Genomic DNA, 53306 nt, shown 5'->3' on the forward strand with positions numbered 1-53306 from the left:
CCCCACCACCCCCTGGCACCAGGCCACCGACGCCCTCGACACCCTCCACACCGGCATGGCCGACGACACCCACGCCCAGGCCCACATCACCGCGCTCGGCGAACTCATCGAAGCCACCGCCCAGAAAGCCCCCGCCCACCTCCAGAGCGAACTACGAGCGGCCTCAAAGGCGTTCGCCCGCGCTCAGCGCTCCCAGATCCGCGCCGAGAACCAGGCCGCCCATACCCTGCGCAAAGCGGTCCGCGACATCGCCCACACCGCCACCGGCCCCGACGGCAGCGTGCTGGCCACCCTGCTCACCGCCCTCGTCTGGGCCACGATCGTCGCCGCCCGCTGGCACGACGCGAAGAACCACGCCCACCAGACCGAAGCCGCCCGCCAGACCCTCCACCATCTCCAGGCCGCCGCCGACCGAGCCCTCGCCCCCGTCCTCGACCACCTCGCCGCCCGTCAGCCGAACGACCAGGCCCGCCGCACCCTCGCCCACGACGTCCGCGCCGCCATCCCCGACCACGCCGACCGCATCCTCACCGACCCCGCCTGGCCGGCTCTCGCCACCGTCCTCGCCGACGCCGAAGCCGGCGGCCACACACCCCACCAGCTCCTCAAGGAAGCCGCCGCCAGGCGCGAACTCACCACAGCCCGCCAACCCGCCCGCGTCCTGATCACCCGCATCCAGCACACCAGCCGCAACCCCGCACCCAACCCACGCGCCGAAGCCGCCCGGCGACACACCACCACACGGGCACATGGGACTGGCCTCGGGGCGGCGCACACGACACAGCCCGCCGCGACCCCGGCAACCGCGAATCCGATCAACCGTCCACGGCTGTAAGGAGACCGGCCCCGCCACACCTCCGAGACCGGCACGCAGACTTTCTCCGGCGGTCACGCATGGACTTGCGCCGCCACGGCCGCGGGGAGGACGACGCCACCGCCACCACGGCCCACCGGTTTGAGGCTCTGCTAGGCCAAGCGTTGGCCGTGTTCGAGATACGCGGTGCGCCCGGCCGCTCTCGCGTCGAGTGCGGCATGCACCCTGCGGGCGAGCCGTGGGATGAGGAGTGCGTCGATCTCATCGGGGTGATGGAAGGCGTACTCGCTGATCTCTCTTCCATCTACGGTGATCTGTTCACGGATGGCCTCGGGCAGTTGGCCTCCGTCGAAAATGAAGAGGAGCTTGTCGCCCTCCGCGGGGTGTGGCGCCCAGTCGGCGACGAGGAGGCTGCCGATGGGAGGGCTGATGCCGAGCTCTTCCTTCACCTCGCGGGCCGTGCCCTCATGCGGGGTTTCGCCGGGGTGGAGGTAGCCACCGGGGATCTCCCAGCCCGGCTTGTAGGTCGGCTTGGCCAGCAGCACTCCTCCGGCCTCGTCGAAGAAGAGCGCTCCGGCTGCGACTCGGGGCTGGGCGATGGGCTCGGAAGCTTCGGTGGTGGTCACGCGCGACACGGTAGCGGGCCGGTTCACCCGTGTGGGGCGTTCGCTGACGGCTCCAGCAGCCGAGGCAGGCCCTGTTCGGTCAGACGGCGGTACGTGGGTTCGTCGCCGAACAGGTCCGGCTCCGGGGTGAGCCGGACGCTGGTGGTCTTGTAGACGGCGTCCATGACGGCTTCGGCCGCTGCCGCGAAAGCGGCGGCTGTCGCTCCCTGATCCGCAACCAGCGTGTACTGCTTGGTGGACAGCCGTACGCCCTCGGCGAGCCACTGTCCGAGAGCGAACCCGGTTTCCTTGATCAGCCAGCTGGCACTGACCCGGGTGGAGCCGTCGGAGAAGTCATGCACGGGCGCATCCTGCGCTCGCAGCCGCTTGGCAGCCCGCGGGGTGATGACCGGGCTGAGGAAGACGCTGCCGGCGTTGCGGTTGTCGAGGTCGCCCGGCATGAGCACCATGCCCTTGCCCTGGCGGACGGCGAGGACTCCAGCCGCTGCCTCGGCGAGTGGGACACGCGTCCCCAGCGGGACGTCGAGGGCGTCGGCGACTTGGCGGTAGGTGATCGGTGTGCTCAGGGTGGAGGGACGCATTCGGAAGACCACTCGCAGCAGCAGCCAGCGGTGGGAGTGCTTGAAGATGCTCGTCCGGTGTCCGAGACGGCACTGCTCGGCGCTCAGTGAGACCGCCCTGCCCTGCTCCCAGTCCCATGCGTCGACGGAGACTAGGGTGTCGGCGACTTCCTGGCCGTAGGCGCCGACGTTCTGCACCGGTGTGGCGCCCACCGTGCCGGGGATGCCGGTCAGGGTCTCCATGCCGGTGAGTCCTTCGGCGATGGCAGTGTCCACCAGGTCTTGGAGGGAGTGGCCGGCATCCACGGTCATGAGCACGGTGCCGTTGTCGGGATCCGGCTGGAACCGGATTCCCTCGGTGGCCATTTTGATGACCGGGGCGGAACAGCCGCTGTCGGCGGCCAGGACATTGCTGCCGCCGCCCAGGACCAGGGGGTGGGTGCCATGCGCTGCAGCGAAGGCGGCGATCTCAGGCAGATCGGCCGGGTCGGTCAGTTCGAGAAGTACCGCGGCAGGTCCGCCGATGCCGAGGGTCGTCAGGGAGGCGAGGGGGACCTGTTCGCGGACGTGCATGAGCGCTCCTTGGTACGGGCTTGGTGCGGAGGTATCAGGCGGACAGGACCGTTTCGATTCTGTCGCAGATCTCTCGGGCCGCAGCCGCGGCGATGGGTGTGAACTTCGCCCGCAGGTCCCTGAGGCGGCTCCGGGCGCGGGCGGAGCCGAAGGACGCCGTCAGGTCCAGGGCGTCGTGCGTGGCTTCGGCGGCGCCGTCGACGTCGCGTCGCGCGAGCCGGGCCTCGGCCAGCGAGGTGTTGTGTAGCAGACGATTGCGCGGCTGCGCGGCGCCGAACAGCCGCAGCCCTCGGAGCAGGTCCTCCTCTGCTCGCTCGGCCTGCCCCAGTTCCAGCCAGGCGCGTCCCGCGTCGGCCGCGAGCACGGCGGGGGTCACCCAGTAGGCCCATGGAGGCTCGCTGTCGGTAGTGATCGCCTCGCCCAGGCCGGCCGCTTCGTCGAGCACCTGTTCACATTGGTCGTGTTGTCCGAGCTGGGCGTGCGCCCTGGCCTGCCGGGTGGCAAGCAGTGCCCGTACGGAAGCGGACGGCGGGTGCCCGGCGCCCTTGCGGGCCAGTTTGATCAGTCGTAGGGCGTCCTCCCGGTTTCCGCTCCAGGACGCCTGGTAGCTGAGGCACGAGACGATGTTCGCGCCGAGTTGCCGGTCGCCCGCGGCGTGCGAGGCCCGGAGCCCCACCAGGAAGTAGCGCTGGCCGAGAGCTTCATGGCCCAAGTCGCACGCCACCCAGCCGGCCAGTTGAGCCAGCTCGGCGAGCGCCCGGAACAGGAGGGTCCCCGTGGAGGCGTCGTAGGAGGCGCTGCGCACCAGGTTCGCGGCCCACCGCAAGTCCTGGACTACCCACTCCAGCACCAACGGACCGCCCTGCGTGTCGTCCAGCCGTCGCAGCTGTCCGACCCGCTCGGCGAGGACTCTCACCGCATCCGGATTGAGTTGCGCCCCGCGCATGCTCCCTGCCGTCGGCACATCAAGTGCCGTGAGCCAGTCGATGGCCGGTCGGATCAAGTCCGAACCGTTGAGTCCCAGCAGCGTCACGGGCTGAGAGCGTGACTCCGTCGGCGGGATGAGCATGGCGGCGGAACGGAGAGTCCCTTCCTGAGTCCAGGGAAGGTCCAGCCCGTCGTCGGCGGCGAGGATCACGGTGCGAGAGGAGAACTTCTTCGGCCACAGCTCCTCCGCCGTGATCGGCTCGTTGAGACGTCGGGTGAGGATGGTCGCGACCACCTGCGGCAGCCGGCCACGAGGGCAGGAGCCGCGTAACCAGCCGTAGGGGGCCTTGGCGCTGATGGTGCCAGGCCCGCACACTCGGTTGATCTCACGGGCCAGACGCTCCGGTGACCAGTCCAGTCGGCTCAGGTACTCGCCGAGCAATGGCATCTCGCCCATAGCGCAGCCCCGTTCGTCTTCCTCGCTTTCGTCCGGATACCCAGCCTGGCATGAACCCCACAGCTGGGTACGGGGATTCACCGGAAGCTGACCATTCTGACCACCCTGCGAACGTTGCTGACCACGGTATTCCCTTCCGACGGCCCGTCATTGCCGGTGAGGTGGACTCACCCATGCATCAGCGTGCGGCCATGACACCCACCGACCGAGCAGAAGGGCAGGTGACCATGAGCCTGATCCTGAGAGCCGGCACCCCAAGGGGCCGCGGGCCAAGGACGTACCCGTCACTGCCGTCGTCCGTTCTGCCGGTCGTCGCACCACGCCCGTGCACCGATGCCCAGGCATGTGGCAGGCGGGCGGAGGAGGCCGGAATGCCGACCACGACTCCCAGTCCCCGCAGTCGCCCGAGCCTCACTCCCATAGCCCGACTGGCCATAGCGGTGTCCCCCGAGCCCCAGGAGCTGCGGCGAGTGCGGCAGGAGATGGAGAAGACCCTCGTGGAATGGGGTCTCACTGACGTCGTCGACAACGCGCTGTTGCTGGTCAGCGAGCTTGTCACCAACGCCGTTCAGCACGCGCCGCACGCCGGTATCGGCTTCACGGCCACCCGGGACGAAGGGCTTCTTCTGATCGAGGTTCAGGACGGTTCGGCCGACGCCCCTGTTCTGCGGCACGAACCGGCCGATATGGCCGAGTCCGGACGCGGCCTTGGCCTGGTCGACTCGCTGGCTGACGACTGGGGCTGGATGTCACAGGCGGACGGCACGAAGAGCACCTGGGCGCTGATCACCGTACCGGTAGCCGACGGCTCCCACACCAGCCCTGATGCCGAGAGGCACTGAGGAAGGACCACCAATGGCCACGACTGAGCACAGTCCCGAGGAGGGTGCCATGTCCGGCACCGAAGAAGCCATGACTGCGGCACGACGGAGGCCCACGCCGCCTCGCGTCATCGACCGGTTCTCCGGGCCCTGGGAGTTCCTGTCGAACTACTCGGCCGCGACGGTCCAGCTCGACGGACTGCCGTATCCCACCGTCGAGCACGCCTACCAGGCCGCCAAGACCTTCGACGGGGCCGCCCGGGCGCGCATCGCCGGGGAGCCGGACCCCGACGAGGCCAAGCGCTTGGGCCGCCATTACGCCGACCGCGGGGACTGGGAGGAGGCCAAGGTGGTCGTGATGCGTTCCCTTGTCGAGCAGAAGTTCCAGGATCCCGCCCTGCGCGGCAAGCTTCTCGCCACCGGCTCTGCCGAACTGGTCGAAGGCAACGACTGGGGAGACGAGTTCTGGGGCGTGTGCGCGGGCCGCGGCCAGAACACCATGGGGCTGATCCTGATGGCCGTACGCGAACAAGCCCGACGCGAGCAGGAGCCGACCGCGCGTTCGGACCTCAAGGTTCCGCCACCTGCCGGGGACGGTGCTGCCGGCCTCGGCTGTGCCGCCCAGGCGCGCATCCCGACCGGCCACGGAGTCTTCACCGCCTGGGGGTACCGCAATGTGCTGCAGGGCGGGGAGCAGCTGGCACTGACCCTCGGGCGGGTCCGGGATGCCCAGCGGGTGCTGGTGCGGGTGCATTCGGAGTGCCTGACCGGTGAAGCCCTGGGCTCGCTGCGCTGCGACTGCGGGCCGCAGCTGGACGCGGCCATGGCCGCGGTGGCCGCCGAGGGCGCTGGCGTGATCCTCTACTTGCGCGGCCACGAGGGCCGCGGCATCGGGCTGCTGGCGAAGCTGCGTGCGTACGCGCTCCAGGACGCCGGGTTCGACACGGTGGACGCCAACGCCTCCATGGGGCTGCCTGCGGACGCCCGCGACTACCGGGTCGCCGCCCAGATGCTGGCGGATCTCGGCGTGCGATCGGTGCGACTGCTGTCCAACAACCCGGACAAGGTCGAGGCCCTCACCGCGCTCGGCGTCGACGTGGCTGAACGGCTGCCGCTGCTCGTGGAGGCCAATCGCCACAGCCTGGACTACCTGCGGACCAAGCGGGACCGCATGGGCCATGACCTGCCGGGACTGCCCGAGCCGGTGGACTCGTCGGACGTGGAGCACGCGTCGTGACCGAGTGCCAGAGGTTCCCGTTCCACCTGGTGGCCGACCGCGGCGAGGTGGCCGCGCTGTGGGCCGGCTGCGGCCATGTTCCCCTCGAAGTTCTGGTCGAGGTCCCGTTACGCACCGGTCTGGTGCGCCTCGCCTCGCCCGGGCGGCCGAGCTGGATCGGCCACGGTGACACCTGGCGCCACGTACCTGGGCGGCAGGTTCTCGGCATGCTCGCCGAGGCTCCGACGGCCGGCAGCTCCGTCCGGCTGCTCCTGGCGGAGCGGGGCAGGAGGCGCATCCTCGCTGTACTGGCCGAGGCCGAGGTTCCGCACGCCTGGACGGTGACCGGATGGCTCGGCTGGCCGGACGTCAAGCCCGTCGGCACCCTGGGGGCCCGCACGAGCGAGGCCCTGGCAGCCCGCAGCAACGACTACTGGGCACTCGATCTCGCGGCCCGCGCCGTCGGCCTCGGCCCGATGGACAGCTCCCATGCCGCGCCCCTGCCCTGGAAGGCAGGCGTCAGCGTGGTGATCCCGGCCCGCGGAGTGCACGACGTACTCCCGGGAGTCCTGCACGCGCTCGCCGAGTCCGCGTCCCTCCTTCCGCCTCGCACTCCTTGGGAGGCGGTCGTCGTCGACGATGCCAGCGATCCGCCACTGAGCCTTCCACGGAAGCTGCCTCAGCAGATCCGTCTGGTCCGCTCCGAGACCCAACTCCACTGCGGAGGCGCCCGCAACCATGGCATGACCTGCAGCCGTTACGGCCTGATCGTCTTCTGTGACGCGGACACCCACCTCGCGCCGGACTACCTGACCGAGCACATCGCCCGGCACCTGCTCGCCTCCAACCTGATCACCGTCTCGCTGCGCGAGCACGTCCCCACGCACCTGCCGGTCCCCGACCGGGCCCCGGACGGCAGCCGGGACTCCCGTGTCATCGCCCATTACACGCCCGGACGGCTGGGCCTGGTGTCCGTAACCGAGCCCGTCACCGTGCACCCGCTGGTGCAAACGCACGCCTTCCGGGACTTCGGTCACGGCCGACTGCTGGGGCCGATCGACCTGCCTTTCATGGTGAAGGGCAACAACCTGGCCCTGCCTGCCGACACCGCCCGGTCCATCGGCTTCCCGCCCGACTTCACCGGCTGGGGCCCCGAGGACGTCTGCTTCGCCGCCAAAGCCATCGCCCGCGGCTCGTACGTCGTACCGGTCCTGTCCACCGGAGTGTTCCACCGCGAGCACCCACCCCGCTCGGGCAGCGCCGCCCGGCGGGACGCAGAGCTGGCCGCCAACCTCGACCGCTACGCCCGCCGGCTGAACGAGCACGCCGCACTGCCCTGGCAAGGGCCCAAGCCCCCGGTGGCGATCTGCTGATGTCCTTCGACTTCACCGACGCCTGGCACCCCACGGTCAACCCCTCCGCCCGTATGCCCGTGCACCACCACCGCCACCTCGCTGTGCTCGGTCACACGGACGGCATTCTGAACGAGTTCCCCCGTCACCGAGGCGGCACCACCATCCGCCTGCCACGCATCCGCGACGGCCGCCTCCACGTCATGGAACTGCCCGGGAACAGCACGTTCGCCCCTTGGTGGCTTCCCGCCGCCGACCCCGGCGCCGTAAGCGACATCACCGGCATCTACGAGGCGGCGCTAAGGCATCCCCATACGACCGTGCGGGAACGCGGTGCCCTGGCACGGCTGCGTGACGACTTCGCCCACCGGTGCGCCGACGCGGGTGGCCGTCTCACCATCGGCGAGGCGCTGTGGCAGACCGCCGACGCTCTCCACCGCGAGCTCGTCCCCTCTCTGCCCCGGCTCGCCCTCACCAGCCTGACCCGGTCACCCGTCAGGCGCACGATCGCCGACGCGCTCACTCGGCTCCCTGGCGGCCTGCTCCCCACGCTCGCGCGCTGGGCCGAGTGCGAGCGGAGACCCATGTGGCCCCTGCTCGCCGTCACCACCAGCCCCCAGGGCGTCCCCCTGCGCATCCGGCTGCACGCAGCCAGCCGGAGCCTCGATCTGTCGCCGCTGCCCACAACCACAGACACGCGCGCCCCCGGCCGACCTGTCCCACTCGCCGAGGGGGAACTGATCACCCTGCTCGGCAGCGGTCGGCTGATCCCCAGCTCCCGCCTGTCAGCCATCGCCGAGGTGTCCCTTCATCTGGCCGGCACCCCAGTGCGTCACTTCGGCAATACCTACGGTGCATTCGGCACACTCAGCGCCCTGCTCTCTGCCCCGGACACGGCCCGCATCCCATGTTGCCCGGACGACGAGGACTCCTGGCACTACGCCGACCTGCCCCACGACGACGTCGGCCGCTACCCGCTCCACCTGATCGAACTGGCCGCCTGCTCCACGAACGCCCACGCGGCAGCCGAAGCCCTGATCAGCGCTTCCGTGACCGAGGGCACCACCATCCCCCTGGATCTGAAGGGAGACCTGGATGCGACCGTACGCGCTGGAGGGGCTGGACTGCTCCGGTAAGAAGACAATCGCCACGCTGGTCCAACAGCGCCTGCGGGTCGAAGGGCTGGAGGCGGGCATGGTGATCGGACCTCTCCTCGGAGGCCGCCTCGGCCGCCTCGACGCCCGACTCGCCAACGTCACCACCGCCGTCCATAGAGGCACCCCGACCGACGTATTCCGTCGGGGTCTCTACGTGGCGGAACCCGTGCTCGACGGCCTGCTCCATCGCCCCCGCCCTTTCCCGGCCCTCAAGGTCAGCACCCACTTCCGGGCCTGGGCACGCGCCGAGATCGAGAACGACCGGCGGATGGCCCACGGTTACCGCCGCACGCGCGCGATGCACGTTCGGTACGCCGGCGCCACCCTGCTGGCCACCGACTTCGCCACTCGCCTGAACCGGCACCGGGCCGATATCGCTACGGGCCGCACCACCAAGGTCGAAGAACGTCGGTTCCTCGGCCCCTCGCCCGACGCCTTCACGGCCTGGCACGACACCCTCGACCGCCTCATCTCCACCCACGTCCCGCGCATACTCCGTCTGGACAGCACCACAGCGGACCCCACCGAGCTCGCCGAGCGCATTGCCCAGCACGCCATGACCTGCTGGGGAGCCGACAGGTGACCTCAGCCGCGCACCCTGCCCCGCAGATAGTCCGCATCCGCCCCGTCGCACACGTGCACCAGGTTCCGCAGCAGGTACTCGCCGGGCCTCCGGTCGAGCAGCATGTGCCGGACGTACGTCTTCCACCACTGCAGGGCGCACTCCTCCTGGCGGTCGGACAGCAGCCACACCTCCACGGAATCCGCGGCGAGGTAGTCCACGAGGTCCTTACGGACATCCTCGAACTCCACCGTGGTGGTCGTGCCGGCGTACACCGCTTCCACGCCCCGCTCACCGAGCACCACTCGCCGCTCGGCTTCCAGCTCGAACCCCAGTCCCTCCACGGCCGCGCGCAGCACATCCCGCGTGGGTACCGGTCCGGACCCCAGCACGTGCGACGCCTGCTGGAGCCGAACTGCGGCAGCGTCCGGTGCGATCAATGTCCCCCTGAACGCCGGTTCGGTGCCTGCCCGTTCAGCGATCTGGGTGGCGGCCCTCTGCGCGCCCGTGCGCCAGGCTTCCGCCACGCCCTCCAGACCGTCACCGGCGCAACGAGCCGCCAGAGCCGTCAGCAGAGCGGCAGCGCGCTGCCCGTCGACCGTGCTGTGCGGTCCGTAGAGTGCATCGGGCTTGCAGAACACCACAGGCATGCCCAGGACTTCACACCCGCGCCCCGTGCCCGGGCAAGTCCTTCCGACAATTCGAGCCACCACCAGGAGAAAGCAGTGGTCTCCTTCCGCTGGATCACCGAGCCCCTTCCCGACGGCATTCCCGTTCGCCAGGTGTACGGGTTCTGCTTCGACGACACCGGCCGCGTGCTGCTACGCGAGGACGCGGGCCGGTACGGACTGCCCGGCGGCAAACCGGAACACGGCGAGGACGCCCCGGCCGTCCTCGCCCGCGAATGCCATGAGGAAAGCCAGATCACCATCGGTGAGCCGGTCTACCTCGGCTACCAGGAAGTCACCGAGGACGGCCTGCCACCGTACGCGCAGCTCCGCCTGGCCGCCCGCATCAAGGACTTCCTCCCACGCGAGCCCGACCCCGACACCGGCCGCACGTACGGGCGGCTGATCGCCCCGCTCAACAAGGCCCCGGCCCTGCTCGACTGGGGCATCGACGGACTCCTCCAGTCCGCCGCCGCCGTCCAGGCCGCCTACCGACTGGGCCTCGACCCGGCAGCGGTCCGCGAGGAGACCTGGCGCAACTGACACCACCCACACCGAGGATCCAGGGAGCCCCGATGCGATGGCAGTTCCACTACCCCAAGCGCACCAGCTTCTACCCGGCCGACTACGAGAACCCCGGCCTCGGCGGCTGCGAAGCCTCCCTGGTCCTCCTCACACGAGCCCTTGCTGCCCGCGGCCACCACGTCGAGGTCTTCAACTGCTGCTACCGACCCGGCACATACGACGGCGTGACCTGGCGCATGGCCTGGGAACTCGACTCCGCACCGGCCCCTGACGTCGCGGTCGCCGTCCGATTCGACGAGGCCCTCTGGCCCGCCGGCTCCAAGGCCGGACACCACCTGTTCTGGATGCTCGACGACCGCACCCGAGGCCCCGCCGCATTCGCCGACACCTTCCGCGACCGCGGCGGCCGGGTCGTCCTCGCCTCTCAGGCCATGCGGCAGCGGCTCGACATCGCCGCCGTGGACATTCCCGTCCACCTCATCCCGCTCCCCGTCGAGACCAGCCGCTACAACCAGCCCATCGCGGACCGCGCCCCCATCTGCCTCTTCTCCAGCATGCCCAACCGCGGCCTCGACGCCGCCCTCGCTCTCTGGCCCCGGATCCGCGCCGCCGTCCCCGACGCCGAGCTCTGGGTCACCAGCGGCTGGCAGCTGTGGGGCTTCACCAACGCCGAATCCGACGACCGCTGGCACCAACTCCTCGGCGGTCGCCCCCTGCCCGAAGGTGTCCGCCTCCTCGGCGCCCGCCCACGCGCCGAGCTCATCGAGACCCAGCAACAGGCCGCACTCACCCTGTATCCCTGCCGCTTCCCCGAGATGTTCTGTCTCTCCGCTGCCGAATCCGCAGCCGCCGGCACCCCTGTCATCACCAGCCCCATGGACGCTCTCACCGAACGCGTCCACCACAACCACACAGGGATCCTCATCGACGGCGACATCAACCGCCCGGAAACCCAGAACGCCTTCGCCGACGCCGCGATCGAGCTGCTGACCAACCCCGCGCGCCGCACCGCACTGGGCCATGCCGGCCGTTCCAGCAGCAATCATCTCGCTCCCGATCACATCGCGGCAGCGTGGGAAGATCTACTCGGCGCCTAGACCCGCCCCCCAGCGCCCGAATTGAGGCCGGCCACGGACCGCCGGCACCGGTTGGGGAATTCGTTGTCGTCGCGCCGACCTGGCCGGATAGGGCCGACGAGGTGATGTCAGCTCGTAGTCGGCCGGCGTGCCCGCACACCGAAGCATGCCGTCACCGGCATGCGGACTAACGCGTCAGATCTCCTTGAACGTTCCGCTTATGCCGAGTTCTTCCAGGCGCTGCCGGATCTGCTCGGCCTCATCGGCCTGTATGACCAACTGGAGAGTGCCCTGCAGATAGCTGATCTGCCTTTCGTCTAAGGCCATGTAGAACGCCCGGAAGAGTGCGGCGAAACCGTCGGCGCTGTCGCCGTTGGCCAGGAGGTTCTTGGTGAACGAGAAGGCGACCTGCCGGTCCTTGACCCTCTCCCTTTCTGAGGATTGGTTTGGACTCGGCCCATCGGTCTCCCTCTGCCGGGGTACGTTCGGTGTGTCGACAGCTGGACTGCCTGGCTTGCGCGTCGAGCTGTTATCGATGGTGTCGTCGGCACTCAGGGAGCATTGACCTTCGTGAACCGGCTGGTCGCAGTCGGCGCACGTCTTGGGTTGAGGCTTGGCGAGGCGCAGGCCCGTACTCGCGAGGTTGACCTGTCCGGGTGCTGTGAACCTCGCAGACCGCGCAACGGAGGCGAGGGCGGGCTGTCGAGAGCCGAATCTGGCCAACGACCTTGCGCTACCCCCACACCTCGTGGAGCTACCAGGTGATGCCCTTGCTGTGTCGTTCCTTGCGGACGACGAACTCGTGCAGGGGGTGCTTCCGTCGTAGCGCGGAGACCGTGACCAGAGGGACAGTTGATCAGCTGCTCGATGCAGCCCGGCACGGCGCCTTGGTGATGGCGTCTCACCGCTGGGCGTAGGGGCGAGCGAAGGTTAGCGCCCAACTGCGCATGCTCCGTGGATGTGAGTCTCAGCCGTGTGCTGAGACTGGTGTGTCGGGCTGCCAGCACTGAATAATTAAGGCACTTGGGGGGTTTCGAGGTGCGATGCCTCCTGCGCGTTTTCCGTTCCGGAGGTACGTTCTATGCCCAGTTCGCGAACGACCGGAGCCGCGCGTGGTGGCAGCGGTGGCTTTGCAGGCGGCAGTGACCCCGCCCTCGACCGGTTGAAAGCTGTTCTGGACAGCTGGCGCAGTTCCCTGCTCGACCTTGGTGGGCGCAACCGTCTGTTGAACTTCCGTCATACGAGGACCGCTACCCTGGAGATCACGGCCCCTGACGCCTCTGCGGTGTTGGCCGGGCTCGGTCGCGGTTGGTCCTTCACTCCCGTCACGGGCGACGAGTCCGTCGACAACGGCGTGGACGGAGAGGGGCTGGCTCGGGGCAGCGGCGTGTTCTACGAGTACGACTCCACCTCCACGGTCGGCGACTCCCATCGCGCCTCCGGCCTGGTGACTCAGAAGAACACCCAGGCTGGTCTTGACGCGTCGCTCTACCAACTGCGCCAGAAGTCGGGACAGATGTACAACGACTACGGCCTGTGGGTGCTCTGGCTAGGCGTCGGCATGCTGGACTGGCGGGAGGAGGGCGCCGAGGAGACGAGTTCCGCTCCGCTGCTGCTCGTACCTGTGGAGCTTCGCCGAGACGGGCGACGGCAGACGCGTCTGCACCTGGCGGAGGACCAGGACCGGATCCACAACCCCGCGCTCGCGGTCAAGCTGGAACGGCTCGGCGTCGACTGGAGCTCGGTCGCCGACTGCGACGTGGCCGATCCGAGCGCGGTTCTCGCTGCCGCCCGGGAGGTCGCGCGTGCGCAGGACGGCTGGTCGGTTGACGAGCGCGTGGTGCTCGGCCTCTTCGCCTCGCACAAGGAGGCCATGTACCAGGACCTCCAGCAGAACGAGGAGCGCATCCTCGCTCATCCGCTGGTCCGAGCCGTCGGCCTCGGACCCGACGCGGGGCTGCCCGACGATCTGATCGGCTTCGAGCCGCCTGAGCTCGACCGTATCGACGAGATCCAGCTGCCTGAGCGGACCCCACTCGCGCTGGACGCGGATTCCTCACAGCGGCAGTGCATCGCGGCCGCGCTGGACGGCCGTTCCTTCGTGATGAGCGGCCCGCCCGGTACGGGCAAGAGTCAGACGATCACCAACATGATCGCCGCACTCATGCACGCCGGCCGGTCCGTCCTCTTCGTCAGTGAGAAGGCCGCAGCGCTCGACGTGGTCCGCAACAGACTGCGAGGCGTCGGCCTCGGGGACTTCGTGATGGCCCTGCACAGCGGCGACACCAGCAAGAAAGCTGTGGCGACGGAGCTCGAACGGGTGCTGACCACTGAGGTGCGGATCACCGGAGCGGCCGAGCACGAACTGGACCGGGCGCGCCGGCTGCGCGAGGAACTGTCGGCCTACGCGGCGGCCATGAACCAGACCCGTGAACCGCTCGGCCGTACCCTCCACGACGTCCTGGGCAGCCTGGTCCTCCTGGAGCAGGCCGACACCCCGCAGCTCACCCTCGGCGCAAGGAGGACCGCCACGGTCCGGCGGCTTGGCGCCGGGGAGATGCAGGCGCTCATGGAAGCGGCCGGCACCGTCAGCCGGGCCTGGCGCCCGGCAGCGGAGGGTGAAGCGTTCGTCTGGCGCGGGCTGAAGCTGAAGGGGGCCTCCGTCCCCACCACAGTCCTCGCGGAGGCCACCGACGCCCTCGCGGACCTGCGCGCGGCTGCCGAGCGTCGCCCGTTTGCGGTCACGACTCCCGAACCGCGTACTGTGCACGACGTACGGCAGACCGTACGGACTCTGGAAGCGGGCCTGCCCGACCGGGACCCAGCCACGGCTGGCACGGTCGGCGGCGGACTGTCGGACGACTTCTCCGGAAGCCTCGCCCAGCTGGCCGAGCTGTTCGGACTGCCCAAGCCCGAAACCTCCCAGGAAGCGTTCGGCCTACTGGAACTCGCCGATCTGGCCTCCGCGGCGAAACGGCCGCCTGCGCGATGGTTCGACGAGGAAGGGCTGCGCGAGGCACATCGGGCGGCTCAGGAGCTGCGGGACGCGCTTGCAGTCCGCGCAGCCGCCCGCGCTGCAGCCGGAGACGTCTTCGGTGAGCAGGTGCTGGAAGCTGAAGAGTTGCCCGCCCTGGTCGAGAGGTTCACTGGACAGCATCGAGGTGTGTTCGCGCGTCTGTCCGGCCAGTATCGGGAGGATCGCGCGGCGGTGGCCGCGCTCACGCGCGATGGCGCCTGGGACAAGACACTGCCCCACCGCCTCAACGACGCCCTGGCCTGGCAGAACACTGCGGCTGAGTTCGCTCGGTTGGCGGCACGCCACAAGGAGGCACTGGGCGGCTACGTCCCCCGAGACGAAAGCGGACTGCCCGCCATGGACGCGGCGCTGGCTGCTGCAGACCGCATCGCGGAGCTCACCCGCGGGACGGCTCATCGGGACCTGCTCACTGCCCGCCTGGCCGACGGCACCGAGCCCGACCCGCTGCCGGGGTTGCTGGCCCGTGGCATTCGCGGCGCGCTGGCCGGCTGGTGCGACACGGCGACGCGCCGGGCCGCTCGCTGGTCGGAGTCCTCGACCGCGCTACACGATCTCTTCGAGGAGCCCCGCCAGGCTCAGTTGTCCTTCGCCCTGTTCGGTACTTTCGACCAGGCACAGCAGGCCGTAGACGAACTCCGGGCCGACCCGCGTGGCCCGGAGGAGTGGCAGGCATACCGCTCTGGAGTGGACGTCCTGGCGCGTCACAGTATCGATGACCTCGTCCCCCGTGCCGTCGAACGAGGCGTCCTGCCCGAACAGTTGCCTGCGGTCGTGGAGCATGCGGTGCTGAAGTGCTGGGCCGACGACCTCCTGGCCACGGACATCCGTCTCATCACCACCCGCTCCGCAGACCTGGACGCCCGGGTGGCCGACTTCCGGGAGGCCGACCGCCGACTGGTCGCTGCCGCGAGCGGCGCCGTGATCGAAGCGTGCAACAAGCGCCGGCCGCGACGATTCAGCGGCGGGGCGGCCTTGGTGATCAAGAAGCAAGCGGAGCTGAAGCGACGCCACATGCCAGTGCGGGAACTGCTCAGCCGGACCCGCGAAGTCGTCCGGCTGATCAAGCCGTGCTTCATGATGAGCCCTCTGACAGTGAGCCAGTTCCTGCCTGCGGACTATCACTTCGACGTAGTGATCTTCGACGAGGCATCACAGGTCCGCCCGGCCGACGCGATCAACTGCGTATACCGGGCAGACTCTCTGATCGTGGCCGGCGACGAAAAGCAGCTGCCGCCCACATCCTTCTTCGACTCGGCCGTCGAGGACGACTCCGACCAGTTCGACGAGGACGTTCCGGACAGCTTCGAGTCGCTGCTGCACGCATGCAAGGCGGGCGCCCTGCGCGAGCTGTCCCTACGCTGGCACTACCGCAGCCATCACGAGAACCTGATCACGTTCAGTAACAGGTCCTTCTACGGCAACTCCATGGTGACCTTCCCAGGAGCGCTGGACCACGGCAACGACATCGGCGTCGGCTTCTTCCACGCACAGGGCGTGTACGACCGCGGCGGCCGACGCGACAACCGCGTGGAGGCGGAGTTCGTCGCCCAGCGCGTTATCCATCACTTCGACACCCGCCCCGGCCGCACTCTGGGCGTCGTCGCCCTCTCTCAGGCACAGGCGGCGGCCATCGACCAGGCTGTCCAGCAGGCCCGGCTGCTCCGCCCCGACCTGGACCACTGCTTCACCGAGGACCGGCTCAACGGGTTCTTCGTCAAGAACCTCGAGTCCGTCCAGGGCGACGAGCGGGACGTCGTGATCATGTCGATCGGGTACGGCCCCGACGAGCACGGCAAATTCGGCACAAACTTCGGGCCCATCAACAAGGGTGGCGGTTGGCGGCGCCTGAACGTCGCCGTGACCCGGGCGCGCTTCCGCATGGAGGTCGTCGCGTCGTTCCGGGGCAGCGGCCTGACCGACAGCGCCAACGAGAGCGTTCAGCACCTGAAGCGGTATCTGGAGTACGCCGAGAACGGCCCGGCAGTCCTCGCGCAGGACGTGACACAGGCTGATGCCGAACCGGACAGCCCTTTCGAGGAGTCGGTCCTGCAGGTGCTACGCGACTGGGGCTACCGCGTGCAGCCGCAGGTCGGCGTCGCCGGATACCGTATCGACATCGGCGTGCGCCATCCGCAGTTCCCCGGTGCCTACGCGCTCGGTATCGAGTGCGATGGTGCGATGTACCACTCGTCAAGGACGGCTCGGGATCGCGACCGGCTGCGGGAGGAGGTGCTGGCCGGGCTGGGCTGGCGGCTGCACCGCATCTGGGGCACCGACTGGTATCGCGGCCGGGCTGCCGCCGAGCTGAGATTGCGTGAGGCGGTCGAGCTGGCGGTCGAGCGGGGACCGATGTCGGACTCCGACTCCACCTCGGTAGATCCGGCGGTGGCCGCCGAGGATGAGGCGGAGGAGACCTCACGCAAGAGGCCGACCGCTCCGTTCTCTCGCGCTTCGGACTGGCCTGGTGCTCCGGGACCGGGGGACGGAGCGCCGCCTACGACACTGGCGCCCCCGGACCATGAGCGCGTTCCTGTCGACACCGAGCCCGACCGGCCGTGGAGCTCCATGTACGAGACGTGCGAGATGACCGTGTCCTCACCGTACGAACTGCACACCCCGGACGCCCGGCCCGCGCTGCGCAACGTCCTGACCAGGATCATCGGGATCGAGGGACCCATTCACGAGGAGCTCTTGGTACAGCGCGCCAGGGAGGCGTGGGGCGTTGCCCGGGCGGGCAACAGGATCCGCGACAATGTGCGGGAAGTGGTGCGCGGTCTCGTCCGTTCGGGGAAGGTCACCGTCGACGGGCAGTTCCTGGACGTGGCCGGCCGAGAGGACTTGGAGGCTCGCGCTCCGGGAGAGGGCGACACCCCTCGCAAGGCCGCGCACATCGCCCCGGCCGAGCGGCAGCTGGCGCTGTACGAACTTGCCGCGGAATGCCCGGGCATGTCGCGGGACGAACTGGTCCGGCACGCGGGCGAGTTCTTCGGCTGGCGTCGCATGGGCCGGGACATCCGCAACTTCCTGGACTCCGACATCGATGAGCTGCACCGCCGAGGCAGGCTGAGGGAGGCGGACGGTCACATCACGGCGGTCGAGTGATGGAACCGCAGCGGACCCGATCGCAGTGGATCGCAAGTGAGGCAAGACGCACCGAGCGGCCGATCCGAGCTTCGTAGAGTCGAGGGCCTGGCCCAAGTTGCGTGGAGTCGGGATAGCTGACTTCACGCTTCATGTGCTGCGCGCAGTTCGTACGCGACGGGATGAGCATCTCCAGGGCGGAATAACTGCAGTTGGTGGTTGTGGAAGATCTCCAGGCACTCGAAAAGGGCGGTGGACAGCTTCAGCCAGCGGAACGGTCACATCCAGCATCACATAGCAAACCTGTGCAGTCACAGTGCGTAGTGGGCGAGTGCCTGCCTGGCTAGGGTCCTTGCCGGGATCGAAGGTCTTTAATCCTTCGGCAACCATGATGAGAGAACCGCCTTCGACGACGTCCTTGAGGTGGCGTCATTAGTAGGCATGTTCATGCCGAGAGAAGCTTGGCTTTACCTATCCGGTAAAGAATGCCATACTCTGATGGCTATGAGGGTGCTCTACGCCAACGCGCGGCTGCGCGACACCTGCGCCTCGGACAAGGCGATGGTCCGGAGGTATGGCGCCGCGCGTGCTCGCCGGCTGCAGTTGCGGCTGCAGCACCTGCGTGTGGCTGAAACGCTGGCTGACTTGCGTGACTTCGGTGGGCATCCGCACGAGCTGACCGGCGACCTCAAGGGGGTGATCGCGGTGAGTCTGGACGGCCCCTACCGGCTGGTCATGCGCCCGTTGGACGATGATGACGAGGTGATCGAGCCGCCGATCGACTGGACGTCGGTCCGCGCCGTGGTGATCGACGACGTGGTCGACTACCACTAGCAGCGACTGGAAAAGATGAGGAGGTGTCGACGATGACGCGCAGCAGTGGAGCTGTCCGCCACGGCTTCGTGGCCGCTTTGGAACCTGACTACGCCGTTGCCCCGGGCGAAACGCTGAGGGAGCGGTTGGAGGAAATGGGGATGACTCAGGCCGAACTGGCCACCCGAACGGGACTGACACCGAAGCACATCAACCAGGTTTTGCAGGGCGTGGTGCCGCTGAGTGGGGAGGTTGCCCAGCGTCTGGAGTATGCGGTGGGGGTCCCTGCGCGGTTGTGGAACCGGCTTGAGGCGGACTATCGCACTCAGCAGGTGCGTCTGGCACAGGAGCGCGCCCAGGCCGAGGATCCTGAGGCGGTGCAGTGGCTGGCAGATCTGCCGGTAGCCACGCTCGCCGCCGAAGAGGTGATCCCCGCGCAACCGGCGGACACTGCCAGCCGGGTGCGCCAGCTACTGGAGTTCTTTGGTGTTGCGACGATCCCGGCGTGGCGCGAGGTGTGGCGTAAGCCTGTCGCGGCGTTCCGCCAGTCCTACGCCTACGAGGCGCTGCCGGGGGCGCTGGCCGCGTGGCTGCGTATGGGAGAGCTCGCCGCCCGCGACGAGCAGCCCGGGACCTTCAGCTCCGCAGCGGTGCGCAGGTTGCTGCCGGAATTGGTCAAGCTGACCAGGCGGGCGCCAGCTGAGGCTCTAGCAGTGGCCCGCCGCGAACTGGCTGCGGTGGGAGTCATCGTGGTCGTGGTCCCTGAGGTCCCCGGGGCGCGGGCCTATGGTGCGTCGCGCTGGTTGGGTCCGTTCGCACTGATCCAGCTGAGTTTGCACGGCAAGACGGAGGACGTGCTGTGGGTGACGCTGTTCCACGAGCTGGGGCATGTCCTGCTGCATGGCCGGAAGGGGCTGTTTATCGAGCATGACGACGGGGACAGCACGGACGGTCAGCCGCAGGTCTCCTCTGGGGCGGACGCGGGGATTGACCACGAACGCGAGGCCCAGCAGTTCGCTTTGGACACGCTGTTCGGTGAACAGGGGCTGGCTCGGCTTGAGGCGGTCTCCACCACAGCTGAAGCGCTGGACCTGGCTGACGAGCTCGGAATCGACGCGGGCATCGTAGCGGGTCAACTGCAGGCGCGGGGGGTGTGGTCACCCGCTCACGGGGCGCGTCACCGACGGACGCTACCCAGCCGCGAGGAATTGCTGCACCCTGCGCCGATGCTGAAGCCCAGGCCGAGCAAGCAGGAGCGGGGAGGCGGGGCTCCACGCCAGCGCTGAGCCGCAGGACCAGGTAGGCGCACGGATGGGGACGGGGGGCGCGGCAGCCGCTTGCGCCGGCAGGGCGAGAGAGGAATCTTGACCATGAGTACGCCCGCTGGGGGGCCGTCGGAGGACGACTACGCGCGGTTGCCGGAAGATCTACTGGCGGAACTGCTGTCGTCGGCGACCGACGTGGCTCACACTGTGGAGGATCTGCTCGGCCCTGCGCTCGAGATGCGCGACGAGCTGCGGGAAGCGGCCCACGCACTCGGGTTGATAGAGCGATGGTCGGGCGGGCAGCCGCTGACGGTCGCTGCGGTCGACGGGGGCTTCGCTGTCGAGCGGACCGTCGCGGTGGACATTGCGTTGTCAGTTGCCGTGGGCGTCGAGGGCTTCCCACCCCAAGGACGTAGCTGGGCGTGGGACGACAACCAGCATTCCTTCGCTCAGGACGTCCTGGTGCACGAGGCCCACAACGAGCGCTTAGCCCGTGCCGGGATGGTGATCCAAGAACTCGACGTGATAGCTGACACGCCGCACGAGCTGAGAATCTATGACGGGAGTCACCTCACCCCGGTTATTCAGCTGAACTCCGCACTGGTGTCGAGTAACCCTGAGGTGCGCTCCCGGGTGCTCAACCTCGCCGACCAGCACTCGCTGGCGGACGCGTTTGCATCGTTCACGACCGACTCCAAGATCGTCGCGATGCCGAAGTACAACTCTTCGCGAGAACTGTGCAACGTCCTGCAGAAGGAGGTGGGAAAGCACGTGCCCTGCGACGACAAGTATCTGGCGTCGCTCATTCTGGAAGGTGGCGAGTACACCACGCCGCTGCAGGTTCCCGCCGACCCGTGGAGGCAGCTGCACATCCGGGCTCACGACGACGCCACCGTCGCCGAGCGCAGGTTGGCGGTCCAGTTGGAGGAGGGGCTGCGTCCGCTGAAGTCCCGTCGACTTGACGTGCTGTATTTTCGCCCCGCCGACGCGTCGGCCGCGTACCGGATCGAGGCCAAGCCTGGTCTTACCCGTGACCTGGGGCGGGTGCAGGATCTCTTGGCCAGCATCGCGTTCCAGCTGACAACACCGTTTGTGGTGGAGCCCTACCCGCAGTACCTCGCCGACCTGATGGCCAAGTCTGTCGGTTTCGGTATCAAGGCCCTGCAGACCGCCGCTCAGCTGTCGCTGGCGCGCACCTCGCCGCAGCTGGCTCAGTCCGTCGTCCACTCCTACCGAACGGAGGGCAAGTGACGTCCGCGCCCGGCCCCCGCATCCCGCCGCCCGCCACAGGCCAGGCCGTCGTTACCCCGTCCGGCCTGGTTGTCGGCACGGTTGGCTCCCCGAGCACGACCAGCGAGGTCACCGTCGACATCGTCGAGGAGGCCACCGCCACCACGCTACTGGGCGACTTGGTCACCCTGACCCATCAGCTCGACGCCGGCCGCTTCCTGCTGGCCCTTGGAACCGTCGCGGATATCGAGACCCGCAACCGGTGGCATGAAGACCTCAACATGCGCGGCGTGGTGAAGCTACATGGCCGCCTGCCGCACCTATCCGGCGTCGGTGACACGCGCACCGCCAAGGTCGTCGTGCAGGCCGTCTACGAGACTGATACTGCCGAGCCGCCGTTCGCCAGTCCGCCGCAGGAGTCCAGTGGAGCCCTGGGAATGAGCCCGAGCACCGGCGTCCCGGTTCGCCGGGTCGACGACGACATCATCGGGGCCCTGGTCGCCCGCCATCGGTCGGAGGTCGTCTACCTCGGCCACGTCTACCGCACCGGGGTGCAACTGCCACTGTGGGTACGCGACTTCGCTGGCAATCAGACTGATGGTGCGTTCCACGTCGGGGTATTCGGCCGCAATGGCTCCGGGAAGACCGCGCTGGCGGTCTATTGGCTGGCTGCCCAGATGCGGCATTCCTCCCTCGGTGTCCTCGCCTTCGACCCGCAGGGCCAGTTCGCCTCCCAGAACGGCTTTCCCTTCGACCTGCAGGAATGGGCCCAGAGCCTGGGCCGACAGGTGAGGGTGTTGTCCATCGCCGAGGACCTGCGACTGCCCGCCTGGGCCACGACCCTGACTGAGCTCCTCGACGGCGCACGATTCTTCCATCAGCTCACTATCCGGGCGACCCAGAACCGTGAAGCGGCAGTTGCGGAGTTTGTGCGGCTGCTGCAGGACGCGTCCGGCTGGGACGAGCAGCAGCCCGATGACTTGCTGCGTGCGCTGCTGACGTCGTTGATGGGTGACGAGGCCGCGCTCACTCGTATCTACAACTCGAAGGGCCCCCGCGACCGTGTCATCGACACCATCGGACGGATCCTGGGCAGTTCAGGAGCATTCGAGCAGCTTGCGAGCATTTTCCGGCCGGTCCACAACGTGTTCGCCCCCCAGAACCTGACGGGCCGTCGTCGGGTCAAGCTCATGAGTCTGATCCACGATGTCCTGGATGGGCAGGGTGGCGGGCAGCCCGCCCCCTACGTGATCATCGATCTGTCGGCGCAGTCGGGGCTGACCTGGTTGGACGACCCGGAGACCAAGGCGCGGCTCATCAAGGACACCGCGAGCCACCTGCGCCGGATGTCCGAGGATCGTTGGCACGCAACCCGACGCCCCATTAACTGCTGCGTGGTGTTCGACGAGGCCCACCGCTTCGCGTCCTCCAGACCCGCTGGTGAGCAGACTGGTCTGCTCGCGGCCAGCCTCACTGAGTACGTGCGCACTACCCGCAAGTACGGGTTGGGCTGGATGTTCATCACCCAAGAGGTCTCCGCCTTGGCTTCGGGTATCTACACCCAGCTGCGCATCAGGGCGTTTGGCTACGGGCTGACCACAGGTAGCGACCTGAACCGGCTCACCGATGAGGTCGGGCGGGGACCGGCGCTGGAGCTATACAAGTCGTTTCCCGACCCGCGTGCAGTGACACGTAAGTCGTACCCGTTCATGCTGACTGGCCCTGTCAGCCCGCTGTCGTTCACATCTGCGCCCACCTTTCTAGAGGTCCACACCGATGTCGCGGACTTCGTGGCCGCCAACCAACACCTGTTCACGGGCATATCGGTGCCGCGGGTTCCGTAGAAGTGCCCTGTGTCAGGTGTACAGGCGCCAGGAGGAGGGGTCGAAGGAACGCCACCCGGTGGCAGACGCCGCACGGCCGAGCGCCCACCGGTCGCGCCACCACTGCCCCAACTCTTCGGTCGAGCGGGTGGCCCAGTCCAGGTGCGAGTCTTCCTGGCGCAGCCAGCGATCGAAGTTCGAGGCGAGCGGGGCGAGGAAGATCTGCCGACGTACCCCATGCAGGCGCATTTTCTTAGGGTTAAGCCCGAGCCCCTGGAAGGCGCGGCTGAGGACCTCGCGGCGGTTGCGGAACGACGTGGTGCTGCCCCAGTTGGCGTGCCGGTGCGTGCTGCCGCCCGGAGTGCTGTCTGCTACGAACGCGGCCAGGTCATCGTAGATCGCACCCGAGAAATGGAAGTCACCGCTGCCGGCGGTGTAGCCGACAGGGCGGAATGCGAGCCCTCCGTCAGGCGTGCGTAGCCGGTTGTACAACGACGAGCGCCCTAGCGCGGATGCAGTGGTGACCAGGGCCAGCTGAGCGTGGGGGTCGCGTCCGGCGATCAAAGTGGTCTTGTGTCCGTATCGACGGGCGAAAGCATCTCGAACCTCCGTGCTGGTCGTCAGTAGCGCCGCTAGCTTCCCCGCGAGCAACTGGCTGTAGGGGGGGACTGCCCCCAAGACGAAGGCGTCCATCACGCACGCAAGCCGCTCTTGGCGCTGCTGTTGTGACCAGCCGATCACTGTGTCGCGGGGTTTGAGAGCGAAGACCGGATCCGCGAGACCGATCAGGCCCATGACCCGGTCGCCGTGCCCTTGGTCTACTACAAGAAATCGCAAACGACGTCCGTACCCGCTGGAGACCGGGATCGACCAATGCAGTGCGCACCACCGCCACATGGCGCTGTCCTGGCTTCGATAGTCCTCAACATGTACCAGGGCCGGGCGGATTTGGCGCGGATCGATCGCCCGACCGGCTGCGAGTCGGGCCACCAGTCGGTCCTCCTGACCGACCAGGGCCTTCCTCGCACGCTCGCGGCTGGTCGCGACTGCTTCGGCATGCAAGCGCCGCAGATGATCCTTGTCCTCCTGTACCGGGGCTAGTACCGCCCCGTCCTTGACATGGAAGCCCTGCTCCCTCAAATGTGCGAAGACCCGATCGCGTAGGTCTGCGGCGCGCTGCTCGGGATCACCAGTCGGGCCCGCGGGGCCCGCCTCCATTACCTTCAGCAGCCGCAGCAATATGTCAGAGCGAGGTATCCGCTGACCGCATTCGTACTTGCAGATCGAACTCTGAGGAACGCCTGACTCCTCGGCCAGTCTCAGCTGACTCCAGCCTGCAGCAGCGCGGGCATGGCGCAGGACAGCAGCGGGCGAATCCGAATCGTCGGAGGCGGGAAGTGCATCAGTCACCGCACTACTATGGCGGATTCGCCATAGCGCCGGCCAGCCGTTTCCTGAGGTCTGTCTGAAATTGATCTTGTGTCGTGGGTGGCTGACAGAGAGGGCGGGTGCTGGTGAACTGCAGCCTGTGAATCTTCGTCTGGTCGTCGCGCCCCATCGCTACGAGTCGGTCCAGAGTGTCCTTGCACAGGCCGCTGGCGAGGTCGTAAACGATGGCGCTGGATTATCACTGCCAAGTGGGCCGCTGTGGGCGGCGCTGACCGCATGGTGAAGTCGGCTGACCGGGCGCACGGTCTGCGTGAGCGATGCGTGAGCGGACGATGAAGCACAGACCGTCACGAGCTGGATCGACCATCAGATCGAACGTCGCTGACCAGTCAAAACTGGACCGCCGAGCATCACCAGAACCCACCCGTCATGATTGTACAAGCCCTCGTAATGCGTAGGTCTCGGGTTCGAATCCCGAAGGCGGCTCCACTGGAACCCCAGGTCGGACGTCACCGGCCTGGGGTGTTCTGTTGCGACGACCAGCCGATCCCGCAGTCGTACAACCATCGGACGCACGCGCGAGTCATATCGCGCGACTCAGCTTTCGCGTGCCGCGCCATCACTTTCCTGGAGCACCCTTGCGTCTCACTCGCACCGCCGCCGTCGCGGCCGTACTCGCAGCGGCGGTCGTCGGCCCCCTCATGGTCGCCCAGCCGTCGGTGGCGGCCCCGGCCAAGCTGTCCGACGACTTCAACGGCGACGGCTACCGCGACCTCGTCCTGCTCGGCGGGAGGTACAAGACCGACTACCGGGTCGACGTCGTCTACGGCACGTCGAGCGGCCCCGGGACCCGCGTGCAGACGATCCACCAGAGCCAGGCGGCCATCCCCGGAAGCGCAGAGGAGGGCGACTTCTTCGGACAGGCCGCCACCAGCGCGGACCTCGACCGCGATGGGTACGCGGACCTGATCGTCTCGGCCCCGGGCGAGAAGGTCGGCGACATCGAAGACCGCGGCGGGCTCACCGTCGTCTGGGGCGGCGCCACGGGTCTCGGCTCCGGCACCGTCTTCAACTCCCCCGTCCCCTCCGAGTACGAGGGCCAGGGCGACTGGTTCGGCGAGGACGTCGAAGCGGGCGACTTCGACGGCGACGGCGACCAGGACCTGGCGGCCACCAGCTCCAGCCGGGCCGGCGGCGTCGTGCTGCTCGAAGGCCCCTTCACCCGGGCCGGCCAACGCGCCGGGTCCCAGTTGCTCGGCGGGAACTACGGCTACCTCTTCACCGACAGGCTGGTGGCCGGGCCGGTCACCGCCGACGGCGCCACCGACCTCTACATCCTCGGCAGCGACCTCTACGGCGATGACATGGACCTGCGGGCCTTCTTCCATCGTGGCGGAAGCGACTTCGCCACCAGGGCCGCCTCTGTGCGGCTCCCGGACCCCAGCCCCACGGAGGCCTTCGGCCGCAGCCCCCTCGGCGTCGCCATCGGCGACTTCGACAAGGACGGCCACGGCGATCTGGCCGTCGGCCGCAGCGCCGAGGAGAAGGATCTCAACCGCGGCTACGTCGTGGTGCAGTACGGAGGCGCCACCGGCCCGGACACCGCGCGCAGTCCGGTGAAGTTCAGCCAGGCCACGGCGGGCGTGCCCGGGTCGTCCGAGAGCGACGACCTCTTCGGATACTCCCTCGCCGCGGGCGACGTGAACGGCGACGGCTACGCGGACCTGGCCGTCGGCGCACCCGGAGAGGACCTGGCGGACCGGCGAGACGGCGGCGCGGTCACCGTCCTGCTCGGCCGCGCCGGAGGACTGTCCGGCACCGGCGCCAAGTCGTACGACCAGAACAAGTCAGGCATCGCCGGAAGTGTCGAGACCGACGACAACTTCGGCAACGACCTGCGGATGGCCGACTACACCCGCGACGGACGCGCCGACCTGATGGTGGAGACCGACGACTGGGTGGGCTCCAGGCTCGGCATGGTCCACCTGCTCAAGGGATCCTCGTCCGGTATCACCGGCACCGGCTCGAAGAGCTACACCGCAGGGTCCCTCAACCTCTCGTACGGCACCTTCGGCGGATGGTTCGCCAACTGATCCGGAGCTGATCCCCGGCCCGGCACTCACGTGCGCCGGTGCAGTTCGACAGCGAGGGGCTTGCCCAGCCGGACGGGACTTCGAAACCCGCCCCAGCTGTTTCGACCCGCCGTGTCCGTCACCGCCGCCGGCGGAGGCAGGCCGCGGTCCGGACCGCCACCGATGTGGACGGACAGACGCCGCGGCCCGCGCGAGCCTCCCGGCGCGGCCGGACGGCCACCCGGTCGGTGCCCGGCCCTCCGGTGCGGCGAGGTCCGGCCCTCCATCCCGCCACGAGGGGCAGTTCACCGACGCCGGACACGCTGGTCCCGGTGGCGGGCGGGCAGTTCACCGGGGAGCCTGCTGCCGCCCGGGTCGCTGCCGGGCGCACCCGCGGTGACGGTGGCGGGCCGGGCCACGCCGAGCGGCCGGGCCGCGCTCCGTGGGCTGCCCGGGGAGACCTCCGGTACGGGCCGCGGGGGCGGCGACTCCTTGCCGTACGGAGGGGGCGGTCGCAGTGCGACCGGAGGGGCGGGGCGCCGCAGTGCGCCGGCGTCGCGAGGGACCGGGTGCCGGGGACGACACGCGCCGGCGGCCGGTCCCGGGAAGACCGGGGTCGGCCGCCGGGCGGGGGCACGGCCGGGGTGCTCAGTTGACGGAGTCGAGCTTCGTCCGCTGTTCCGGGGTCAGTTCGAGGTCCACGGCCGCCAGGCTCTCGTCGAGCTGGGCGACCGAGGAGGCGCCGACCAGGGGCAGGATGGGGATGTCGCCGCCCATCAGCCAGGACAGGACGACCTGGTTGGCGGTCGCGCCGGTCTCCTCGGCCACTTCGCGCAGGGCGGCCTGCCGGGCGGGCGTGCCCGCGTGCTCGAAGCCCGCACCGAGCGGCTTGTCCTCGCGCACGTAGGCGCCGGACAGCAGCGGGGAGTAGGCGACCTGGGTGAGCGAGGGGTTGGCCCGCACGTAGCTGAGCAGGTCGCCGCTGACCAGGCCCTGATTGCCGTCGGGGGAGCGCAGGCTCGGGATGTCGGTGCGCTGGCGCAGGTAGGTGTGGTGGTGCTGGAGGACCTCGTAGCCGGGCAGGCCCGCCGCCGCGGCCAGTGCCCGGGCGCGCTCCACCCGCCAGGCCCAGTGGTTGCTCGCGCCGAGCAGCCCGGCGATGCCGTCCCTGACGACCTCGCCGAAGGCCCCGACGGTCTCCTCCAGCGGGGTCTTCTCGTCCATGACGTGCGCGTAGAGCAGGTGGATCCGCTCGACACCGAGCCGCTCCCGGCTGCGCTCGGCGGACTCGCGGATCACCTTGGCCGAAAGGCCCTCGATGTCGAGGCTGAATCCGGTGCTGGGCGCGTTCGGCCGGGCTCCGAGCTTGGTGGCGATGGTGATTTCGTCACCGATCCCGCGGCTGCGGATCCAGCGGCCGAGAAGTTCCTCGCTCTCACCGCCCTGTGTTCCGTCGACCCAGAACGCGTAGTTGTTGGACGTGTCGATGAAGGTGCCGCCGGCCTCGACGAATCGGTCGAGAATGGCGAAGGACGTCGCTTCGTCGGTCACCGTTCCGAAGAGCATCGAACCGAGGCTCAGCACACTCACCTCGCGGCGGGTGTCCGGGGCGCTGCCAATGACGCGGTATTTCATGGGGTGAGTCCTGTTCAGAGTGTGATGACGACGCGGAATGCACGCGTGCGGAAATGCGGAATCATTACGTCCGGATGGGCAGCGCATGGTCGTCCGCGAGGGAGGCGGTGATGTCCTCCACAATCGCGTCGAGATGCGGGACCAGAAAGAAGTGACCGCCGCCGAAGATCCGCAACCGGAAGCGGTCCGTGGTGTGGTGGGCCCACGCCTTGGCCTGGGCCTCGTCGACGCGGGGGTCGACATCCCCGATGAACGCGGTGACGGGGCAGTCCAGGGGCGGGGCTCCCCCGTAGCGGTAGGTCTCCGTGGCGACGTAGTCGCTGCGGACCGCCGGCAGGATGGCGGCGAGCAGTTCCGGGTTGTCCAGCATCCGCGCGTCAGTGCCGCCCAGCAGTTTCATGTCGGCGACGAGCTTCTCGTCGGTCGCGAGGTGCACCGACCCGGGTGCGGGGATCGACGGGGCGCGGCGCCCGGAGACGAACAGGGCGGTGGCCTCGGCCCCGCCGGCGCGCAGCCTGGCGGCCACCTCGAAGGCGAGGGTCGCGCCCATGCTGTGCCCGAAGAGGGCGAACGGCTCCCGGGCCCAGCCGGCCAGTTCCGCGGTGGCGGCGTCGGCGAGCTCGGTCATGCTCTCGATGCAGGGTTCGTTGAACCGCTCCTGCCGGCCCGGGTACTGGACGGCCAGCATCTCGATCCGGGGCGCGAGCCGGGCGGAGAACGGGTGGTAGTACGAGGCGTTGCCACCGGCGTGCGGGAAGCAGAAGAGCCGCAGCGCGCCCGGTTCCGCGGCGTGGAACCGGCGCAGCCAGGGGGTGTCCGGTGGGGTCACGGGCATCGGTCCGTCACTCCGGTCGCCGGGCGGCGCCGGCGCGGGGCCGGGCGGTGACCGGGACGTGCTTCCAGCCGGACACGAAGTTCGAGGCCAGCCGCTCGGGTTTGCCCGCGGGACGGAAGTCCTCGAAGCGGGCGAGGAGTTCCTCGAAGAGGATCCGCAGGGTGACCCGGGCGACGCTGTGACCGACGCAGTAGTGCGGGCCGATGCCGAACGCCACGTGCTTGTTGGGCTTGCGCCGGATGTCGAAGCCGGCGGCGCCGGGGAAGACGGCCTCGTCCCGGTTGGCGGACCCGAGCCAGACCACCACCGCGTCGCCCGCGGAGATCCGGGTGTTGCGGACCTCGACGTCGCGGGTCGCGTAGCGCAGGAAGTGGTTGACCGGGGAGGCCCAGCGCAGGGCTTCCTCGACGGCCGTGACGTTGACGTCCGGGTGGGCCGCCCAGTCCTCGATCACCCCGGTGTCGATGAACTCGGCCATGACGTAGTTGGGCGAGTGCGGGGTGGTGACATTGGCGCCGAGGAGCAGGCTGTAGCAGTTCGCCACGATCTCGCCCGGGTCCATGTGGCGGCCCTCGAAACGGGTGGAGATCAGCACGCTCAGCAGGTCGTCGCCGAGGTTGTCGCGGCGGAAGCGCATCAGGTCCTGGAAGTAGGCGAACAGCTCGCGGTGCGCCCGCTTCAGGGTGGCGGCCTTTCCGCCCGGGTCCTGGTACTCCGGGTCGTCCGCGGCGATGCAGACCGTGGTGAGCCGGCTCAGCCAGGGCCAGTCGGCCTGCGGCAGGCCCATCATGGTGCCGGTCACGGACATCGGCATCGCGAGCATGGCCGTGGCGAAGTCGAAGGTGCCGCCGTCGCCGAGCGGCGTGATCAGGTCCAGGACCAGGCGTCTGATCATGTCCTTCTGCCGCTCCACGGCCTTGACCGCGAGCGCCTTCTTCAGCCGGGTCTGCATCTCGGTGTGGCGGGGCGGGTCGGTGACCGCGAGTTGCTTGCCGCCCGCCGGGTCGTCCGTGCCGAGCAGGTCCAGCATGGTGCCGCGCTCCGAGGTGAAGGTCTCGGTGTCACGCAGGACCCGCTCGGCGTCGTCGAAGCCGACGATGTTCCAGAACCCGCGTGCGGCGTCGACCTCCTGGCGGGTCAGCGTGTCCATCTCCCGCATGCGGGCCCACACGGTGTGAGCGTCCCCGGTGCTGTAGAGCAGGGGGTCGACGAGGTCGGTCGCGCCGGGGTGTACGGGGCATCCGGGAATCGCGGTGTCGTGCACCGTCAAGGCCGTCGTCCTTTCGTCCGAGTGGCGGAGCCAACCCTCGTGAATTCGGTCGCGGTGGTGCCGCAGGACAACGTACAGGACAGTCGTCGGAACGGGAATCAACCATTTTTTAAGCCTGCCTGGAGCCGGCGGTTCGAAAGGATTCGGACATTGATTTTCGGCCGGGGTGGGATTTGAGCCACCTGGCCGGAACGGTTAATTGGGTGCTTCGATCTGTGGTTTTGCTTATTCAAGATCTCTCTTGACATGCCGAATGGGTACGGCCTAGCCTCGTCCAGTCGTTCGGCGGCGGGGCGCTACCCCCGGCCGTAAATGCCTTCAGCTCGGCTTTGGTTTCCCTTTAGTGGTGGCGCGAAGTATTCGCAGCGCTCTCCGGCTGCTTTTGGCTCGATCGTTCAAGTGAGTTATCGGGGGATTCTCTCTTGCTGTCCGATTCGTCATTGGAAGCGCCTGTCTGGTACCCGGCAACCCGGACGCAGCAAGGTCTCTGGGTGCTGGATCGCGACGAGTCGCTGAGACCGACTCAACTGGTTCCCACCGTGGTCGAGTTCGCCGGCCCGGTGGACCACGCACTGCTCGTCGCCGCCACCACCCGGGCACTCGGCAGGCATCCCTCGCTGCGGGCCAGGTTCCGGCTCGACATCAAGCGCCGGCGCGTCGAGTACAGCACCCACGGGGAGCCGGCCCGCGCCGGATTCCTCGACGCCGCGGCCGAGGGCTGGAGCGAGGAGGAGACCGGCAGGCTCGTGCGGGCACTGTGCGCCACCCCGTTCGACCTGGCCACCGAGGCACCCGCCCGGGCCGAGATCATCCGGACCGGCGAGGAACGCACGCTCCTGGTCCTGACCTCGCACCACATCGTGGTCGACGGACTGTCGCGCACGATGCTGCTGGAGGAGATCTTCACCATCTACCGGGCCGGACTGGACGGCACCGAACCGGAGCTGAGTGATCCGCCGCATCCCGCCTCGGTCGTCGCCACCCGCTCGGAGGAGGAGGTGGCCGCACAGGTCGAAGAGGTGGTCGAGCGGTTACGCGGCGCCCCCACCGACGTACGGCTGCCCTTCGAGCGCGCCCAGGACGAGCCGTCGCATCTCGGGACCGGCGTCACCACCCACCTCGACGCGGAACGGACGGCCAAGGCACTGGCCGTGGCCGCCGAGGAGGGCTGCACCACCTTCATGCTGGGCATCGCCCTCCTGGCCGGTGCCCTGGCTCGCGGCAGTGACCAGCGGGACTTCCTCATCGCCTTCGCCTGGCCGGGACGCGAACACCCCGACGCGGGCGACGTCATCGGGATGTTCGTCACCACGGTGGTCCTGCGCGTCTCCCTCGGCGAGGACACCACCTGGCGCGAACTGCTGCGGGACGCGCGGATCGCAGGCATGGAGGCGTTCATGGACAGCGACGCGCCGCTGGACGCGATCGCGGCGCGGCTCAACCCCGACCGCAACGCCCTCTGGCCGCCGCTGACCCCCGTACTCCTCAACCTGGACGACGCCCCGCACACCCCGTGGCTCGCGCCCGGTGTCACGGGCCGGCTGCTGCCTCTGGACCCGCTCTACATCAAGTACGACCTCGCGGCGTTCGTCCGAGTCGCCGACAGCGCCGAAGGGCGGCGGTTGGAGCTGTCCCTGGACCACCCGCTGGACGTCACAGATCACCGCGCCGTCTCCGCCTTCCTGACGGATCTGCGGCGCTGTGCCGCGGACCTGGCCACTTCCCCGGAGGAACCCGTGCTCGAACAGTCCGTCGACGCGATCAACCTGGACGACCCCGCCGAGCGGCTGGAACTCGTGCGGTCCATCTGGTGCGAGGTCCTCCAGACCGACGAGGTCGACGACGACGTCAGCTTCTTCGAGTCCGGGGGCGACTCCCTGCTGCTCGTGGTGCTCGTGGAGAAGCTGAGCCAGGCCTCCGGCCGGGCGCTGCGCACCGTCGACCTCTTCCGCTCCGCCACGGTGAGCGGCCAGGCCGAGCTCCTCGCGGCCCCCGCCACGGAGCAGCCCGGCCCGGCCCCGGCCGGCTCCGCCGCGCTGGACGCGGCCCGCAACCGGCGCCCGGCGGAAGAGGCCGTCTGATGACTCCCGAGAACATGGCACCGACGATCACCGGGGAAGCGGCACCGGCGGCCCCCGGCGGTCCGGCACCGACCACCCCCGCGGAACTGGCGGCGTCCGTCCTGGGCGCGGGGACCGACCGGGCGGGTTTCGCCACCGAGAGCTTCGTCTCGCTCGGCGGCGACTCGCTGCGCGCCATGCGGCTGGCCGCACTCCTCCAGGAGCGGCTCGGCCTGCGCATCGCGGTGAAGTCGCTGCTGGGCGGCGGGCCCCTCGCCGATGTGCTCGCCGGTGCCCGCCCGGACGGTGCCGGGGCGGCCCCGGCCGTCGCGGCCGGGGAGGCCGCCGGCGCGGCGGCCGACAACGCGCTCTCGCCGGCGCAGCGCGGGATGTGGCTCATCGAGCGGGTGGCGGGCGGCTCCCCCTACAACCTCGTCTTCACCTGCTTCGTCGAGGAGGGCCGGCTCGACCGGGAGAACCTCGCCAAGGCGCTGGCCGAGACGGTCGCCCGCCACGAGGGCCTGCGCACCGTCTTCCGCGAGACGGACGACGACGTCGTGCGCGAGGTCCTGCCCGCGCACGCTCCGGAACTGACGCCGGTGACCCACGACGGCCCCGCGGACGACTTCGAGGAGTACGTGCGCCACGAGGGCGCGGCCCGGGCACGCGTCCCCTTCGACCTGCCGGCCGTGCCCGCCTACCGCTTCCTGCACTTCTCGCACCCGCAGGGCCGCGAGGCCGTCGTCCTGGCCGCCCACCACATGGTGCTCGACGGCTGGGCCGTGGGGCTGCTGCTGCGCGAGGTCTTCGCCCGCTACGGCTCGCTCACCGAAGGCACACCCGAGCCTGACCTCGGCCCGGACGTGCCGGTGCGGGCGCTGTCCCGCCGCCAGGAGGCCCAGCGCACCGCGGGCGTGTGGGACGACCAGGCCGAGTTCTGGAAGAGGCACCTCGAGGGTGTGCCCTCCGTACTCGAACTGCCGGCAGACCGGCAGCGCCCGGCCGTCCAGGACGCCGCGGGCGACCGTACGCCGCTGGACCTGGGCGCCGCGGCGACCGCCGCGGTGACCGGGCGGGCCCGTGAACTCGGCGTCACCCCCTACGCCTTCCTGCTCGGCGCGTTCGGCCTGGCCCTGAGCCGGCGCACCGGCGCCCGCAGGCTGCTCGTCGGAGTGCCGCTGCTCGGGCGGGGATCCTCCGAACTGGAACGCCTGATCGCCGTGTCGGGCAACCTCGTGCCGGTACGCATCGACGTGGACGACGACGCGAGCGCCGCCGACTACCTGCGCCGCGTGCACGCCTCTCTCGGGCAGAGCATCGACGCGGGCGATCTCCCCTTCGAGGAACTGGTGTCCCGGCTCGGGACCGAACGCAGCCTCGGCTGCCACCCGCTCGTCCAGGTCTGTTTCGGCATGCACGACCAGCTGGTGCCGCGCACGCTGAGCGCGGGATCCCTGCGGCTGCGGGTCGAGGAGGGACACGGCGGGGGCTCGCAGTTCGACCTCACGATGCTCATCGGCCACGCCGAGCCCTCCTTCGCAGGGCACCTGGAGTACGCGACCGGCGTCTGGACCGAGGGCGAGGCGCGGGCGTTCGCCGCCGACTTCCGCGCCGCCGTCGAGCAGCTGGCCGCGGATCCGGGCGTCCCGCTGGAGGACGTGCGCGGCATCTCGGCGGAGGGCCGCGCCCGCCTCGACGAGATCAACGCCACCCGCAGGGACTTCCCGGACACGTCCCTCGATGCGCTCTTCCGTGCCGCCGCCGCCCGCACCCCCGACGTCGTGGCCGTACGCGACGAGTCCTCGGAACTCACCTACGCGCAGCTGGCGGACGCGGCCTCCGAGCAGGCACGCCTGCTGCGCGCGGCCGGGGTCCGGCCGGGGGACCGGGTGCTCGTCGGCGTGGACCGGTCGGTCGCCGAGGCGGTCGCCGTCCTCGGTGTGCAGTGGGCGGGCGCCGCGTACGTCGGCGTGGAACCCGGCGGGACGGACGGCCACCTCGCGAAGATCGTGGCCCGCGCCGAACCGGCCGCCGCGCTGGCGGGCCCGGTCGCAGGAGCGGCCGCCACCCGCCTGGCCGGGCTGGGCGTCACACCGGTGGCCACCTGGGAGCCGACCTGGACGGCCGGGACCGCCGCCGGCCGGGGCGACGGCGCGCAGTACGCGCCGGAGGACCCCGCACGGCAGGCGTACGTGGCCTTCACCTCCGGTTCGACGGGGGAGCCCAAGGGCGTCTCGGTACCGCACCGGGCCGTGATCCGCCTGGTCCACGAGGCCGGTTACGTGCGCCTCGGCCCCGGCGAGCGGATGCTGCGCCTGTCGCCGCTGGCCTTCGACGCCTCGACGCTGGAACTCTGGGGCGCCCTGCTGACCGGGGCCACCCTGGAGGTGCACCCGGCCGGTCTCGCCTCGCCGACCGAACTCGGGGCTTTCCTGCGCGAGCGCGGGATCACCGTCGCCTGGCTCACCGCGGGACTGTTCCGGCTGGTCGAGGAGTTCGCCCCCGACTCGCTCGCCGGGGTGCGGCAGCTGCTGACGGGAGGCGACGTCGTACCGCACGAGCACGTCGCCCGCGCGCTCGCCCGCCATCCCGGCCTGGTCGTCACCAACGGCTACGGGCCGACCGAGAACACCACCTTCACCACCACCCACTCGGTGGAGCGGCACCAGGACGTCGACGGTCCGCTGCCCATCGGCCGCCCGGTTCCCGGGACCCGGGTGTACGTCCTCGACGAACGGCGCAGGCTGGTGCCGCCGGGAGCGGTCGGCGAGCTGTACGCCGGCGGCGCGGGGCTGGCCGACGGCTACTTCGGCGACGAGGCCGAGACGGCACGCTCCTTCGGGGAGTTCTCCCCCGACGTGCCCGAACGCCTCTACCGCACGGGCGACGTCGTACGCGTCGACGGCCTCGGCCGGCTGCGCTTCCTCGGCCGGGCCGACGACCAGGTCAAGCTGCGCGGCTACCGGGTCGAACTCAGCGCCATCGGCGACGCCCTGACCGCCCACCCGGACGTGCAGGACGCCGTCGTACACGTCACGGACGGCGACAGCGCGGAGAAGCGGCTGGTCGCCGCGGTGGTCCCGGCCGACGGCGCCCGGATCGACGCGGTCGGCCTGCGAGCCCTGCTCCAGGAGCGGCTCCCCGCGTACATGGTGCCCACGCTGTGGGCAGTCGTGGACCGGCTGCCGGTCACGCCCAACGGAAAGGTGGACCGGCGCGCTCTCGTGGAGCGGGCCGTGCCGGCGGCCCGGGCGGGCCGGGCGGCGGCCGCCGCCGCGGAGGGAGCGGGGACCGCAGAGGCACCGCGGGAGCAGGCGCGGCGGGACGCGGTCGGCCTGACCGAGCGGATCGCCGGGCTGTTCGCCTCGGTCATCGAGAGCGAGGAGCCGGTGACCGGCGTCGTGGCCGACACCGACTTCTTCATGGTGGGTGGCAACTCCCTGGGCGCCGTGCGGCTGATGCGCAAGCTCAAGGCGGAGCTGGGCGCGAGCGTGCGGCTGCGGGACTTCCTGGTCGCCCCCACCCCGGACGGCCTGCGCGCACTCGTCGAGAAGGCGGCCGAGGGCCAGAATGCCGACGATCCGAAGGCCGAGGGCCGGAAGGCCGGCGGCCCGAAGGCCGAGGGCCGGTGAATCCCACGCCGCCGCCCGCCTCCGTGACGGCTGCCCCCGCGCCGGCCGACCCGGACGGCGTGCGGGCCCCGGAGTGGGACGAGGGACTCGAGTGCTGGGTCGTCGCGGATCCGCGGCTGGCCCGGCAGGTCCTCAACCACCCCGGCTTCGCCTCCGGAACCTTCGAGCGGTCCTTCCAGCTGTACATGTCGGAGGCGGCGCGCCAGGAGTACCGCGAACTCACCGACTTCCTGCGGCTGTGGTTCGTGCAGACCGACTCGGCCGAGCACACCGCACTGCGCCGCCCCGTGCAGCGGGTGATGTCCCCCTCCTACATACGCTCGCTCGCCCCGCGCATCGAGGAGATCGTCGACGAGTGCCTCGACGACCTCGCCGCGGCCCGGCCCCACGACGTCGTACCGGCGGTCGCCGACGGCATCTCCGGCAAGGTCATGGCGCATGTCGTGGGCATCGACGAGCCGCCTGCGGTGCTGCACCGCTGGTCGCGGACGCTGTCCCTGTTCATCGGCGCGATGTACCGGCAGGACCACGCCAGGGAGGCGCACCGCGCCATGACGGAGATGGCGGACGCCCTGTCCCGGTCCACCGCCGCCGCGTCCTTCCCCCGCGACACGCCGCAGGACCGGGCACGCACGACCGCCACCTGGGCGATGAACCTCTTCGGCGGTCTGGAGACGACGGCGTCGCTGCTGGCGTCGGCCGTCCTCACCGCGCTGGGCGACCGGGCGGTCTGGGACGCGGTACGCGAGGAACGCCCGGGCGCCGTGGAGGCGCTGGTGGAGACCGTGCTCGTGCGGCGGCCGCCGCTGCGGAACCTCGGACGCGTCGTCGCGTACGACCAGGAGGTCGCCGGGGCGCGTCTGAAGGAGGGCGACCTCGTGCTCGTCAGCCTCACCGGCGAAGGGCCGCTCGCCGACGCGGACCGGCCGGGTGACGTGACGGACGCCGGGGGATGCCCGGTGACCGGGGCGGGAGCAGGAACGGCGGCAGGGACGGGGACGCAGGCAGGAACGGACACGCAGGCAGGGACGGGGGCCGGCGGTGAGGGTGCCGCGGCGGCGGCCGGGGCACCGGCCGGGCGGCCGGAGCAGCACCTCGTCTTCGGCCACGGCCCGCACTACTGCATCGGTGCGCCGCTCGCCCGCCTGGAGGCGGCCGTACTGCTGCGCCGGTTCGCCCGGCGCTTCCCGGACGCCCGGCTCGCACCCGGCGCCGCCGTGTGGGGCCCCAACCTCAGTTACGTCGGCCTCGACCATCTGTACGTGGAGCTGGACCCGGAGAAGACCCCGTCGTCCCGGACCGGAGGGGTGTGACCATGCCCGCGGAGAACGCCGTGGCCGTGGTGGGCATGGCCTGCCGGCTGCCGGGCGCCGACGACGTGCGCCAGTACTGGGCCGCGCTGACGGCGGGCGCGGACGGCGTCAGCCGCCTGGCGCCGGAGGAGCTGCTGGCCCGCGGGGCCGACCCGGACTACGTGGGCCGGGACAACTTCGTCCCGGCCATGGGAACCATCACCGGGTCCCGCCGGTTCGACTGGGCGTTCTTCAAGTACAGCCGGGCCGAGGCGGCGGCGATGGACCCGCAGCAGCGCGTCTTTCTCGAGTGCGCCGCGACGGCCGTCGACGACGCGGCGCTCGACCCGACCCGGTTCCGGGGCCGGGTCGGCGTCTACGCGGGCGCCGACCGGGTCGGCCACCGGGCGGGCGACGCGCTGAGTGAACTCGCCCTCTACATAGGGCGGGAGAAGGACTTCCTCGCCACCCGCGTCGCCTACAAGCTGGGCCTGCGCGGCCCCGCCCTCACCGTCCAGACGGCCTGCTCCACCTCTCTGACCGCGGTTCACCTCGCCGCGCGCGCCCTGGCCGGCGGCGAGTGCGACGCCGCCCTGGCGGGCGGCGTCACCGTGATGCCCGACGGGGAATGGGGCTACCTCTTCGAACCGGGCGGCATCCTGTCGCCCGACGGGTACTGCCGGCCCTTCGACGCGGACGCGGCGGGCACCGTGCCCAGCGAGGGCGTCGCCGTGGTGGTGCTCAAACGGCTCACGGACGCACTGCGTGACGGCGACCGGATCGCCGCCGTGATCGCGGGCACGGCGGTCAACAACGACGGCGCGGACAAGATGGCTTACACCGCGCCGTCCATCGGCGGGCAGAGCGAGGTGATTCGCGCCGCACAGCGCATCGCGGGCGTCGACCCGGCGGACATCGACCACGTCGAGGCACACGGTACGGCGACCAGGCTCGGCGACCCGGTGGAGGTGCAGGCACTGACCGACGTCTTCCGGGACGCGTCCGACGCCACGGGCTGGTGCCGGCTCGGCGCGGTCAAGGGCAACATCGGGCACACCGGTGTGGTGGCGGGAGTCGCCGGCCTGATCAAGACCGCGCTGATGCTGGAGCGCGGGCAGATTGTGCCGACCGCGCACTTCACCAGCCCCAACCCGCTTCTCGAGTTGGAGAGCACGCCCTTCCGGATCGCCGGGCGCAACGAGCCCTGGCCCGACCGCGGCACCCGGCTGGCTGCGGTCAGCTCCTTCGGCGTGGGCGGCACCAACGCGCACGTCCTGCTCCAGGGTGCTCCGAGCCGCGCGCCACGGACCGGGGCGGGCGGCGGTCCCAGGCCGCTCGCGCTGTCGGCGGCCACGCCGGAGGCGCTGGCGCACCTCGCCGACGCGCTCGCGGACCGCCTCGCCCCGCCCACGGCGAGCGACCCGGCCACGACCGGTGCGGACCGGCTCGGGTCGGCCGCGGACCGGCTCGGCTCGGGCGAGGCACCGGCAGCGTTTCCCGCTTCCGCTGCGGATCGCCGACTCGCGCAGGCCCGGGAGGAGTCCGACCCGGACAGCTCCTCCGCAGCGGGGCGGATCATGCCCCTCGACGCCGGGGATTCCGCCGTCGGCAATGAACCGGCGGATCGCCCGGCCGCGTTGGGTGAGTCCGCCGCGGACCGGCTCGCACCGGGCGAGGTCGGCGTTCCAGCGGTGGGTCGCCAACTGGCGCAGGACGGGGCCGGGTCGGGCCCGGGCCGTGATTTTGCCGTGGGTCGGATCAGTCCGCTCGACGACGGGTATTCCGCCGCAGGCGGTGAACGGGTCGCGGACCCGGTCGCGTTGGGTGAGTCCGCAGTGGACCGGTTCGACACCGCCGAGGCCGTCGAACCGGTCGCGGGCGGGCTCGGGCCGGCGGCGGGCGGCGGGCCCGTCGTGGGTGACGAGCCGGTGCTCGACCTGGCCGGGGTGGCGAGGACGCTCGCGGAGCGGCGCCGGCACCGGCACCGCGTCGCGGTGGTGGCATCGGACCCGGCGCAGGCCGCGCGACTGCTGCGTGGTGTGTCGCGGCGGACCGGCGTAGCCGCCCCGGCTCCCGCGCGGCCGCGGAAACTCGGCAAGGTCGCCTTCCTCTTCCCCGGCCAGGGCACCCTCAGGCACGGCGCGGGCGCGGCCGCGTACCGGCTGCTCCCCGGATTCCGGGCGGCGTTCGACGAGGTGCGCAAGGCCGCCCGGGACACGCACTCCGTCGACCTGTCCCCCGCCGTCTCCGAGGACGCGCCCGGCGGCGCCGGGGAGTCCGAGGACTGGTTCGCCGACACGGTGCACCAGCAACTGGGCCTGTTCGCCCTCGGCTACGCCTTCGGGCGGCAGCTGGAGGCCTGGAACATCCGGCCGGCCGCGATGCTCGGCAACAGCGTCGGCGAGTACGCGGCCGCCGCCCTCGCCGGGGTGTGGGACCCGGCGGATGCCGTGGACCTGGTGGGCCGCCGCGCCCGCGCGATGTGGGACACCGCACCCGGCCGGATGGTGAGCGTCGCCGCCCGCGCCGACGAGGTGGCCGCCCGGCTGCCCGCGGCGTGCGAGGTCACCGTGGCCGTCGACGGCCCCGGCTCGGTCGTGCTGTCCGGCCCCGAGGCCGCCATGACGGACCTGCTCGCGGGCGATGCGCTCGAGGGCCTTGAAACCACCCTGATCCACACCCGGCGCGCCTTCCACTCGAAGGCCATGGAACGGGCCGCCGAGGTGGTGCGGGCGACCATGACGTCGATGCCCACCCGCCCGCCTCGGCAGCCACTCGTCTCGAACACCACCGGTGACTGGGCCGATCCGCGGGAGGTGGCCGGCCCCGACTACTGGGCGGCGCAGCTGCGCCGGCCGGTCCTCCTCGCGGCGGCGATGAACACCCTGCTCGGCTCCGGCTGCACGACGTACGTCGAACTCGGCCCGGGCAGCTCCATGCTCGGCGGCCTGCGCCGCAGCCCTGGCTGGGACGCCGACGCCACCGCGGTCCCGCTGGCCTCCCGGCCCGGCGACCCGCCGGAGGCGGGGCTGCTGACGGCGCTGGCCACCTTGTGGGAGCACGGAGCCGACCGCCCGCTGCACGAGGTACTCGGGGTGCTGGACGGGCCCGAGGGAGAGCGGCCGTCGCGCTGCTCCCTGCCGGGCCACCCATTCCTCGGAGAGGACCCGGCCGCCGGGCAGCCGGTCACCGCAGCCGCCCCGGCCCCCGCGCGGGAGCGGCTGCTGTCACCGGCCCATCCGGCCCGGCCGGCGTCGCGCGCCGAACCGGGTGAACCGGGTGGGAAGGGCGAACCGGGTGAACCGGGTGGGAAGGGTGAACCGGCGGGCCGAACGCCCGCCGTCCGGGGCGCGGCGCGGTCCGTGCTGGCGGAGCTGTGGTGCCGCACCCTCGGCGTTCCCGCGGCGCTGGACGACGACGACTTCTTCACCCTCGGCGGAGACTCGCTCATGGCGGTCGGCCTGACGGCCCGCATCAGGGAGCGCACCGGATGCGCGCTGTCCGTCACGGACTTCTCCCGGGCGGCGACGTTCGGCGAGCTCGTCGCGGCGGCCGAGCGGCAACTGCCCGGTCCGTCCGGCGCGGACGGACCCGGCCGCGCCGTTCCCGCCACGCTTCCGGGAGCCGGGCTTCGAGGGGCCTGGGCTCCGGGGTCCGCGGTCCCGGGCGTGGCCACGCTCTGCGCGGAGGGCTCCGGACGGCCGCTGTTCCTGATCGCGGACGCGACCGGCCACGCGCTGCCCTACCGGACACTCGCCGGCCTGGTGGGACCCGCCGCAGACCGGCCCGTCCTCGGACTGGAGGACACCGGGGACGACCGCCCGCGCACGATCGAGGCGCTCGCGGCCGGGCATGTGGAGGCCCTGCTCCGCGTCCAGACCGAGGGCCCGTACACCATCGGCGGCTGGTCCTTCGGCGCGGTCGTCGCGCACGAGACGGCGCGCCGGCTGACCCGGCGCGGCAAGCGGGTGGACCTGCTCGTATGCCTCGACGGCTTCGTCCCGGACACCGCGGGGCTGCCGACGGCCTTCGCCCCGGAGTTCCTGCGCGCCGGTCTGCGCGCCCAGGCCGAGGCCGCGCTCGGGATCGGCCCGCTCGCCCGGCAGGTCCGCCGGAGCCCCGCGCTGCGGCGGCAGTTCATCGCGGGCCAGACGGCGCTGCTGCGCTACCGGCCGCGGCCCGTCGCATGCCCCGCCGTGCTGTTCAAGGCGTCGAGCGGGCGGGCGGAGGCGGACCGGCTGCGCGAGCGGCTGTCGAACCTCTACGCGGGCGGGATCCGGGTGGAGCCGGTGGGCGGCGACCACTGGTCCATGCTCACGCGCCCGTACGCGGAGGACCTGGCACCGAAGCTGCTGGACGTACTGCGGCCCGGTCCACTGACCGGGCGAGGAGAGGACTGACGATGGCCGACATGGCCGACAAGCCGCCGGGCACGGACGCCACACCGGGGACCGGGCCGGTGACGACGACGGCGGATCCGGCCGGCGATCCCGGCACGGCCCCCGCCGCGGAGAAACCGCTGCTGCGCAACCGCGATTTCCAGGCGCTGTGGACCAGCGAGGCGTTCGCCGCGATCGCCAAGGAGACCGCGGAGGTCGCCTATCCGCTGCTGATCCTGGCCACCTCCGGTTCCGCCTTCTACGCGGGCGCGGTCGGATCGGCCCAACTGATCACGGCGAGCCTGCTGTCGATCCCCGGCGGCACGCTCGCCGACCGGGTCGACCGCCGGATGCTGCTCATCACCTGCAACATGGTGCGCGTCGTGCTGCTCGGGCTGTTCGCGCTCCTCATCTTCACCGAGAACGTCAGCCCGTTCGTCATCTTCGGCGTCGCGATCGGATCGGCGGCCTGCCTGGGCATCTCGAACCCGACGGGTCTCGCGGTCATCAAGCAACTGGTGCCGCCCTCGCAGCTCACCCAGGCCACGGCACAGAACCAGGTCAGGTACTTCGCGGCGACCATGGGCGGCCCGCCCGCCGGGGGTTCCCTGTTCGCGGTGTCCCGCGCGTTCCCGTTCCTGAGCGCGGCCCTCGCCTTCCTCGTCTCGACGGTGCTGCTGCTGTTCATCCGCAAGCCGCTCAAGGTGGAGAACGCTGCGCCGGGGGAGAAGCGCAACGCGGCAGAGGGCTTCCGGTTCCTGGCCGGGCAACCCGTCCTCCGGCTCCTGATCGTCTGGATCATGGGCTCGAACATGGCGTTCACCCACACCGGGGTCTTCCTCGCGCTCATCGCCACCGCCGAGAGCCGCGGTGCGTCCCCGGCCTTCACCGGCATGCTGCTGTCGATCGCCGGCGTCGGCGGACTCGTCGGCTCCCTGGTGGCGGGCCCCGTCATCAAATGGGTGCGGCCGCCGGTGCTCTTCCTGACCGCCGCCTGGATCGGACCGGTCGCCGCGATCCTGCTGGCGAACGTCTCCGGCCTGATCCCGCTCGGCATCATCGTCGCCTGCGTGTTCCTGCGCGGGCCGATCACCAGCGCGCTCTTCCTCGCCTACCTGGCCGCCATGGCCCCCGACAGGGTGCAGGGCCGGGTGCTCGGAGCGGTGATGTTCATGTCCATGGTCGCCGCGCCCGTCGGTGTGTTCGGCGTCGGCGCCATCTTCGACCTGGCCGGCTCCACCTGGGTGTTCACGGCCATGGCGATCATCTCCGGCCTGGCCGCGCTGCCCACCCTCAGCCCGCACATCCGCAAGCTCGCACCGCCGGAGGAGTACGCCGACACCACGGCGGCCCCCGCCACCGACCGTACCTGAGACGCCGGCCGGACCCACGATGCCGGCCGGACCCACGATGCCGGCCGAAGCAGCCGACCGGACCGAAGCCGGACCGAAGAAGGAGACCTGATGACCGCAGAGACATCGGACGCGGCCCCCGTCACGACCGGCGCCGGCCCGCTGCCGCCGGAGTTCTTCACCGCCCCCGAGGCAGGCGCCACGCACGCCGCGAACGCGAAGCTGCGGGCGTCCGGATGCCCGGTCCACGCCATCAACTACCCGCCGGGCGGTGACGCCTATGTCGTCGCCGACTACGAGACCGCGCTCAAGAGCTTCAGCGATCCACGCCTGTCCAAGCAGGTCGACAACGCGCCCGCCTGGTTCCGGGACCTCCTCAAGGACAGCAGCCCGGTCCTCATACGCAACATGATCACCGCGGACCCGCCGGAGCACACCCGGCTGCGCAGGCTGGTCAGCCGGGCCTTCGTACCGCGCCGGATGGCGCTGCTGCGGCCGCGCATCCAGGAGATCACTGACGAACTCATCGACGCCTTCCCCGAGTCGGGCGAGGTCGACCTGATGGAGTTCGCCTTCTCCCTGCCGATGCGCGTCATCTGCGAGTTCCTCGGTGTCCCGATCGCGGACCGCCCCGACCTGCACGCCTGGGGCCACTGGCTCAGCGGCGCGCCGTTCGCGGACGAGGAGTCGAACCGGAAGCTGAAATGGGCGAGCGACAGCGTCGAGCGCTACCTCGTCGACCTGCTGGAGGAACGCCGCCGCTCCGGCCTCGGCGACGACCTGGTCAGCATCCTGCTGAAGGCCGCCGACGAGGAGGACGTCTTCACCAACGACGAACTCGTCTCCACCCTGGTCCTGCTGATCATCGCCGGTCACAAGACCACCGCCAACCTCATCGGCAACGGGATGCAGGCCCTGTTCGCCCAACCCGACCAGCTCGAACTGCTCCGCGCCAGGCCCGAGCTGGCCGAGTCGGCCGTCGAGGAGTTCCTTCGCTTCGAACCGCCGGTCTACCGCGGCACCCTGCGCGTCGCCACGCAGGACATGGAGCTGGCCGGCTGCCCCATACCCAAGGAGGGCTTCGTCCACATCCTGATGGACTCCGCCAACCGCGATCCACAGGCGTTCGAGGACCCCGACCGGCTGGACATCACCCGTGGTTCCAACCGCCATCTGGCCTTCGGCCAGGGCGCGCACTTCTGCGTGGGCGCCCCGCTGTCCCGTGTCGAGGGGCAGGTTGCCTTCCCCACCCTGCTGCGCAGGCTGCCCGGTCTGGCCCTGACGGTCCCGCACGACCAGCTGGAGTGGGTCTTCGACAACTCCACCAGCCGCGGCCTGAAGTCACTGCCGGTGCGCTACGACGCCCGGCTGGCAGCCCACGAACCGGAGAACTGAGATGAGCACTGGCACCACCCTGGTCTGCCTGCCCTTCGCCGGTGCGGGAGCCTCCTTCTACCGCCCGTGGCAGCGGCTCGCCGGCGACGGGCTGACCATCCTTCCGCTGCAGCTCCCGGGCCGGGAACGGCGCATCGACGAGGACCCGTACACCGACGCGCACGCCGCCGCCGACGGCCTGCTGGCCGAGCTCCGCGACACCCTAGGCGACGTGGGGGAGCCGCACCGGGTCGCGCTGTTCGGGCACAGCCTCGGCGCGGTGCTCGCCTACGAACTGGCGCACCGCCTGACCGCCGCACCGGGCATCGAACTGGTCCGGCTGTTCGTCAGTGGCTCCCCGCAGCCCGCGGAGCAGCGGGCCCGGCGCGCCACCGGTCTGCCCGACGACGAATTCCTCGCCCGTGTCAACGAGTTCGCCGGCTACACGCACGAGGCCCTCGAGGACCCCGAGATGCGTGAGCTGATCCTCCCGACGCTGCGGGCCGACGTCGAGATGCACGAGAACTACGTGCCGGGCACGGACACGCCGCTCCCCGCGCCCATCACCTCGCTGCGCGGCGCCGACGACGAACTGGTGAGCCGGGACGAGGCCGCCGCCTGGTCCAAGGTCGCCGGCGCGGACTTCCGGCCGGTCGAACTGCCCGGCGGGCACATGTACCTCACAGAGTCGCCCGCCGCGCTGCTGGAGGTCGTCTCCGGCGAGATCCGCCGAGGAGCGTGCGAGCCGTGCGCCTGACGGAGAAGGTCGTCCTCGTCACCGGGGCGGCCCGCGGTCTCGGCCGCGCCACCGCCGTGGCGTGCGCGGCCGAGGGCGCCGACCTGGTGCTGCTCGACCTCTGTGGCGACCTGCCCGGAGTGCCGTACCCGCTGGGTACGGCCGGGCAGCTGGAGCACACCGCCGCGCTGTGCCGCGCGGAGGGCGTCGCGGTGCTCACGGCCGAGTGCGACGTACGGGACCTGCGATCGGTGGAGGCGGCGGTCGCGCTGGCCGAGGACCGGTTCGGCCGGGTCGACGCCGTCGTCAACAACGCGGGCATCGCGGCGCCCTCGGGCAAACCGGCGCACGAGATCGGCGAGGACGAGTGGGCGCTGATGATCGACGTCGACCTGTCCGGCGCCTGGCGGGTGATCCGTACGGTCGGCAAGGCGATGAGCGCCCGCCGGTCGGGCAGCATCGTCAACATCGCCTCCACCGCGGGCCTGGTCGGATACCGGCACTTCGCCGGGTACGTGGCGGCCAAGCACGGACTGGTGGGGCTGACGAAGGCCGCTGCACTCGACTACGCACCCACGAAGGTCCGGGTCAACGCCGTCTGCCCCGGCTCGGTGCGCGACGACTCGACGGCGGAGGGCCGGATGCTCGCCGAGATCGCACGGGCGCTCGACGTTCCGGTGAGCGAGCACGAGCAGACGTTCGTCGAGGCGCAGCCGATGAACGCGCTGATCGAGCCCGAGGACGTCGCCTCCGCCGTGGTCTACCTGGTCTCGGACGACTCCCGGCAGGTGACCGGGGCGGTGCTGACCGTCGACGGCGGATTCACGGCCCGCTGAAGGACCGCCGAGCAGGCGGAGCAGGCCGAACAGGCCGAACAGGCCGAACAGGCCGAACAGGCCGAACAACTCGAACGGCCCGACAGGCCGGGTGGCCCGATGAGAACGAACAGGGCGAAAGGCCGAACAGACAGGGGAGGACACCCGTGCTGGGTGCAGAGTGCCATGCGGTCCGCGTCCGGCTCACCGGTCCGCCGGTGTCCGCGCGGACGCTCGACGCCCGCCTGAGCGCCGCCGGGCCCTGGCGGCTGTGGACGGACGACGTACCCGCCGGGGCTGCGGAGCCGCTCGCCGCCCGCCGCCGGGAGGCGGAACTGCGCCGGCCGGCGGTCGGCGTGCGATGCGTCCTGCTGCGGTACGCCGACGGTGAGGCGGACCTGGTGGCCGTGGCGCACCGGGACCGGCTGGACCGGCGCGGACTGGCGCACCTGATCGGCGTACTGACCGGGACCAGGGCCCCCTCCGCGTGCCCCGAGCCCGCCCCGGGCCGTGCCGGCCGCCCGGCCGAGGGCCCCGCCCCGGACTGGGGCCGGGGCGAGCCCGGCTCGCTCCGGCACGGCACTCACCACCTCGACCTGCCCGACGGCGCCGCCGCGGCGCCCGGCGCGGGCCCGGCCCGCCTGCTGGCCGCGCTCGCCCTCACCCTGAGCCGCTACGAGGGCCACGGCTCCACGGGTAGCGCGGTCGTCGCGACCGACCGCACCGGAGCACGGGAGATCGCGGTGGAGCCGGCGGCCGCCCTCGGCGCCCTCACCGCCGCGTGCGAGGGCGCGCCGGCCGGGGCGGACCGTCCCGTAACGGCCGGGCTGATCGAGGACACGGACCCCGGCGGCGGGCCGCTCGGCGACGAGTACCTGCCCTTCCTCGCCCCCCGCTTCCCGCTGACCTTCGCGCTCGGCCCGCTGCCGGACGGCGGCTCGCGGCTGTGGTGCGGTCACCGGCACAGCCATGTCGCGCCGGACGCCGCCCGACAGTTCCTCCGGCACCTGGCCCATGTGTACGGGCAGGTGGAGCGCGTGCCGCGGAGCCCGGTCGCCGACGTGGAGCTGCTGGACACCGCGGAGCGGGACAGGGTCGTGCGCCTCGGGCGGTCCGCCCCCGCCCGCTCGTCCGGAGGGTCCGCCCCCGCGCCCGGGCGGGTCACGCTGCCCGAGGCGTTCCGGCGGGTGGCGGCGGCGACACCCGACGCCGTCGCCGTGTGCGAGGGCGGCATCCGGCTCACCTACCGTGAGCTGGACGAACGGTCCACCCGGTACGCGGCCGGCCTGCGGGCCCACGGCGTCCGGGACGGCGACCGGGTGGGCGTCTGCCTGGAGCGGACCGCGGAGCTGGTCGTCACCATGCTCGGCGTGCTCAAGGCGGGGGCGGCGTACGTACCGGCCGACCCGGCCTATCCGGTGGACCGCCTCGTCTACACGGCGGCGGACGCCGGGCTGGGCGTGGTGGTCACCCGGCTGCCGGAGTTCCCGCGCGGCGGTGACACCGCCGTGCTCACCCCCGACGAGCTGTCGGCGGAGGAGGACCGGGAGGGCTCAGGGGCACCCGGCACCGCCGCCCCGCCGTCCCCGGCGACGACGCCGGACGACCCGGCGTACGTCATCTACACCTCGGGCTCCACCGGGCGTCCCAAGGGCGTGGTCGTACCCCACCGCAACGTCGTCTCCCTCGTCGAGGCGACCCGCGAGGAGTACCGGCTCGGCACCGGCGACGTGTGGACGCTGTTCCACTCCGGGGCCTTCGACTTCTCGGTGTGGGAGATCTGGGGCTGTCTGCTGACGGGCGGCCGGCTCGTGGTCGTGCCCTACTTCGTCTCGCGCGATCCCGAGGAGTTCCGCGACCTGCTCGTCGCCGAACGGGTGACGGTGCTCAGCCAGACCCCTTCCGCCTTCTCGCAGCTGCTCCGGGTCGACCACGGCGGACTCGCCGTCCGCCTCGTGGTGTTCGGCGGTGAACCGCTGGACAGCAGGATGCTGCTGCCCTGGTTCGACCGCCATCCCGAAGGGGCGTGCCGGATGGTGAACATGTTCGGCATCACCGAGACGACCGTGCACGTCACCGCCCAGACCGTGACGCGCGGGCCGGCCCTGGCCGGATCGCGCTCCGTGGGCCGGGCCCTGCCCGGCTGGCACCTGTACGTGACCGACGAGCGCGGCCGGCCGGTGCCTCCGGGAGTGAGCGGCGAGATCTGCGTCGGCGGCGCGGGAGTGGCCATCGGCTACCTCAACCGGCCGGAACTCACCGGGCAGCGGTTCGTGCCCGATCCGTACACGGGACCGGACGCCGGTCCGCTCACGGCTCCGTACGCCGGCACCGGCTCGCACACCGGCCGGGGAACGCCTCCTCCCGCGGTCCGGCGGATGTACCGCAGCGGCGACCTGGGCAGGCTCCTGCCCGACGGGAGGCTGGAACATCTCGGCCGGATCGACAGCCAGGTCAAGATCCGTGGCTTCCGCATCGAGCTCGACGAGATCCGTTCCGTCCTCCTGGAGGACCCGGACGTCCGGGCGGCCGCCGTCGTGGTCCGCAGGGACGACCCCGAGGATCCCGCCGCCGCGAGGCTGGACGCCTACGTCGTGCCGGCCGACGGCGTGGCCGCCGCGGACACGCAGGCGATCCGCAAGCGAGCCGCGGGCATCCTGCCCGAACACATGGTCCCCGCCACGGTCACGGCCCTCGACACGCTCCCGCTGACGACGAACGGCAAGCTCGACGCCTCCCGCCTGCCGTCCCCGTCCCGTTCCTCGGCTCCGGCGCCGGCCGGGGCGGAGGCCGGAGAGCCGACCGGGGCGGGCGCGGTCACGGGCCTGGCCGAGGCCCTGCTGGAGATCTGGGCGACAGTGCTGGGCACCCCCGTGGGCCTGGACGACGACTTCTTCGAGCTGGGCGGCAACTCCCTCTTCGCGGTCCGGATCAGTGCGGCGCTGCGCGCCCGAGGTCTGCCGTCACTGCCGCTGCGCGACCTCTACCGCACGCCGACGGTCCGGGCGCTGACGAGGGATCGCGAGGCCTGAGCGCGGCGGCGGCCGGTGGCGCGGGGCGGCCGGCGGGCGGTCCGGTCGGCGCCGGCGCGGAAAGGCGCGTCCCGGGCCGGGTCATCCCTCGGTGCACCGGACCACTGCGTCCAGCACCCGGTCCGTGTCCGCCTCGGTGGTGCGCCAGTTGCTGAAGGCGGCGCGCAGCCCGTGCCGGCCGTCGAAGAACGTCGGAGTCACGAACGCCTCGCCGGAGGCGGCGATGGCGCGGCCCGCCGCGTGGACGCGTTCCCACGTCGGATTGCCGGCGAGCGTGAAGCAGACGACGTTGAGCCGGACGGGTGCCAGGAGCCGCAGGTGGGGCGCGGCCTCGATCCGCTCGCCCAGGCGCCGGGCGAGAGCCGCGTTGCGCTCGACGATCTCGCGGTGCCCGTCCGCGCCGTACGCCGTGAGGGAGAACCAGGCGGCGAGCGCGCGCAGGCGGCGGGAGTTCTCCGGGGTGAGGTGGAGGAAGTCCGGGTCGCCCGTCGGCATGCCGAGGTACGGCGAGGAGTTGTGGAACACCCGTACCTGGAGGTCCTGGCGCCGGGTGAACTGCACGGCCGCGTCGTAGGGGACGTTGAGCCACTTGTGCAGGTCGACGCAGACGGAGTCGGCGGCGTCAAGGCCCTCGGTGAGGTGCGCGTACGAGGGGGAGAGCGCGGCGAAGCCGCCGAAGGCCGCGTCCACGTGCAGCCAGAAGCCGTACCGCTCCTTGAGCGCGGCGATGGCGCGCAGGTCGTCGAAGTCGACGGTGTTCACGGTCCCGGCGTTGGCCACGACGATCGCCGGGCGGCCGTCGAGTTCGTGGAGCGCGGCGGCGAGCGCCCCGACGTCGACCGCCTCCCGCCCGCCGGGAAGGACGGGAACCGTGCGCAGGCTGTCCCGGCCGATGCCGAGCACGGACATCGCCTTGGGGATGCTGGAGTGCGGGCTGCCGGACAGCACCCGCACCGGGCCGAGGGCGGCGGTCCCCTGCCGGGACACGGACACGCCCCGCCGCTCTCCGAGCCATTCGCGGGCGACGGCGAGACCGACGGTGTTGGAGACGGTGGCGCCGGTGACGAAGGCGCCGCTGTGGGCGTCGCTCAGTCCGAAGAGTCCGCGCAGCCACCGGACGGTCTCGCGCTCGAGCGCCGTCGCCGAGGAGTCGCCACCGCCGGAGACGTTCTGGTCGAAGGTGCTGGTCAGCCAGTCCCCGATGAGCGCCGCGGGGGTGGCGCCGCCGGTGACGAAGCCGAGGTAACGGGGGCCCGCGGAGGCCGAGAAGCCCGGCGCCCAGCGCTCGGCGAAGCGCGCCAGGGCGCCCCGGGCGCCGGTGCCGGTGACCGGGACGGGGTTGGCCGCGGGCGGCCCCGCGAGCCGTGCCACCGGCCGGTCGGCCAGGCCTTCCAGCTCGCGGGCGGCGAACTCCTGGGCCGACCGGAGCAGTTCGGGGAGACGGGAGAGATCGTCGGCGAGTGTGTCGTGCATGAGCGGCAGCGTAGGCAGGCCCCCCTGGAAGTTCCTGGTCCAATTGCGGGAAACTGGACCAATGCAGCAACCGGTGCAGGGAACCCTGGGGGCTCGCGGTTTCGCCGCGGGGCTCGGCGAGTGGCGCCGCAAGGACGGGCCGCTGGCGCGGTCCTTCGCCGCGGCCGTACGGGAAGCGGTGACCGACGGCCGCATCCCGGCCGGCACCCGGCTCCCCTCGGAGCGCGAACTCGCCCGCGAGCTGCGCGTCAGCCGCGGCACCGTCGTCGCGGCCCTGACCGCGCTGCGGGACGAGGGCTGGCTGCGCACCCGGCAGGGCAGTGGCAGCGCCGTGTGCCTGCCGCCGCGGCTCATCGAGCGCCTCGCGCCGTGGTCGCAGGACCAGGGCGGTGCCGGGGGCGCGGACCTGGACCTGACTCTCGCGGTCACGGCGGCGCCCCACGCCGCCTACCTCGCGGCGCTGCGCCGGGCCACCGGCCGCAGCGCGCCGCTGCTCGCCGACTCGGGGACGGCGACGGCCGGCCTGCCGCGGCTGCGTGAACTGATCGCGGAGCGCTACACACGCTCCGGCCTGGCGACCCGGCCCGAGCAGATCCTCGTCACCTCCGGCGCGCAGGCGGCACTCACGCTGCTCGCGGAACAGCTGCACACCGACCGCGGGAGACCGGTCCTGGTGGAGAGCCCGACATACCCCGGTGCGCCCGCGGTTCTGCGCCGCCGCGCCCGGATGGTCACGGTCCCGGTGACGTCCCGGGACGGCTGGGACACCGAACGGCTCGCCGGGACCGTACGGGCGAGCGGCGCCCGGCTCGCCTACCTGATACCCGACTTCCACAATCCCACCGGCGCGCTCATGCCCGGCGGGACCAGGGCGGAGGTCGCCGCCGTCGCCGAGCGGCACGGGCTGACCGTCGTCGCCGACGAGACCATGCGCGCGCTCGACCTGCGGACCCCGCCCGAGGAGGTGCCTCACCTCTCCGGCAGCCGGGTCGTCCAGATCGGTTCGATGAGCAAGGTGCTGTGGAGCGGTCTGCGCACGGGCTGGATCCGGGCGGGCGCCGGCCTGGTACGGGAGCTGCTGCGCAACCCGCTGCAGGGGCAGCTGTCGGCGGCGCCGCTGGAGCAGTTGATCGCCGCCGAGCTGCTCGAGGACGGCCTGGACGCGGTGATCGCGGACCGTCGTGACCGGCTGCGGGCGCAGCGCGACCACCTGGTGCGGCTGCTCGCGGGGACGGAGTGGACGTTCACCGTGCCCGACGGCGGGCTGACGCTGTGGATTCACCTCGGCCGGGGCGTGACCGCCACGGAACTCGCCGCGAGAGTGGCACGGCGCGGGCTCGCGGTGTCGCCGGGGCCGGTGTTCGCGGCCGACCGGACGACCCTTGCGCACTATCTGCGGCTTCCCTTCACGGCCGAGTCGGACACGCTGACCAGGGCGGTGGGGCTGCTGCGCGAGCTGGAACCGCGGCCGTAGCCGCCGGCGTCACAGTGGTCGTGGCATTCCGGCCCGGCGCCGTCCGGCCCGGCGCGGGGTGCCGGCCGCTGGGTGCCGGTGCCGGTGCCGGCCGTCCGGTCCCAGGGACTTCCCAGCGACTTCCAAGAATGGTGGGGGAGGCTGAGCGCCGTCCGGAGCGGTAGCCGGGGGAGGCTGCGGGTCAGGACGCCGGGGGCCGCGCCCAGGGGGGCGTGCGGGCGAAGGCGACGACACCGGTCGTGGCGCGTCGCGACTCGTCCGCGCGTTGGGCGCCGCCCCCCGGCAGGCATGCGGTGTGGGGAGCGGTGACCCGGCGACCCGCGGCCGGGGCGGAGGCGCGGCCGGACAGGGGCCGCAGAGGGAACCTTCCGCACCCGGTGTCAGCGCACACCGCGGGGCCGGAACTGGACGCTGATGCGCGGGCCCGCGGGGCGGTTGGTCTTGGGGACCGCGTGGTCGTACGTGCGCTGGCAGGTGCCGCCCATGACGATCAGGTCGCCGTGGCCGAGGAGGCGCCGGGCGGTGGGGCCGTGGCCCTGGCGGGGCCGTAGGAGGAGGGCCCGGGTTTCGCCGACGGAGAGGATGGCGACCATGGTGTTCTCGGTACGGCCGCGGCCGATTCGGTCCCCGTGCCAGGCGACGCTGTCCCGGCCGTCGCGGTAGTAGCACAGGCCCGCCGTGGCGAAGGGTTCGCCGAGCTCGGGGCGGTAGTGCTCGGTGAGGGCGTCCCTGGCCTCGGTGAGGACGGGGTGGGGGAGCGGGGCGTTCTCGTCGTAGTGGGCGAGCAGCCTGGGGACGTCGACCTCGCGTTCGTACATCCGGCGGCGTTCCGCACGCCAGGGCACGGTGGCGGCGAGGTGTTCGAACAGTGTGTCGGCCCCGGTGAGCCACGCGGGGAGGAAGTCGATCCAGGCGCCCTGCCCCAGGTCCGTGCGTCGCACCCCGCGCAGCGGGCCCAGACCGATCGGCCCGGCCCCGCCGAAGAGCGTGCCCTGGAGGTGGAAGGACATGCAGCCATCGTACGCCACTATTAGAACAAGTGCTCGACGGCGTTCCCGTTGGTCTCGTCGGCGGGCTTCTCACCGGACATGACAAAGAACCCCGGTCGCTCACCTCTGGGCGACCGGGGCTCCCCACCCCAATGTGTCCGGATCCGGCCGCAGCCGCGTCACTCCCCCGAGTGTGCGGTTCGCACTCCGCGCGCCGTTACGGCCGGTTCCGATGCACTGATCAAAACAGCCCCCGCCAACCGATCGCTAACATGAGGCCAACGGTCCAGTCGGGAGGCGTGGGAATGCGGTTCGGCCTGCTCGGTCCGCTGACCGTGTACGACGACGAGGGCACCGCGCACCCCGTCGGCGGCCCCAAGGCCCGTGCCCTGCTCACCGCGTTGCTGCTCGGCGCCAACCGCGTCGTCTCCGTCGACGCCCTCAAGGACGCCCTGTGGGGCGCCGACCCGCCGGCGTCCGCGCACGCCTCCCTGCACAACCACGTCACCCGGCTGCGCCGCGCACTCACCCCGCTGACCGGCGAGGACGTGCTGCGCGCCGTGGCGCCCGGCTATCTGCTGCGGGTCGCCGAGGGCGAACTCGACACCGAGGTCTTCCAGAACCGGATAGCCGCCGCCCGGGCCGCGCACGCCGGCCGTGACTGGGCCACCACGTCGGTGGAGGCCGGCGCCGCGCTCGCGCTGTGGCGCGGCGCGCCCGAACCGTCCGTGCCCGGCATGGACACGCTCCTCCAACGCCTCGAAGAGGCAAGGCTGCTGGCGCTGGAGTGGCGCTACGACGCCGAGCTGGCCATGGGGGATCGAATGAACGCATGGTCGGTACCGGGATACACGGGCACCAGGGAGCTGGGCGCAGGTGCGAGCGGGCGCGTCGTGCTGGCCGTCCACGAGGAC

The 53306-nt window shown here is 71.2% G+C and carries 35 protein-coding genes and 1 pseudogene; 25 read left to right on the forward strand and 11 right to left on the reverse strand.

Annotation, left to right across the window (positions count from 1 at the left end; all coding sequences use genetic code 11):
- Positions 1-835: pseudogene (locus tag GUY61_RS01880) on the forward strand (mobilization protein); the annotation flags it as partial.
- Positions 836-966: 131 nt separating this feature from the next.
- Here GUY61_RS01880 and GUY61_RS01885 read toward each other — a convergent pair.
- Genes GUY61_RS01885 through GUY61_RS01895 form a run of 3 tightly spaced genes read right to left on the reverse strand, consistent with a single transcriptional unit; the run spans position 967 to position 3957 of the window.
- Complete coding sequence (locus tag GUY61_RS01885; protein WP_166628259.1) at positions 967-1440, reverse strand: NUDIX hydrolase; 474 nt, start codon at positions 1438-1440, stop codon at positions 967-969.
- Positions 1441-1463: 23 nt separating this feature from the next.
- Positions 1464-2573, reverse strand: a complete 1110-nt coding sequence (locus tag GUY61_RS01890; protein WP_166628260.1) for a UDP-N-acetylmuramate dehydrogenase — start codon at positions 2571-2573, stop codon at positions 1464-1466.
- Positions 2574-2607: 34 nt separating this feature from the next.
- Entirely contained in the window at positions 2608-3957 is a 1350-nt protein-coding gene (locus GUY61_RS01895; protein ID WP_166628261.1) for a hypothetical protein, read from the reverse strand.
- 371 nt (positions 3958-4328) lie between these two features.
- Between GUY61_RS01895 and GUY61_RS01900 the strand changes: the two genes are divergently transcribed.
- From GUY61_RS01900 to GUY61_RS01920, 5 genes are read left to right on the forward strand one after another with little or no spacing between them, the layout of a single operon-like run.
- Complete coding sequence (locus GUY61_RS01900; protein ID WP_166628262.1) at positions 4329-4799, forward strand: ATP-binding protein; 471 nt, start codon at positions 4329-4331, stop codon at positions 4797-4799.
- Between the two features lie 13 nt (positions 4800-4812).
- Complete coding sequence (ribA, locus tag GUY61_RS01905; RefSeq protein ID WP_166628263.1) at positions 4813-6015, forward strand: GTP cyclohydrolase II; 1203 nt, start codon at positions 4813-4815, stop codon at positions 6013-6015.
- The gene (locus tag GUY61_RS01910; RefSeq protein WP_166628264.1) at positions 6012-7367 is read left to right on the forward strand and encodes a glycosyltransferase family 2 protein; all 1356 of its coding nucleotides are present in this window, start codon (positions 6012-6014) and stop codon (positions 7365-7367) included. The genes ribA and GUY61_RS01910 overlap by 4 nt, the downstream gene beginning before the upstream one ends.
- Positions 7367-8482: a hypothetical protein gene (locus GUY61_RS01915; protein ID WP_166628265.1), complete on the forward strand. Its 1116-nt coding sequence runs from the start codon at positions 7367-7369 to the stop codon at positions 8480-8482. Before GUY61_RS01910 ends, GUY61_RS01915 begins: the two co-directional genes overlap by 1 nt.
- Positions 8442-9086: a hypothetical protein gene (locus GUY61_RS01920; RefSeq protein WP_166628266.1), complete on the forward strand. Its 645-nt coding sequence runs from the start codon at positions 8442-8444 to the stop codon at positions 9084-9086. The genes GUY61_RS01915 and GUY61_RS01920 overlap by 41 nt, the downstream gene beginning before the upstream one ends.
- Positions 9087-9088: 2 nt before the next feature.
- Here the strand turns inward: GUY61_RS01920 and GUY61_RS01925 are convergent, their stop codons facing one another.
- Positions 9089-9715: a hypothetical protein gene (locus GUY61_RS01925; protein WP_166628267.1), complete on the reverse strand. Its 627-nt coding sequence runs from the start codon at positions 9713-9715 to the stop codon at positions 9089-9091.
- A 75-nt stretch (positions 9716-9790) separates the two neighbouring features.
- Here GUY61_RS01925 and GUY61_RS41070 point away from each other — a divergent pair, with 75 nt between their 5' ends.
- Both GUY61_RS41070 and GUY61_RS01935 read left to right on the forward strand, forming a co-directional pair.
- Positions 9791-10276 carry an NUDIX hydrolase gene (locus tag GUY61_RS41070; protein WP_166628268.1) on the forward strand — a complete coding sequence of 162 codons (486 nt, stop codon included), beginning with the start codon at positions 9791-9793 and terminating at the stop codon, positions 10274-10276.
- A gap of 32 nt (positions 10277-10308) precedes the next feature.
- A complete protein-coding gene (locus GUY61_RS01935) occupies positions 10309-11355 on the forward strand; it encodes a glycosyltransferase family 4 protein (RefSeq protein ID WP_166628269.1) in 1047 nt (348 codons plus the stop codon).
- Between the two features lie 174 nt (positions 11356-11529).
- Here GUY61_RS01935 and GUY61_RS01940 read toward each other — a convergent pair whose 3' ends face one another.
- The gene (locus GUY61_RS01940) at positions 11530-12057 is read right to left on the reverse strand and encodes a hypothetical protein (protein WP_166628270.1); all 528 of its coding nucleotides are present in this window, start codon (positions 12055-12057) and stop codon (positions 11530-11532) included.
- A 358-nt stretch (positions 12058-12415) separates the two neighbouring features.
- Between GUY61_RS01940 and GUY61_RS01945 the strand changes: the two genes are divergently transcribed.
- The 5 genes from GUY61_RS01945 (at position 12416) to GUY61_RS01965 (ending at position 22604) form a co-directional block, all read left to right on the forward strand.
- Complete coding sequence (locus GUY61_RS01945) at positions 12416-17473, forward strand: DUF3320 domain-containing protein (RefSeq protein ID WP_243766104.1); 5058 nt, start codon at positions 12416-12418, stop codon at positions 17471-17473.
- A 483-nt stretch (positions 17474-17956) separates the two neighbouring features.
- Positions 17957-18286, forward strand: coding sequence for a type II toxin-antitoxin system RelE/ParE family toxin (locus GUY61_RS01950; protein WP_166628271.1), 330 nt, complete (start codon positions 17957-17959; stop codon positions 18284-18286).
- Between the two features lie 32 nt (positions 18287-18318).
- The gene (locus GUY61_RS01955; protein WP_166628272.1) at positions 18319-19551 is read left to right on the forward strand and encodes a helix-turn-helix domain-containing protein; all 1233 of its coding nucleotides are present in this window, start codon (positions 18319-18321) and stop codon (positions 19549-19551) included.
- Positions 19552-19635: 84 nt separating this feature from the next.
- Positions 19636-20781 carry a hypothetical protein gene (locus GUY61_RS01960; protein WP_166628273.1) on the forward strand — a complete coding sequence of 382 codons (1146 nt, stop codon included), beginning with the start codon at positions 19636-19638 and terminating at the stop codon, positions 20779-20781.
- A complete protein-coding gene (locus GUY61_RS01965; RefSeq protein ID WP_166628274.1) occupies positions 20778-22604 on the forward strand; it encodes an ATP-binding protein in 1827 nt (608 codons plus the stop codon). Before GUY61_RS01960 ends, GUY61_RS01965 begins: the two co-directional genes overlap by 4 nt.
- A 12-nt stretch (positions 22605-22616) precedes the next feature.
- Here GUY61_RS01965 and GUY61_RS01970 read toward each other — a convergent pair whose 3' ends face one another.
- Positions 22617-23993 carry a Druantia anti-phage system protein DruA gene (locus GUY61_RS01970; RefSeq protein ID WP_166628275.1) on the reverse strand — a complete coding sequence of 459 codons (1377 nt, stop codon included), beginning with the start codon at positions 23991-23993 and terminating at the stop codon, positions 22617-22619.
- A gap of 617 nt (positions 23994-24610) precedes the next feature.
- Here GUY61_RS01970 and GUY61_RS01975 point away from each other — a divergent pair.
- The gene (locus tag GUY61_RS01975; protein ID WP_243766105.1) at positions 24611-26065 is read left to right on the forward strand and encodes an FG-GAP and VCBS repeat-containing protein; all 1455 of its coding nucleotides are present in this window, start codon (positions 24611-24613) and stop codon (positions 26063-26065) included.
- A gap of 627 nt (positions 26066-26692) precedes the next feature.
- Here the strand turns inward: GUY61_RS01975 and GUY61_RS01980 are convergent.
- The 3 genes from GUY61_RS01980 to GUY61_RS01990 form a co-directional block, all read right to left on the reverse strand.
- The gene (locus tag GUY61_RS01980; RefSeq protein WP_166628276.1) at positions 26693-27679 is read right to left on the reverse strand and encodes an aldo/keto reductase; all 987 of its coding nucleotides are present in this window, start codon (positions 27677-27679) and stop codon (positions 26693-26695) included.
- A 64-nt stretch (positions 27680-27743) separates the two neighbouring features.
- Positions 27744-28514 carry a thioesterase II family protein gene (locus GUY61_RS01985; RefSeq protein ID WP_166628277.1) on the reverse strand — a complete coding sequence of 257 codons (771 nt, stop codon included), beginning with the start codon at positions 28512-28514 and terminating at the stop codon, positions 27744-27746.
- A 7-nt stretch (positions 28515-28521) separates the two neighbouring features.
- Positions 28522-29778 (reverse strand): cytochrome P450, encoded by a 1257-nt coding sequence (locus GUY61_RS01990; RefSeq protein ID WP_313896464.1) that lies wholly within the window; start codon positions 29776-29778, stop codon positions 28522-28524.
- Positions 29779-30224: 446 nt separating this feature from the next.
- Between GUY61_RS01990 and GUY61_RS01995 the strand changes: the two genes are divergently transcribed.
- The 9 genes from GUY61_RS01995 (at position 30225) to GUY61_RS02040 (ending at position 48456) form a co-directional block, all read left to right on the forward strand.
- Positions 30225-31865, forward strand: coding sequence for a condensation domain-containing protein (locus GUY61_RS01995; protein WP_279576752.1), 1641 nt, complete (start codon positions 30225-30227; stop codon positions 31863-31865).
- Complete coding sequence (locus GUY61_RS02000) at positions 31865-35476, forward strand: amino acid adenylation domain-containing protein (protein ID WP_243766106.1); 3612 nt, start codon at positions 31865-31867, stop codon at positions 35474-35476. Before GUY61_RS01995 ends, GUY61_RS02000 begins: the two co-directional genes overlap by 1 nt.
- Complete coding sequence (locus GUY61_RS02005; RefSeq protein ID WP_243766107.1) at positions 35473-36789, forward strand: cytochrome P450; 1317 nt, start codon at positions 35473-35475, stop codon at positions 36787-36789. Before GUY61_RS02000 ends, GUY61_RS02005 begins: the two co-directional genes overlap by 4 nt.
- A 2-nt stretch (positions 36790-36791) precedes the next feature.
- Entirely contained in the window at positions 36792-41168 is a 4377-nt protein-coding gene (locus GUY61_RS39590) for a type I polyketide synthase (RefSeq protein WP_243766108.1), read from the forward strand.
- Between the two features lie 2 nt (positions 41169-41170).
- Positions 41171-42520: an MFS transporter gene (locus GUY61_RS02020; protein ID WP_243766109.1), complete on the forward strand. Its 1350-nt coding sequence runs from the start codon at positions 41171-41173 to the stop codon at positions 42518-42520.
- Between the two features lie 90 nt (positions 42521-42610).
- Complete coding sequence (locus GUY61_RS02025) at positions 42611-43894, forward strand: cytochrome P450 (RefSeq protein WP_166628280.1); 1284 nt, start codon at positions 42611-42613, stop codon at positions 43892-43894.
- Between the two features lies 1 nt (position 43895).
- Positions 43896-44630: a thioesterase II family protein gene (locus GUY61_RS02030; protein WP_166628281.1), complete on the forward strand. Its 735-nt coding sequence runs from the start codon at positions 43896-43898 to the stop codon at positions 44628-44630.
- Positions 44621-45445, forward strand: coding sequence for an SDR family oxidoreductase (locus GUY61_RS02035; protein WP_166628282.1), 825 nt, complete (start codon positions 44621-44623; stop codon positions 45443-45445). The genes GUY61_RS02030 and GUY61_RS02035 overlap by 10 nt, the downstream gene beginning before the upstream one ends.
- Positions 45446-45591: 146 nt before the next feature.
- On the forward strand, positions 45592-48456 hold the full coding sequence (locus GUY61_RS02040; protein ID WP_166628283.1) for an amino acid adenylation domain-containing protein: 2865 nt from the start codon (positions 45592-45594) through the stop codon (positions 48454-48456).
- Positions 48457-48537: 81 nt separating this feature from the next.
- Here GUY61_RS02040 and GUY61_RS02045 read toward each other — a convergent pair whose 3' ends face one another.
- On the reverse strand, positions 48538-49929 hold the full coding sequence (locus tag GUY61_RS02045; protein WP_166628284.1) for a pyridoxal-dependent decarboxylase: 1392 nt from the start codon (positions 49927-49929) through the stop codon (positions 48538-48540).
- Between the two features lie 61 nt (positions 49930-49990).
- Here GUY61_RS02045 and GUY61_RS02050 point away from each other — a divergent pair, with 61 nt between their 5' ends.
- Entirely contained in the window at positions 49991-51403 is a 1413-nt protein-coding gene (locus GUY61_RS02050) for a PLP-dependent aminotransferase family protein (protein ID WP_166628285.1), read from the forward strand.
- 380 nt (positions 51404-51783) lie between these two features.
- On the opposite strand, the gene GUY61_RS02055 is transcribed toward GUY61_RS02050, so the two are convergent.
- Complete coding sequence (locus GUY61_RS02055; protein ID WP_166628286.1) at positions 51784-52413, reverse strand: alpha-ketoglutarate-dependent dioxygenase AlkB; 630 nt, start codon at positions 52411-52413, stop codon at positions 51784-51786.
- 251 nt (positions 52414-52664) lie between these two features.
- Between GUY61_RS02055 and GUY61_RS02060 the strand changes: the two genes are divergently transcribed.
- Positions 52665-53306: BTAD domain-containing putative transcriptional regulator (locus tag GUY61_RS02060; RefSeq protein WP_208105437.1), on the forward strand; the 642-nt coding region annotated here is incomplete at its 3' end.

It is taken from the genome of Streptomyces sp. GC420, assembly GCF_009916105.1.
GTDB lineage: Bacteria > Actinomycetota > Actinomycetes > Streptomycetales > Streptomycetaceae > Streptomyces.

Bases quoted from the DNA above. Each gene is read 5' to 3' on its own strand.
- GUY61_RS01890 (WP_166628260.1), bottom strand. From the start codon at position 2,573: ATGCACGTCCGCGAACAGGTCCCCCTCGCCTCCCTGACGACCCTCGGC.
- GUY61_RS01895 (WP_166628261.1), bottom strand. From the start codon at position 3,957: ATGGGCGAGATGCCATTGCTCGGCGAGTACCTGAGCCGACTGGACTGG.
- GUY61_RS01900 (WP_166628262.1), top strand. From the start codon at position 4,329: ATGCCGACCACGACTCCCAGTCCCCGCAGTCGCCCGAGCCTCACTCCC.
- ribA (WP_166628263.1), top strand. From the start codon at position 4,813: ATGGCCACGACTGAGCACAGTCCCGAGGAGGGTGCCATGTCCGGCACC.
- GUY61_RS01915 (WP_166628265.1), top strand. From the start codon at position 7,367: ATGTCCTTCGACTTCACCGACGCCTGGCACCCCACGGTCAACCCCTCC.
- GUY61_RS01920 (WP_166628266.1), top strand. From the start codon at position 8,442: ATGCGACCGTACGCGCTGGAGGGGCTGGACTGCTCCGGTAAGAAGACA.
- GUY61_RS01925 (WP_166628267.1), bottom strand. From the start codon at position 9,715: ATGCCTGTGGTGTTCTGCAAGCCCGATGCACTCTACGGACCGCACAGC.
- GUY61_RS01935 (WP_166628269.1), top strand. From the start codon at position 10,309: ATGCGATGGCAGTTCCACTACCCCAAGCGCACCAGCTTCTACCCGGCC.
- GUY61_RS01945 (WP_243766104.1), top strand. From the start codon at position 12,416: ATGCCCAGTTCGCGAACGACCGGAGCCGCGCGTGGTGGCAGCGGTGGC.
- GUY61_RS01950 (WP_166628271.1), top strand. From the start codon at position 17,957: ATGAGGGTGCTCTACGCCAACGCGCGGCTGCGCGACACCTGCGCCTCG.
- GUY61_RS01955 (WP_166628272.1), top strand. From the start codon at position 18,319: ATGACGCGCAGCAGTGGAGCTGTCCGCCACGGCTTCGTGGCCGCTTTG.
- GUY61_RS01960 (WP_166628273.1), top strand. From the start codon at position 19,636: ATGAGTACGCCCGCTGGGGGGCCGTCGGAGGACGACTACGCGCGGTTG.
- GUY61_RS01980 (WP_166628276.1), bottom strand. From the start codon at position 27,679: ATGAAATACCGCGTCATTGGCAGCGCCCCGGACACCCGCCGCGAGGTG.
- GUY61_RS01985 (WP_166628277.1), bottom strand. From the start codon at position 28,514: ATGCCCGTGACCCCACCGGACACCCCCTGGCTGCGCCGGTTCCACGCC.
- GUY61_RS02000 (WP_243766106.1), top strand. From the start codon at position 31,865: ATGACTCCCGAGAACATGGCACCGACGATCACCGGGGAAGCGGCACCG.
- GUY61_RS39590 (WP_243766108.1), top strand. From the start codon at position 36,792: ATGCCCGCGGAGAACGCCGTGGCCGTGGTGGGCATGGCCTGCCGGCTG.
- GUY61_RS02020 (WP_243766109.1), top strand. From the start codon at position 41,171: ATGGCCGACATGGCCGACAAGCCGCCGGGCACGGACGCCACACCGGGG.
- GUY61_RS02025 (WP_166628280.1), top strand. From the start codon at position 42,611: ATGACCGCAGAGACATCGGACGCGGCCCCCGTCACGACCGGCGCCGGC.
- GUY61_RS02030 (WP_166628281.1), top strand. From the start codon at position 43,896: ATGAGCACTGGCACCACCCTGGTCTGCCTGCCCTTCGCCGGTGCGGGA.
- GUY61_RS02045 (WP_166628284.1), bottom strand. From the start codon at position 49,929: ATGCACGACACACTCGCCGACGATCTCTCCCGTCTCCCCGAACTGCTC.
- GUY61_RS02050 (WP_166628285.1), top strand. From the start codon at position 49,991: ATGCAGCAACCGGTGCAGGGAACCCTGGGGGCTCGCGGTTTCGCCGCG.
- GUY61_RS02055 (WP_166628286.1), bottom strand. From the start codon at position 52,413: ATGTCCTTCCACCTCCAGGGCACGCTCTTCGGCGGGGCCGGGCCGATC.